Here is a 57,007-nt window from a genome sequence, read left to right on the forward strand (position 1 = left end):
GACGGGCAGTACCTGATCACCGACCCGGGCCAGTCCACCGAAGCCGCCGCGGTGATGGAGAAGATCCGGGGACTGGCAGCGACGATCAACTTCACGGTCCCGGTGATCCCCGAGGTCACGATCAAGGTCACGATCCCCGCGCACGTGTTGGCCGGGTCCGACCTCGCAGGCACCGAAACCGGCACTCGCCATACCGGAGACGTGAACGGTGCCGAAGCCGCGGACGACGCCGAAGACGCCGACGGCGCGATGGAAGCCGAAGCGGTCGCGGACCCGCACCGCCGGGCGGTCGCCGCGATCGAGGGGCTCGGACCCATCGATGCCGACCTCGCCCGCCACCTCGCACAGGACGCACGATGGCAACGCGTCATCACCGACCCCTACACCGGCGCCGTCCTCGACGTCGGCACCAAGATCTACCGCCCACCGGCGCAGATGCGCCGCCGGATCATCGCCCGCGACCAGACCTGCCGGTTCCCCGGCTGCACCCGCCCAGCAGAACGTTGCGACGTCGACCACATCGACCCGCACCGCCCCGACGGGACCGGCGGCACGACCGGCGACTGCAACCTGATCGCTCTCTGTCGTCGTCACCACCGGCTGAAACACCAAACCAACTGGCGAGTAAAACTCCACGACGACGCGTCGTGTGAATGGACCAGCCCCGCCGGCCGTAAATACCTCACGTATCCCGCCGACACCGACCCACCACCACCACACCACGACTAGGTCACGTCACTAACTCGCTGACCCGCACACGTGCGGTCATGGTCAGGGTCACGACTGATCAGATACCCACTCGAACCGGCAACCGATGCAGTGTCGCGCCGTTAGAAGCGTGAGGGGTTTTCGTTGCCTAGCTTGCTCTTGACCGTGGATACGACGCTCTCGGCTTGCGCTTCAAGCATGCCGGCGACGCCTTGCACCTTGGGATTGTCTTGGAGTTTGCGTGCCGTGCGCATGATTTGCTCGTAGCGCGCGCGGCCAGCCTTCGCGCCGAGCACGTAGCCGATCCCGAACGCGGCGAACAGCAGAATCTTTCGCATGTGGGACATTCACTCCAAACTAGGTTGTGCGTAGTTGCTTTGACGAATCTACCTGGTTCCGATACGACGTACCTCCCAAGGAGGCAAACCGTTGAGGCTGCCGAACCAGGCGGGGACCCGATCGCAGCCCGTTGCGGGAGGTACGGTAATCTTTGGCGTCGCAGCAACGGTCCCCTATAGCTCAATTGGCAGAGCATTCGACTGTTAATCGAAGGGTTCTTGGTTCGAGTCCAAGTAGGGGAGCTTTTAGGTTGTATAGCGGCGATCCGGAGACCCAGCCGCGAGCGTGCGCATCGGCTCAAGCCGGGCGGCACGGGGTGGTAGCTCAGTTGGTCAGAGCAGTCGACTCATAATCGATCGGTCGCCGGTTCAAGCCCGGCCCACCCCACTATGTCTGGCCGTGGCACAGTCGAGTTATGTCTGGGAGCCACGTACTGGCCTCGATCGGCGCAGACGGTCAGGGCTGGAAACAGGTCGGCGAGCTCGCGTTGGCGTTTTTGTTGTCGTCGGCGATTGGGCTAGAGCGACAGATCCGCGGAAAGAGCGCCGGGCTGCGCACTCAGGCGATTGTCGGTACGGCGTCCGCCCTCATCATGCTGGTGAGCAAATACGGGTTTAACGACGTCCTGTCTCCAGGTGCCGTCGTCCTTGACCCGTCGCGTGTCGCTGCGCAGATAGTCACCGGGATCGGATTTCTTGGGGCGGGACTGATCATCACGCGACGGGGCGAAACCCGTGGCCTGACGACGGCGGCGTCGGTCTGGGAAACTGCGGCGATCGGCATGGCGGCCGGCGCCGGACTCACGGTCCTAGCACTCGTTGTCACGTGTCTGCACTTCATTATCGTGCTGTTGTTTACATGGCTGTCGCGCTATCTACCCGGATCGGGTCGCGCGACCGGGCACATTCGAATTCGTTACCGAGACGGGCAAGGTGTGCTGCGTGAGATCCTTGCCGCCTGCAGCAAACGCGGTTGGGTGATCACCGGCATGATGACCGACAATGATCGCTGGTCGGACGGTTTGGGTGAGATCGTCCCGGGCGGCCCCGAACATGAGGACGCCGGACGTGCAGACGTGGCGGTCGTGCTGCACGTCGCGGGAGCCGGAATGGACGACTTGACAAGTACGTTGGGCGCCGTCGATGGGGTAGTGCAGGTCGATCGGCTGACCGAGGACGAGTCGGAGTAGCCCTACGCCTCGCGGGTGATAGCGACGTTGACGAACAGCGTCGCGCGCGCACTACCTGCGTAGAGTCCTCGCAGCGGCGCCACGTCGTGGTAGTCGCGCCCGTAGCCCACGATCACGTGCGAGTCTGCGATCTCCAGAGAGTTGGTCGGGTCGTAGCCGGTCCAGGTACCGCAGTACCACTCGATCCACGCATGCGACTGCGCTGACATCTCCTCGCCGATCTCGGGGTCCTTAGAAGGCTGCAGGTAGCCCGATACATAACGCGCCGGGATCCCGATCGACCTCAGTGCGCCCAAGGTCACGTGTGCGATGTCTTGGCAGACGCCCTTTTGCTTATCCCATACGACTGAGGCGGTGTCTGTCACGTTGGTCGAGCCCGGGACATACTCCAGGCGGTCTCCGATCGTGTCGCAAATGGTCCGGGCCGCCTCAGCGGGCGTGTCTGACCTGTCGGCGACCTCTTTGGCCAGCGCGGCCAGCTCGGCGGGAGGGCTCGTGTGCTCTGTGGCGAACAGTTGGTCGCTGAGCATCTTCGACCGGTCGCCGATGCCGTCAAGGGCGTCCCAGCTGACATCTCCGGGTACGTGTTCGCGTGACTGCAATTCGACCAGACTGCGTGCGCTGAGATTGAGCGAGTCGTGCGGACGAAGCGACTCGAAGGTGGTGACCCGGGTGCCCCAGTAGTCAACGTAGGCGTCGCGAGAGCTCACCGGCGTGATGTCAAGCGTCGAGTGCAGTAGGAGTTGCTTGCGGGTGTCCAGCGGCAGCATTCGCGCCTCGTTGTACGACGCGCTCACTTCGCCGTCGTAGTTGAAGCCCGTCGTGTGCGTGATCCTAAGCCGTCTCATGCGCGGTCACCGACCCACACCGGAATCGCCTGACTGGGGAAGTAGCGCTGCTGGATCGCCTGTGAAATAGCCAATGTGGACTCCTGTACGGCGTCGACGTATCCCGTCAGGTTAGCGACGAGATCACTGACCGGCAGATACTCGAGCTCTGTGCGTAACCGTCCGATACGGCGCCGGCCCGCGTCGGACACACCGGCACGCTGCTCGGTGGGATCGATTCGTTGCAGGCATCGTTCGGCGAGGTTGAGGGAGTAAAGCACCGATCGCGGAAACAGCCTGTCAAGCATGAGAAACTCCGCGGCATTGGACGTCTTGGGCGCGCCGCGGTAAGTACGCAGGAAAACCTCGTAGGCGCCGCACGACCACAGAATGGTGGTCCACGACGGGCGGGTCGGCATGCTTCGGGTGGCAACCATCCGCGCGGTCATATCGGCGCGTTCGAGGGTACGACCGAGGGTGAAGAACTGCCACGTCTCGTCGCGACTGGTCGCCGAGTCGATCATCCCGAGTGCCATCGCGGTGCGGTCACGGACCCAGCCGAAATGCTGGTGCGCCTGCTCGCTGGTGAGGCGTCGTGGCATCCGCATCCGGGTCGTGTTGAGGCACTCCCAGACGTCACTCGAGATAATTTCCCTTGCCCTGCGGGCGTTTTCGCGTGCCGCGTTAAGCGAGTGCGCGATCGATGCGGGCTGGTCCCGGTCGACTGCCAGCAGCCGTAGGACGTCGCGTTGGGTGACCGGCTGGCCTTCGGGCGCAGCGCAGCCCATGATGGCTAACAGCGATCGGCAGGCGAGCTCTTCCTCGATGCTCTGGTCCTCGAGCATCAGTTGGAGGTGAATGTCCGCGATGCGCGCGGTGCTGTCGGCGCGCTCGACGTACCTGCCAATCCAGAAAAGACTCTCGGCGATTCGGCTCAGCACGACATCACCCCCTGTTGTTGTTGTTGCTCTTGCGCGGTGCCGCTTGACGAGTCATGCGGTGAGGACTGTGGCGGGTGGATGGACAGGTTCGCCGCGGGCTGATCCTCCCCGGCACTCACGGTGACCTCCTGGAGGTCCTCAGGCAAGTCCGGCTCAAACAGAGTCGGCGCCGCGCTGCCAAGCACCCAGGTGTCCTTCGAACCGCCACCTTGACTGCTGTTGACCACGAGCTTGCCCTCGGGCAGGGCGACCCGAGTGAGCCCGCCCGGCAATACCCAGACATCGTCGCCGTCGTTGACGGCGAATGGACGCAGGTCGGCGTGCCGTGGGCGGATCCCATCGTCCACCAGGGTCGGGATCGTGGACAACTGCACCACCGGCTGCGCAATCCATCCGCGCGGGTCGCGGCGCAGCGTCTTGCGCAGGTCTGCAAGCTCCTTCTTGGTGGCCGCCGGTCCGATCACGAGCCCTTTGCCGCCGGACCCGTCGACCGGCTTGACGCACAGCTCGTCCAGCCGGTCGAGCACCTCTTCCAGCGCGCCGGGGTCTTCCAGCCGCCAGGTGTCGACGTTGGGAAGAATGGGGTCCTCGCCGGTGAAGTAGCGGGTGAGCGCGGGCAGATAGGTGTAGACGAGCTTGTCGTCGGCTACGCCGTTGCCTACCGCGTTGGCGATGGCGACGTTGCCGCGACGCGCCGCCTCGATGATGCCCGGCGTACCGAGCACCGAGTCCGGGCGGAACTGAAGCGGGTCGAGAAACTCGTCGTCGACGCGTCGATAGATCACATCCACTCGCTGCGGGCCGGAGGTGGTGTGCATCATCACTCGGCCGCCTGTGCAGAACAGGTCGCGACCTTCGACTAGCTCGATTCCCATCAGCCGGGCGAGCAGCGTGTGCTCGTAGTACGCCGAGTTGTACACGCCAGGTGTGAGTACGACGACCGTCGGGTCGTCCACGCCGGCCGGTGCGCTCGCGCGGAGGGCCGCGAGCAGCTTGTGCGGATAGTCACCGACCGCACGAACGGTCAGCGACCAGAAGAGCTCCGGAAGCGTCTGGCCCATAACGCGGCGGTTGGAGATCACGTAGCTCACGCCGCTGGGAATGCGGACGTTGTCCTCCAGCACCCGCCAAAGGCCCTTCTCGTCGCGGATCACGTCGATTCCAGCGACGTGGATGCGTACGCCGTTAGAGGTGGCGATTCCGGCCGCCGCGCGGTGGTAGTGCGTCGAGGAGCTGATGAGCTTGGCGGGGATAACGCCGTCCCGAATGCAGTTGCCGGGGCCGTAGATGTCGTCAAGGAACATCTCCAACACCTTGACTCGCTGTGCGACGCCGGACTGCAGATAACGCCATTCGGAGGCCGCGATGATCCGAGGCACCGCATCCAGCGGGAAGGGCACTTCTTCACCGGCAAAGTCGAAGGTGATGCCTTGCGCGAGGTACGACGAGGCGAGCGCCTCGGTACGCTCGCGAAACTCGGACTGCGTCATCTGGGCTAGAGCGTCGAGAATCTCGCGGTACTCGGGCCGTGGCGCGCCGGAAGCGTCGAACATCTCGTCCCACGCTTGCCCGGCGCGTGCCGCGCCTCTTTGGTATCCCTCGAAAAGATCAGCCATAGAGCAACACTAACGGGTCGCGGTGTCCAAGGCGGCTGCCGGATCTAGGGCGTGTCAGGACTCTGGGACGGCCGCGCCGTCGTATATGCGCAGGATCTCATCGGCTGCGGCGGCCGCAGCGAGCTGCCCGGTATGAACCTTTTCACTGATGTTCTCGCGCTCGGCCCGAACGCCAGGATGAGTGGTGAGCCGGTCGTCGAGCTCGGCCTGGACAAGCTTCCAGGTGAGATCCCACTGCTGTTGGTGCCGCTTGTCGAGCAGGCCGGCTTCGCCGACGAATTCGCGATGTTCGAGTATGGTGCGCCAGATCTCCTCAATGCCCTCGCCAGCGAGAGCCGAGCAGGTCAGAACCGGTGGTTTCCAGCCGGAACTTCCCGAGTAGACCATCCGCAGGGCGCCTGACAACTCGCGGGCGGCTGATCGTGCGGCCGGTAGATGCTCGCCGTCGGCTTTGTTGATCGCTACCACATCTGCGATTTCGAGGATGCCGCGCTTGATCCCTTGAAGCTGATCACCGGTACGGGCCAGTCCGAGCAGTAGGAAGGTGTCGACCATCGTCGCGACGGTGGTCTCGGACTGCCCAACGCCGACCGTCTCGACCAGGATGGCGTCGTACCCTGCGGCCTCAAGGATCGTGATCGCCTGCGACGTGGACTTTGCCACGCCGCCGAGGGTGCCAGAGCTCGGTGATGGACGCACATAAGCGTCGGGGTTTACCGACAGCTCAGGCATTCGGGTCTTGTCGCCGAGCACCGATCCGCCGGTGCGCACGCTGGACGGATCGACCGCAAGTACGCCGACGCGGTGTCCCTGCGCGGTCAGCAGACGCCCAAATGCCTCGATGAACGTCGACTTGCCGACCCCCGGTACGCCGGAGATGCCGATCCGTACGGCCAGCTTCTGCGGCTGCGGCAGCGCGCCCAGCAGTCGGCGCGCGAGTACGCGGTGATCGGGTCGGGTGGACTCGATCGCGGTGATCGCCTGCGCGATCGCTGGACGTGATCCTTCGCCCACCTCACGCGCGACGGCTTCGGGATCCTGTCGCCAATGCGGCATCGTGGATCGCCTACGCGGCTGGATGGCCGAGATTCTTGGACAAGCCGTCGAGCAGTTTCAATGCGCTGTCCGCGATGACCGTCCCCGGCGGGAATACCGCCGCCGCACCCATGTCGAGGAGTGTGGGCACGTCGGCGGGCGGAATGACTCCACCGACGACGATGACGATATCCGGTCGCCCCTGCTTGGCCAGCTCGTCACGCAGCGCCGGCACCAGAGTGAGGTGACCAGCCGCGAGCGAGGAGACGCCGACGATGTGAACGTCAGCGTCGATCGCCTGCCGGGCAACCTCTTCCGGCGTCGAGAAGAGCGGGCCTACATCGACATCGAAGCCCATGTCGGCAAATGCCGAGACAATGACCTTTTGACCGCGGTCGTGCCCGTCTTGGCCCATCTTGGCCACGAGGATGCGCGGCCGACGGCCTTCCTCGTCGGCAAACTTGTCGGCGGCGGCGAGGACCGCCTCGACGTTCTTCGCGTCGCCTGCTTCCTTCTTGTACACACCAGAGATAGTACGGATTACCGCGGTGTGCCGGCCAAAGACTTCTTCCAGCGCGTCGGAGATCTCCCCGACCGTGGCCTTGGCGCGCGCCGCGTCGATCGCGAGAGCGAGCAAGTTGGTGCCCATTTCGGTGCCCTTGGCTTGTACGCCGGCTGCCTTGGTCAGCGCGTCGAGAGTCCGTTTCACTTCGGTATCGTCACGTTCGGCGCGCAGACGCTCGAGCTTCGCGAGCTGCTGCTTGCGGACCGAGGCGTTGTCAATCTTGAGTACGTCGACGCCGTCGTCTTTGGTGGGAACGAACGTGTTGATCCCGACGACGACCTGCTTGCCCGAGTCGATCCGAGCCTGCGTGCGTGCGGCCGCTTCCTCGATGCGCATCTTTGGGATGCCCGCCTCGATAGCCTTTGCCATGCCGCCTGCCGCCTCGACCTCCTCGATATGCGCCCACGCGCGCTCAATGAGTTCTTCGGTGAGACGCTCGACGTAATACGAGCCGCCCCACGGGTCGATGATGTCCCCGGCGCCGGCCTCCTGTTGCAGCACCAGCTGAGTGTTGCGCGCGATCCGTGCGGAGAAGTCGGTGGGCAGCGCGAGCGCCTCGTCCAGCGCATTGGTGTGCAGCGACTGGGTGTGTCCGGCAGTCGCTGCCATTGCCTCGATGCAGGTGCGGGCGACGTTGTTGTAGACGTCCTGCGCGGTCAGCGACCAGCCGGAAGTCTGCGAGTGCGTCCTCAGTGACTTCGACTTGGGGTTCTTCGGGTCGAACTGCTGCATGATTTGCGACCAGATCGCCCGCCCGGCACGCATCTTGGCCACTTCCATGAAGTAGTTCATGCCGATCGCCCAGAAAAAGCTCAGCCGTGGTGCAAATTTGTCGATGTCAAGGCCGGCGGCGACGCCGGTGCGGAGGTATTCCAGGCCGTCGGCCAGCGTGTAGGCCAGCTCGAGATCGTTGGTCGCGCCGGCTTCCTGGATGTGATAGCCGGAGATCGAGATCGAGTTGAACTTCGGCATCTTCGCCGCGGTATAGGCGAAAATGTCCGAGATGATCCGCATCGAGGGAAGTGGGGGATAGATGTAGGTGTTGCGGACCATGAACTCTTTGAGGATGTCGTTCTGGATCGTGCCGGCCAGTTTCTCCGGCGGCACGCCCTGCTCCTCGGCAGCGACGACGTACAACGCGAGGATCGGCAGTACGGCGCCGTTCATCGTCATCGACACGGACATTTCATCGAGCGGGATCCCGTCGAACAACTGCCGCATGTCGTAGATCGAGTCGATCGCGACGCCTGCCATGCCCACGTCGCCGGCGACCCGAGGATGGTCGGAGTCGTAGCCGCGATGGGTAGCCAGGTCGAACGCCACCGACAGGCCCTTCTGGCCAGCGGCGAGGTTACGCCGGTAGAAGGCGTTGGACTCCTCAGCGGTCGAGAATCCGGCGTACTGGCGTACCGTCCATGGCTGGCTGTTGTACATCGTCGGGTAGGGGCCGCGGATGAACGGATCCAACCCGGGATAGGTGTCGAGATTCTTCAGCCCGTCAAGATCGGCTGGAGTGTAGACGTTTTTGACGCCGATGCCTTCGGGTGCGGCCCACGTGCTGGACTCGTTTGCCTTGACAGCGTCGATCTTCGCGCCGTCTGGCTCGGCGTCGTACGGTACGTCGGCGAAGTTACGGACGGTCATTTTGCGGTCCCTTCGAGGGTGCTGCGGGTGCGTCGCAGGAAGTCGATCACGTCTTGTCCTACGGCCATGTAGTCATCAATGAGGTCGGCGATCTCGGGCACGGGCTTGCCGGCCGCTACGACAAAGTCGATGCCGGCCTGGCGTAGCGCGCCAATCGTGTCCGGCCCAAGCTCGGCGTACCCCGCGTCGCTACCGACAAGACACGCGCCGGCAGCACCGGAGGAGCGGTACTGCTCGATGAGTGCGGTGGTGTCACTGAGTGGAACACCGTTAGCGACAGGAATGCCGCCCGCAGTGAGCAGGTTGATCGCAAACGACGACCGCGCGGTGTGCGCGGCGACCGGCCCGATCGGGACCAGGAACATCGGCGTCGTGCACGGGGTGAGACGCAGTTCTTCGAAACCGTCGGCGTCGTGCACCTGAGTCAACAGCGACCGCGAGCCGAACCGGTTGTAGGCGGACCGGCGTTCAAGCACGGTTTCGTCGGCGAGCGGAAACTCGCTTACCCCGGTGATCGCGAGCTTGCGCGTGTCGATCTGCTTCTCCCGGGCCTGCCACGCTTCGGAAACCTCGCTCGCGAGCGCGCCCGACGCGATGACTTCCCTTATGCCGCCAGCCTTTTCAGTCTCAGCAAATTTCGTCCAGCTGGCTTCGGCGAGGGAGTTGGTCAGCGACTCGATAGATCCCGAACCGCCGGCCGGATCGGCGACTTGGCCGACATGAGACTCGTGCACGAGCAGATTAGAGATGTTGCGCGCAATACGCCGGCTGAATCCGTCGGACTCGCCCAGCGAGGAGTCGAAGGGCTGCACCGTGATGGACTCCGCGCCGCCGACCGCGGCGGCGAACGTCGCGATCGTCGTACGTAGCAGGTTGGTGTAGGGATCGAACCGCGTCATCATGCGCTGTGAGGTCACCACGTGCTGACGTTGCACGTCGTCGGTGATCTCGAGCACGTCGCAGATCCGCGCCCAAACGGCGCGGGCGGCCCGCAGCTTGGCGATCGTCGTGAACTGCTGGTCGGTCGCGGCGTACCGAAACTCAATTAGCCCGGCAGCGTCAGATGGGGCAATGCCTGCCTCGTCGAGCTGACGCAGAAGCGCCACCCCTGTGGCGGCGGCGTACGCCAGCTCCAGTACCTCACCGGCGCCCGCGTCGTGCACGACAGTGGCATCGACGACGAATCCGCGGATCCCGTTGGCCTGTGCGGACTTTGCCAGCGGCCCGACCTGGTCGTCGAGTGTCGCGGTGCCGGTCAGTAGGAGCTCGCCGGTCGGGTCGGCGCCAAGGTTGGTGTGTGGGTGCAGCGTGACGTTCTGCGACTTCGCGGCGGCGATCAGTGTCTCAGCGGCGCTGAGTGGTTGGTCGGAGTCAAGGACGACAGGCGCGATGTCGAGGAGCACGGGGCTGAGCAGGTCACCGAGACGGTCGAGCGCGACGGCACCCTCGCGGGCGGTGATCCACAGTGACGCGCCACCGCCGGTGAGCTCGTCCTCAACCTCGGCCGGGGTGCGACCGCTCGATGCGACGGCGATGCGCAGGTCCCAGGACGGTACGTCGCCAGGTGCGCGGTCGGCGCTGTCGATGACGCCGCGGGTCGCCGCGGCGCCGGTGCTCGATCCGCGGAGGTTGCGCGCGACCTCGGTCCCGGCAAGCGGGGGGATCGCGACGCCATCGGGCGTCTTTTTCACTAGCAGGCGCGCCGCCGAGGCGGGGTCGTCGCCGTCCTTGAAGCGTCCAGACTTCTTGAACACCGTGGCGACGGCGGCCTCCCAGTCCTGCTGGGTGGCCGCAGTTGCGGCTGATGCGGTCTGGCGAGATGAAGGGGTGTCGTCGGCCATAAGCCCCATCATATTGATGCCAGTTCTGCATTCTGTAGGCGGCGACCCGAAATCACATTTGTCGGTCGTATCGAGGCCCGGCAGCATCTACTTGTAGCGCAGCCCTTCGTCCCTGCGATAGCCCCACAACGCCAGCCCGAGCAGCGCGGCACTCCACACCACAAGTACCGGAATGGTAGACACGTGCAGGTCAGCACCGGTGAGTGCAGAGATGACCAGATCGCGCGCGGCGCGGGTCGGGGTACCGAGTGAGATCGCGTTGAGCCAGCCCGGAAACATCTCGGACGGTAGGAAGAGGCCGCCGATAAATGCCAACGGCAGCAATAGGACCTGCGCAACGGCAATCGCAGCCTTGGACGGAAGTCCGTAGCCGATCGCTAGACCCAGGCCAATGAACGGCGTACCGCCGAGGATCAGCGCACCGAACGCCGCCGGAATGCGCCACCACGACAAAGCGCCACTGGTAAAGGCGTCCGGTGCGGCGGTCAGCAGAATGCCGACCAGAAGAAGCGGAATCAACGACAGCACCGCGAACAGTGCTGCCGTGCAGATTCGTCCGGCGATCGTTGCGACGCCACCGGTGGGCAACGTGCGCAGATAGCTCGTCCACGGGTTCTTGCGGTCTTCAGCGATGCCGACGCCGTATGTGAACAAGAACGTCGACATGATGCTGAATACCGACAGCTGCGCGATTGCGCCGAGTGAAAACAGCTGATCGCTGGTGATCGCTGACTGCGGGATCACAAAAAACAGGAAGGACATGACCGGAAACGCGACACCCGAAACGACGGCGATGGGGATCCGCAGGGTCTCGATGACGTGCGATCTGATCCGACTCTTGATGATCTGGCTCGCCGGAGCGGCCGCGGGGTGAGATTGTTGGGTGATCGAAGTGGTAGCCGCCAGAGTGGTCATGATGCCGCCTTGCTGGTCATCGCGAGGAATGCTTCCTCGAGGGTCGCGGTGTGGACTTCAAGGTCGCTGAAGTCGACATCGCGCTGGACGAGCGCACGGACGGTCGCATCCGCATCGTGACTGTTGAGTGTGATCCGCCGGCCTCCTTCTGCGGTCGTCTCGGCCGGCTCGAGGTTGACGACGGACGGCAGGTCCTGCAGGGTGCACTCGAGCTCCGGAGTGTTGAGCTGGATGCGACGGATGTCGACTCGGCGCTTGATGTCGGTGAGGGACCCGTCTGCGATCACGGATCCTTTGTCCATCACCACGACCCGCTCGGCAAGCGCCTCGATCTCGGCGAGGTAGTGGCTGGTAATGATCAGCGTGCCGCCGCCGGTGCGGTAGTCGCGCAGCTGGTCCCACAGGGTGTCGCGTGCCTCGACGTCCAGCCCGGTTGTGGGTTCGTCGAGAATGACGAGCTCGGGCCGCCCGACCAAGGCGAGAGCGACGAGAAGCCTGCGTTGCTGTCCACCTGATAGCGCGCCACACTGCTTGTCCGCCAGGGATTCGAGGCCGAACTTTTGGAGCGTCTCGTCGCGGTCGAGCGGATCGGCAAAGTGCGCGGCGACAAGGTCGATCGTCTCGCGAACCTTGAGCGTCTCCGGCACGGCGGTGGCCTGTGGGGTCACGCCCAGCAGCCGGCGGTTGCGCGGGTCGCGCGGGTCGCCGCCGAAGATCGACACAGTGCCGGAGTCCGGTCGGCGTAGTCCGCACAGCAGCGCGATCAGGGTACTTTTGCCCGCACCGTTAGGGCCGAGCAAGCCCACCGACTCGCCGGCCGTCACCTCAAGGCTGACGTCGTCGAGGGCCGTGTGCTTGCCGAACGATCGGGTGACGTGATCGGCGACGGCAATGGGTGAGGAACTCATGCGGAAGGCTCCGTATTCTCTAATAGCGCGGCGAGGCTGGCTCGGTAGGTTTCGAACGCTCCGCGGCCGCGTTGGGTGAGGGCGAGGTAGGTGGCTGGTTTGCGTCCGAGCTGGGCCTTGGTGACTTCGACGTACCCGGCGTCTTCAAGCTTGCGCAGGTGTGTTGAGAGGTTGCCGGGAGTCATGCTCAGGATCTCTTGCAACCGGGTGAACAGCATCTGGTCCTTCGGACCGAGCGTGGCGAGTGAAGCAACGACCCGCAGCCGTGCCTCGGCGTGGATGACCGGATCGAGATCAGCCATCTAACGCCCCGAGTGGATCGGCGTCGCGCTTCGGGTGAACTTGGTGATCACCGCTCCGACGAAGAATCCGCCGCCGCCGAGCAGCGCCATGATCGTCAGGTACGTCGGGGTGCCGACCAACATGGCGATCGCGTCGACGACGAGAAACCACACGCCAAGGAGAAAGAACGGAATATCGTTGCCCATCCCGCCGAAAGCTGTGTACAGCGCGCCGACAAGCAGGACTGAGATGCCCGCGACGATCATAAAGGCTTTGGCTGGCGCCATATCGATCTGGAAGATCGCTTGTGAGATGAACCCCGAGGCGACAAACACCAGCAACCAGGTCAGGCCGATCATGATGCCGGCCCGACGAGTCGGTCCGCGCACGCCGGCGCCGAAGCGGGCACCGAGTCCAAATGAGGCGGCGATTCCGGCGACCATCGCGCAGCCGAAGACGATGATCCGCCAGCTGTAAACAGTCGTGGCCGACGGATCCAGGGCCAATGCGCCGAATCCGATCAGATACGCCAGGCCCCAGACTGCGTATATCAACGCCTGCGTGTTGTTCGCCCGCGTGGACACCGCGGTGGTTTGCTGATCGATCAGCCGCAGTGCCGCCGCCGGATCGAGCGGGGCCGAACCGTTCTCGTGTTGCATGAATTCCCCTTGCTGATGTCTACAAAGTACTTTGTAACGCAAAGTGCTCTGCAGTGTCAAGCAGGGGCCTGAATTCAGGGGAAGGCATCTGCAAGCCGGACGCGGGTCACGGACCGTGGCTAGGTGATCGAGACCAGTTCGTCGAGGTCATCGGACGGCAGCGTGCCGTCCACGACGGCGCTGACCGTCGAACGGTGCAGGGTAATGGCGCCGCCGTGGTTATCCAGAAAAGCGGTGTCGGCCGCGTCGCGGCCGGTCGAGATGCGCACGAGGGTCGAGCGCGGCGCTAGGCAGGTGGCATCCACGACACGCCACTGACCATCGACGAGCGCCTCGGCGACGGCATGGAAGTCCATCGGATCGCAGCCGGGTGCATAGACGGCGACTAACCGGGCGGGAACATTCACCGCGCGCAGCAGCGCCACCACGAGGTGTGCGTAGTCGCGGCAGACGCCCGCGCCGGCGAGCAGGGTATCCGTGGCGCCGTCGATCGGATCGCTGCTGCCAGGGACATAGCTGAGCCGGGAGCCCACCCACGCCGCGACCTTCTCCAACAATTGGGCGGACGGTAGGTAGGAGCCGAACTCGGTCGCTGCGAATCCGAAGAACTTGTCGGCCTCGGCGTACCTGCTTGGACGTAGGTACAGCGACCGGGCGTAGTCGTCGACCGGGGCGGGAGAGGTGTTGCCGGTGATCGTCGCGTGATAGGTGACCTGTAGGTCCCCGCCGCCTACGTCGAGCAGGTGGATGCGGTTGCCCTGCGTGCCGTTGATCTCTCGGGCAGATACCGCGACGCCGTTGTGCACAAACGACATCGTCTCGTCGACGACGGCGCCCGGGTGATCGGCGACCGCGATCTGAAACTCGAGGCTGGTCGCGTCGTCGATCCCGATGTCGAGCTCAGCCGACACGTGTCGCCTCATCGGCGCACCGCGGTCCGGCAAGGTGGCCGTCGGGTCAGTGATCGACCTTGCCGTCGATGAACTGCTGCACGAGATCGCGTGCCGTGGAGTCGTCGTACTGCTCCGGAGGCGACTTCATGAAGTACGACGAAGCAGACAGGATCGGTCCGCCGATGCCGCGGTCCTTAGCGATCTTCGCCGCGCGCAGAGCGTCGATGATGACGCCGGCAGAGTTAGGGGAGTCCCATACCTCGAGCTTGTATTCCAGCGAGGTCGGTACGTCGCCGAATCCCTTGCCCTCGAGGCGGACATAGGCGAACTTGCGGTCGTCCAACCACGGCACGTGATCCGACGGCCCGACGTGTACGTCACCCTTCGCCAGTTCGCGCGGTACCTGTGAGGTCACCGACTGCGTCTTGGAAACCTTCTTGGATTCGAGGCGGGTGCGCTCGAGCATGTTCATGAAGTCCATGTTGCCGCCGAAGTTGAGCTGGTAGGTGCGCTGCAGCTCCACTCCACGGTCTTCGAACAACTTGGCCAGCACGCGATGCGTGATGGTGGCGCCGACCTGTGACTTGATGTCGTCGCCGATGATCGGTACGCCGGCCTCGGTGAACTTTGCCGCCCACTCGGGAGTGCTTGCGATGAAGACGGGAAGGGCGTTGACGAACGCGACCTTGGCGTCGATAGCGCACTGGGCGTAGAAGCGGTCGGCATCTTCCGATCCCACCGGGAGGTAGGAGATGAGTACGTCGACTTCGCGGTCCTTGAGGACCTGTACGACGTCGACGGGCTCGGCACTCGACTCGTCGATCATGTCGCGGTAATAGCTGCCCAGGCCGTCGTACGTATGGCCCCGATCAACCGTCACGCCGGACGTGGGTACGTCGCAAATCTTGATCGTGTTGTTCTGGCTGGCGTTGATGGCCTCGGAAAGGTCCTTGCCGACCTTGAGGTCGTCGACGTCGAACGCGGCCACGAACTCGATGTCGCTGACGTGGTAATCGCCGAACTTCACGTGCATAAGACCCGGCACCGTCTGGGCGGGATCCGCGTCGCGGTAGTAATGCACGCCCTGCACGAGTGAAGACGCACAGTTACCCACGCCGATTATGGCGACCTTGACCGAACCCATATTTCCTCCGAAAGACTAATTTCATGCGTCTTTCAAAATACACCGAGTGTTCGTGTCAGGGCCGGTCACGGTGCGGTCGCGTCGGTCACGCACCATTGGTCGGCACCATTACGCGCGGTCAGCGCCGTAAGAGGAAGCGCTAGAACGCCTTTACCAGCGCGATTGTGCGGTCGGTGGCCTTCTTGTTCTTGCCCTCGGCGTCGCGGTACGTGTAGGTCGTTTTGCTGTGCAGACCGCTGTCTTTGTAGCCGAGCTTGTCGTAGAGCTCAAGCGCTTCGTTGTTGTCTTCGGGCACGCTCATCGTGATTTTCTCGTAGCCGCTGCCCTCGACCAGCTTCTCGGCCGCGGCGACGAGCTTGCGGCCGATGTGGTTTCCACGGTGTGCATCGTCGACGTGCAGATTGCAGATCGCCGGCACGCCTTTGAGTTTCTTGCGGATCTCGTCATTCCAGTCGCCCGTCCACGAGATCAGCGCCGTACCTGCCGGAGTGTTTTCCTTGTGCCACATGACGAGGACGGTCGCCTCGCCGAACTGCTGAAGCGCGAGCCAGGAACGAACGATTTCCGGATGGATATACGCGTCGGCATCGAAGTTCTCGAGATCGTCGAGGGTGCAGATCCGTATGTCGTAGTCCGGCACCTTGACGTCTGCGGTCTTGCGCCCCGAAAAGAACCGTCGGCGGCGCTTGGGCGCGCTGGCCTCGTCGTCGTCCTCGGGAGCGGTCACGCTCTCGTCGGCTGTGTCCTCGGCTGACTCGTCGGTGCGGTCCTCGGACAGGGTTTCCGCGGCAGCGTCCTCATCATGCGTATCGGGCATCGGCGACCTTTGGTTGGGCGGGTGGAACCTCACCATCAAAGCACCCGCGCCGAACCTGTCCGAAGCGGCCCGACAAGGGCGTCGGCGGGGATAGGGGTAGCGCAACAGGGGCAACAAGAGGCACAATGTACACAGTGACATGCATGTGTCACTGCATCAACACGCGTTACAGCACCGAAGTCCGGCCGTTGGGGAAGACGTCCGCACGACATCGGAGGTGGCGCGATGCAGACGCGAGGAGTGGTGTTCATTCACTCGTGCCCACAGGCGTTAGTACCGCACGCCGAGTGGGCTATTTCGAGTGCGCTTCGTACGCCGGTGCGCATGCAGTGGATCGCACAACCAGCGGGCCCGGGATCGCAGTGCGCGGAGTGCCAGTGGACCGGTCCATCGGGTACGGCGAACGCGATCGCTAATGCGTTGAAGTCCTGGCCGACACTCGTTTATGAGGTCACCGAGGAGCCGACGGCCGGGACCGACGGAGAACGCATTGCGTACGTGCCTGACCGCGGCTACTTCCGGGCGCAGACCTCGATCAACGGCGACCTCACGGTCGGCGAAAACCAGCTGCGCTTGCTGCGTGAGTCCGCGCGCACCGTCGAGGACTTCCGCGCCGGGCTCGACGCGCTGCTCGGTCAGCCGTTTGATGACGTACTCGAGATCTATCGCGAAGGCGGCGATGGGGCGCCGGTCACGCGTATCCACCGCGCCGGCTAATTGCAGCCAGCGGCGCTTTAGAGCGGGATGTTGCCGTGCGCGCCGCGGCCGCTCGGCCGCGAGGCCAGCGCGGTAACTATTTCGCGTCGGGTGTTGGCCGGATCGATGACACGGTCGACCGCGCCGAGTTCGATGGCGCGTTCGACGCCACCGGCGATCTTCTCGTGTTCGGCGGCGAGCTTGTCTTGCAGCGCGTCGCGTTCCTCGATCGGGGCTGCGGCCAGGGTCTTGCGGTGCAAGATGCCGACGGCGGCCTTGGCGCCCATTACGGCGACCTCGGCGCCCGGCCATGCAAATACGTTGGTCGCGCCGAGCGAGCGGGAGTTCATCGCGATGTAGGCGCCGCCGTACGACTTGCGGGTGACGAGCGTGACGCGGGGGACGACGCATTCGGCGAAAGCGTGCAGCAGTTTCGCGCCGCGGCGTACGACGCCTTCCCACTCCTGACCGACGCCCGGCAGGTAGCCCGGCACGTCGACGATCACGACCAGCGGGATGCCAAACGAGTCGCACATCCGCACGAACCGCGCGGCCTTCTCTGCGCTCTGCGCGTTGAGGCAGCCACCGAGCCGCATCGGGTTGTTAGCGACCACGCCCACGGAGCGTCCGGCGAGCCGGCCCAGTCCGACGACGACGTTGGGTGCCCACTTGGCCTGGATCTCAAGGAACTCGTCGTCGAGGATTTTGCGGATCAGGGGCTTGACGTCGTACGCACGCCGTACCTCGGCAGGGAGCGTCTCGGACACGTCATCGGGATCGCCGATCAGCGATAGGTCGAACTTGCCCTGGTCGCTCATCAAGTTGGCGAGCTGCCGCGCCTTCTCCAGGGCGGTCTCGTCGGACGGGGTGGTGATGTGTACGACGCCGCTCTTGCGGCCATGCGTATCCGGCCCGCCGAGCTGCTCCATGTCAACTTGCTCGCCGGTCACCGAACGCACGACCTCCGGTCCGGTCACGAACACGCGTCCGTTGGCGCTCATTACGACGACGTCGGTGAGGGCGGGGCCGTACGCCGCGCCGCCGGCGGCCGGGCCGAGCACCACCGAGATCTGTGGGATGCGGCCGGAGGCCTGCACCATCGCGGCAAAGACGTTGCCGACACCGTCGAGGGCCTCGACGCCTTCGGCGATCCGGGCGCCACCGCAATGCCAGATGCCGATGCAGGGGATCCGCTCGCGCAGCGCCGTGTTGGTCGCATCGACGATGTTCACGCAGCCCGCGGACCCCATTGCGCCGCCCATTTTGGTGGCGTCCGAGCAGAACGCGATCGCCGGTGCGCCTTGGATCCGGCCACGCGCCCACACCACGCCGGTGCCGTCTTCGCGGCTGTTGATTGGCTCGATGGTGCCCTCGTCGAACAGTTTTGCCATCCGGAGTACAGGATCGCGCGGATCCTCGGTCACTTCCGGTGCGGTGGCTGCGTGAGCGGTCACGATGACTCCTCTTGTGGGGCGCTAGATATCTAGTCTGAAAGTGTGGTGGACATGCACAGGCTCACGCCTTGGTGAACAGGACCGACGCGTTGTGACCCCCGAAGCCGAACGAGTTGCTGATGGCAACCTCGATTGGCGAGTATCGAGGGCTGTCCCGCACGATGTCGAGCGCCTGTATGTCGGCGTTGGGGTCGAGATCGGTCAGGTTGAGCACGAACGGGGAGACCTGGTCGCGGATCGCCAGTACGGCGAAGATGCACTCGACGGCGCCGGTGGCGCCCAACATGTGGCCGGTCGCGCTCTTCGTCGCGCTAATCGTCGCGCGGTCGCCGATTGTGGCCCGGATCGCCCCAGCCTCGACGATGTCGCCCATCGGCGTGGAGGTGGCGTGCGCGTTGACATGGTCGACGTCAGAGCCGGCAAGGCCGGCGTCGCGCAGTGCGAGTGTCATCGCGCGCCGCGCCCCGGCGCCGGTTGGTTCGGGCGCCACCATGTCGTAGGCGTCGGAAGAGATTCCGGCGCCGGCGACCTTGGCGATGACCGTGGCACCGCGCGCGGCCGCGAAGTCGGCTCGCTCGATGACGAGCACCCCGGCGCCATCGCCCATCACGAAGCCGTCGCGACCGGTGTCGAATGGGCGCGATGCGGCGGTCGGATCGTCGTTGCGGGTCGATAGTGCCCGGGCCTGACCAAATCCGGCAAGCGGCATCGGGTGGATGCAGGCCTCCGCACCGCCGACCACCACGACGTCGGCGCGGCCGGCGCGGATAAGGTCGGCGCCGACCGAGATGCTCTCGGTGCCGGAGGCGCAGGCGGAGATCGGCGTGTGTACGCCGGCGCGGGCGCACAGCTCCAGTCCGACCGCCGCGGCTGGGCCGTTTGGCATGAGCATCGGGATCGAGTGCGGGCTGACCCGTCGTTGACCTTGCTCGTTGAGGATGTCGTGCTGCGCGAGAAGCGTGACCGCGCCGCCGACCCCGGTGCCGATGACAACGGCAAGCCGTTCGGGGTCGACCTGCGGCGTACCGGCGTTGGCCCAGGCCTCGCGGGCCGCGACGATGGCGGCCTGCTGGGACGGGTCGAGCCGGCGTGCCTTGACCCGGTCGAGGAACTGCGCCGGCGGTACGGCGAACGGCGCCGCGATGCGGGTGGTGAGCTTGTCGGCCCAGGGTTGTTCGATCTTGCGAGCGCCAGACTTGCCGGCGAGCAGAGCACTCCAGCTCGACTCGAGGTCCGCGCCGAGGGGGGTCGTCGCGCCAAGTCCGGTGATGACGATGTCGGTCACGACGGGATATTCCTTACTTGCCTTTTAATGCTGTGTCTTTCCTTCGTTCGGTCTGTTCTGCGCTCGGCTTGTGCAACGCGGTACGCCGGTGCGCCCCAATGGATGAGCGCACCGGCGTGTGCGACTACTGGTGGTCTTCGATGAACTTCATTGCGTCGCCGACGGTCTTGATGTTGGCGAGCTCGTCGTCCGGAATGGCCACGCCCCACTTGTCTTCGACCGCGGTAGCGATTTCGACCATCGACAGGGAGTCGACGTCGAGATCGTCGGTGAACGACTTCTCGGGGGCGACGTCGGCGGGCAGAACGCCGGCGACCTCTTCGAGGATCTCGGCGAGTCCGTCCTGAATTTCCTGGGTGGTTGCCACGGTATTTCCTTTCATGTGTGGCCCGGCGGCGTCGGCCGCCAGGTTTATGTGCCTGCCACTGCAGCAGACGGATCTACGGCATTACAAAAAGCTGGCCAGCGAAGGCCAGCCCCGCACCAAAGCCAATCACAAGTACGAGGTCGCCTGCCTTAGCCTGGCCGGTGTCCGACAGTGACGCTAATGCTAGCGGGATCGAGGCTGCTGAGGTGTTTCCTGAACGGGCAATGTCGCGAGCAATTACCGCGTCGTCGCGGAATTTCAGTGACCGCAGCATCGCGTCGATGATGCGCATATTGGCTTGATGTGGAACAAAGACGTCGATGTCCTCGAGCGTCACACCGGACCGCTCACAGATGCGACGTACCTCGTCGCGTATGTCGGTGGTGGCCCAGCGGAACACCGCTGGGCCATCCATCGCCAGCATGCTGTTTCGGTCTGGGATGTAAAGCGCGTCGGCACGGTCACCGGAACTGCCCCAGACCGCGGGTCCGATGGTCTGGTCATCGCCGCGGGTGACCACGGCGGCGCCGGCGCCGTCGCCGAAGATGATGTACGTCGTACGGTCGCTCGGATCGACCCAGTCGGTGAACTTCTCGACGCCGATGACCAGCACGTTGCGGGCGTCGTTGACCTGGATTGCGCTGGAGGCTTGGGCAAGTCCGTAGCAGAACCCGGCGCATGCGGCATTGACGTCGTACGCCCCAGGGCTGTCGATGCCGAGGCGATGGGCAACCGGCGCGGCCGCGCCCGGGATCGGGGTTGGCAGCGTGCACGACGCGACGATGACCAGGTCGATGTCGGCGGCGGTCAGTCCAGATCTGGTCAGGGCATCCTGACCGGCCGCGACGGCCATGTCGACGACGGTCTCGTCGGGTCTGCTGAAGTAACGCGTCTCGATCCCGACGCGAGTACGAATCCATTCGTCGCTGGTCTCGACGACGGTAGCGAGCTCAGCGTTGGTGACGACCCGTTCGGGCCGGTAGGCGCCGAAGGACAGGATGCGCGCGTTGTGGCGTGGGGATGGGAATTGCACTTAAGACCTATTTCCCGTCATCGTTGATGAGAACCTTGGCCTTGTCCAGGTCCTCCGGAGACTTGATGGCGAGAGTCTTAACGCCCTTCATGCCGCGGCGCGCGAGGCCGGTGAGCGCGCCGGCCGGCGGCAGCTCGATCAGCGTCGTCACGCCGAGCGACAACATTGTCTCCATGCACAGGTCCCATCGCACAGGCGACACGATCTGGCTGACCAGCCTGTCGAGGTAGCGTTGGCCGTCGTCGACCTGCGCGCCATCGGCGTTGGACAGCAGCGGCAGGTTCGGCGATGCGGTGACGATGCCGTCGCGCATGGCGCCCATGACGTCCACGGCCGACTGCATGTATGGCGTGTGAAAGGCTCCGGCGACGGACAGCTGCACGACGCGAGCCTTCGTCGGCGGGTCCGCTACGAGCGTGCCGATCGCGCTCGCCAACCCCGCAGCGACGGTCTGCCCGCCGCCGTTGACGTTGGCCGGGGTGAGGCCCAGAGACTCGATCTTGGCGATGACTTCGTCGGGGTCCCCGCCAATCACGGCGGCCATCGACGTGTCGGCCTGTCCGCAGGCGGCTGCCATCGCGCTGCCGCGGACGGCGGCGAGCGCGACGGCGGTGTCCCGGCTAAGAGCTCCGGCTATCGATGCCGCCGCGAGCTCGCCGACACTGTGCCCGGCGACAACCGGGGTCGTACCGGCCGGCATCTCCAAGTGCTGGTAGGCGAGCAGTGCAAGGCTCACAACTAACGGCTGGGTTATCGCGGTGTCCTTGATCTCGTCGGCCTCGGCCGTCGTACCCAGTCGCAGCAGATCGAGCCCGGTCAACGTCGACATCCACCGCACGGTGGATTCGGCGCCTGGAAGGTCAAGCCAGGGGGTGAGCATTCCTGGAGTCTGAGAGCCCTGTCCGGGCGCAACTATCGCAATCACGTATCTACCTTGCTGGTTACCGGTCAGTACTGCCAGCGACCGCGCCGTAAATCACGTTGGTTGGCCTCCAGAAAGGTCCGGCGCGGCCTTCGTCGGATCGGTGACGTCGTACCGGTCGGCCACGTCAACGAGCTTGGACCGGTCGAACTTCCCTTGTGCGGCTAGGGAAGTAAGCGCGCGAAACGTGATCGACTCCGCGTCGACGTTGAAGAACCGTCGCAGCGCGGGCCGGGTGTCGGAGTGACCGAAACCATCGGTGCCCAATGACGTGAAGTCACCGGGGACCCACCGCGAGATCTGGTCCTGCACCGCGCGCATGTAGTCCGAGACCGCGATGAACGGGCCGGACGCGTCGCGCAGCTTCGAGGTGACGTAAGGCATCTTCGGCTTCTTATGCGGTTTGAGCAGGTTGCGCCGCTCGACGTCGATCGCGTCCCGGCGTAGCTCGTTCCAGGAGGTCACCGACCACACGTCCGCATCGACGTTCCAGTCCGCGCCCAACAGGTGCTGCGCCTTGAGCGCGGCCTGCATCGCGACCCCCGAGGCGAGGATCTGAACCCGCGGTCGACCGGGGTTTTGATGACCCGCGGAGTAGAGGTAGATGCCGCGCAGCACGCCTTCGACGTCGAGGTCCTCTGGCTCGGCCGGCTGCGGGTACGGCTCGTTGTACATCGTCAGGTAGTACATGACGTTTTGGTCCCGGCCGTCCTTCCCGTCGCCGGTCATCCGGGCCAGCCCGTCGCGGACGATGTGACCGAGCTCGAAGGCGAAGGCCGCGTCGTAGGCCACGACCGCGGGGTTCGTCGACGCGATCAGGTGCGAATGACCGTCCTCGTGTTGCAGGCCCTCGCCGTTGAGCGTCGTACGGCCGGCTGTCGCGCCTAGCAGGAACCCGCGGCTCATCTGGTCGGCGGCGGCCCACAGCCCGTCAGCGGTGCGCTGGAACCCGAACATCGAGTAGAAGATGTACATCGGGATCATGTGCATCTCGTGCGTGGCGTAGGAGCTGCCCACGGCAGTGAACGACGCGACCGAACCGGCCTCGCTGATCCCTTCGTGCAGGAGCTGACCGTCGGTCGCCTCCTTGTAGGCCAGGATCAGCTGGGAGTCGACCGACGTGTAGTTCTGTCCGTGCGGCGAGTAGATCTTCTCCTTCGGGAAGAACGCGTCCATGCCGAAGGTGCGTGCCTCGTCCGGAATGATGGGCACGATCCGACGGCCGATCTCCGGATCCTTGAACAGGTCCCGGACCAGCCGCACGAACGCCATCGTCGTCGCGACCGGTTGCTTGCCCGAGCCGCGCTTCATGACCTCGAACCGCTCCGCTGGAGGCTGCTTCAGCGGTTCGACGGTGAACTGCCGAGTGGGCGCGTCGCCCCCCAGCGCTCGCCGACGCTCGCGCATATATTCCAGCTCGGGTGAGTCTTCGGCCGGCTTGTAGTACGGCGGCAGCTTCTCATCGAGCTGGTCATCCGCGAGCGGGATGTGCATCCGGTCGCGGAACACCTTCAGGTCTTCCAATGACAGCTTCTTCATCTGGTGGGTGGCGTTGCGGCCCTCGAAGTTGGGGCCGAGCGTCCAGCCCTTGACCGTCTTGGCGAGGATCACGGTCGGCTGTCCGGTGTGCTCGACCGCGGCCTTGTACGCCGCATAGACCTTGCGGTAATCGTGGCCGCCGCGCTGCAGTCCCCAGATCTGCTCGTCGGTCATGTCGGCGACCATCGCCGCCGTACGCGGGTCGCGGCCGAAGAAGTGGTCCCGCACGAACTTGCCGTCGTTGGCCTTGTATGTCTGGTAGTCCCCATCCGGGGTGGTATTCATCAGGTTGAGCAGGGCACCCTCGTCGTCCTTGGCAAGTAGCGGATCCCAGTTGGTACCCCAGACCACCTTGATGACGTTCCAGCCGGCGCCGGTGAAGAACGACTCGAGTTCCTGGATGATCTTGCCGTTGCCGCGCACCGGACCGTCGAGGCGCTGCAGGTTGCAGTTGATGACGAAAGTCAGGTTGTCGAGACCTTCGCGGGCGGCGAGGCCGATCGCGCCGAGTGACTCGACCTCGTCCATTTCGCCGTCGCCGAGGAAGGCCCACACTCGCTGATCGGAGGTGTCCTTCAAGCCGCGGTTATGCAGGTAGCGGTTGAACCGGGCCTGGTAGATCGCGTTGAGCGGACCGAGGCCCATTGAGACGGTTGGGAATTCCCAGAAGTCCGGCATCAGCCGTGGGTGCGGGTACGCCGGGAGGCCGTCGCCGGGCCGGGAGAGCTCCTGGCGGAAGCCGTCCATCTGCTGCTCGGTGAGCCGGCCCTCGAGGAACGCCCGAGCGTAGATGCCCGGGGACGCGTGCCCCTGGATGTAGATCTGGTCGCCGCCGCCTTCGTGGTTGCGACCACGGAAGAAGTGGTTGAAGCCGACTTCGTACAGCGACGCCGACGAGGCGTAAGTAGAGATGTGGCCGCCGACACCGACACCAGGTCGCTGTGCGCGGTGCACCATGATCGCGGCGTTCCAGCGGATGTATTCGCGGTAGCGGTGCGCGATTTCCTGGTCGCCAGGAAACTGCGGCTCGCGGCTGGTCGGGATCGTGTTGATGTAGTCCGTGCTTCGCAGCGCGGGCAGGCCCACCGAGCGTTGCCGCGCGTGGTCGAGCATGCGCAGCATGAGGTGCCGTGCCCGCAACGGCCCGGCGTTGTCGATCAACGCATCGAGCGAGTCGATCCACTCGCCGGTTTCGTCCGGGTCGGTGTCGTGGATCTGGGCGACCATGCCGTCCATAATGACCGACTCGCGGTCGGACGGATGAGTGCCGATCACGACGGGATGATCAGAATCCGGGGTCTGGGCGGTGGCCGTTGGTTCGGTGGTCACGAGCAGATTCTCCTTAGTGTGGGGTGAATCAAGGGCGATCAGCCGTTGTAGTGATGATCAACAACAATCTATGCCGGACGTGAACAACTGGCACGAACAGGGCCGGGGTGTCCGATCACCGGCCGATCATTTGTCGCCGGGTGGTGAAGTTGCTGGTCGTTGGACTACTCTTATTAGCCACTGGTGACTGCTCCGTCATGGGGGCCGGGCGGTCAATACCAGCCGAAACGCGCACACCTAGACATCCTGCGCACCGCATCCGCTCACAAATGGATCTCAATATCGTGCCTGATATTCACCGCATCCCTGCGCTCCGGCGTGGGCAGCCGTGGTCATCTCGCATGCAAATTGCCACTGGGCTGATGATCGCGACCGTCGCCGTTGTCGGCGGCTGCACCTCGCCCGGATCTGCAGACCCCGGCGGCGCCCATGCGCCATCCCCAACGAGCGTGAGCGCCGACAATGGAGTGAAGCCCAACAGTGCCGACACGGTCCAGAAGCAGTGCTCATTGGCACTGACTTCGGCAGCGGACTTCATGCCGACGTGGAAGTCTCTCGCAAACCAAGGCACCAGTCCATCTCTCGAACAACGTCAGGCACTCGCAGCCGAGATTCAGATGAGTATCGACCAGCTTGCCGACCAGCTTGCGAAGATAACCGATTCGACGCTCGCGTCCGACATACAGGACCTGCAGGGAGAGATGGGAAATCTGGTCTCCGCCCTTAACGCCGGCACTGGGGTCGACCTCGCGGCGTACAACAAGGCCGTCGGCACGGCGAAGGAATTCTGCGACAAGTAGCGTATGAACGGGCAACCCAGATCGACCGTGGTGCCCAATCGATTTCGACCCACTCTTGATCACATCACGATGGAGGAGACCCATGGCGGAAATTCAGGTCGGCGCAGAGGCGCCGGACTTCACGACGAAGGATCAGAACAACCAGGAAGTGACGTTGTCGTCGTTCCGCGGCGACAAGAACGTGCTGCTGGTGTTCTACCCGTTCGCGTTTAGCGGCGTCTGCACCGGCGAGCTGTGTCAAGTGCGCGATGACCTCCCGTCGTTCCAGAGCGACGACGTACAGATCCTTGCGATGTCGATCGACCATCCGTTCGCGCTCAAGGCTTGGGCCACACAGGAGGGTTACGAGTTCCCCTTGCTGTCTGACTTCTGGCAGCACGGCGCGATCGCGCAGCAGTACGGCGTTTTCAACGACAAGGCCGGGTTCGCACTGCGCGGCACGTTCTTGATCGACAAGCAGGGCGTCGTACAGTACGCCGGCGTCAACGGCCCGGGCGACGCTCGCGACCAGGGCGAGTGGAAGGCCGCGATCGCGAAGGTCGCCGCGTAGGTAACTACGGTCCACTTGTGGCACCGACCGTGCACTTGTGTCACCGACCTCGGTGACACAAGTGCACGGTTCGTGACACAAGCCGGCGTGGCTCGGAGGTCGCGTCGTGCTCGTCGTACGCGGTCGCGTAGGGTGGGTCCGCTCCAAAACCCGCACCCGCGGGCGTATAGCTCAGTTGGTAGAGCGCTCGCCTTACAAGCGAGTGGTCACAGGTTCGAGTCCTGTTACGCCCACCATTTCCGATCAGGTTTCATCCGCATCCTGCTCGCGGCCGTCGATCGGCCCGGCTCACCTCGTCGATCTTGCGCTGCAGCACTACGCGCTCGGCGCCGTTCTGGCACGACTCTGCAGCCCGCACGTGCGCGGATCGCGACGGCAACCGCGCGATTGAGTTCGATGATCGGTGATGGCGCGAGCCGGCCGAGCGCTTCGTACAGGATGACGATCCGCTGCCAGTCGGCCACGGGGACCGACTTCGCGACTGCGTGACCCTCCGCGCTGGATGATCGCGTCCGTCGAGCGCATGATCAACATGTATTTGGCCATAATGGCCGAGTTGGGGAGCAGCGCGGGAAACTTGTCGAAGGTGGTGTCGATCCTGATTGTAGTCAGCACGGATCGATCATTGCTCGGATCGGTCGACACGACGTACGTCGCCGCCACGCCCTGGACCATTGCGGGGGGATTCCACGCCGCGATGAAGTCCGCGAGCGATACCGACGGCTTGAGCGTGCGAGCGTATACAGCGCGAATCATTCAGTGATCCTTTCCTCGTAACATGCGGGCCGTATTCAAGGGTAGGAGACCGTATGGGTGAGAGTGAAGGCACCGAGATTTGACAGGTTCGGCTGCTAGCGTCCAGTTGTGTGCGCCACATCCGGCGGCGTGCCTCCGCGTATGAAAGGTGGAGGTCGATGGGTGGTGAGTCTGCACTGCTCGTCGAGCACCTGACCAAGCGTTTCGGCGACCGCACGGCCGTCGATGACGTGTCGTTCGAGGTCGGCTACGGCGAGGTGTTCGGCTTCCTTGGGCCGAACGGTGCAGGAAAAACTACGACCGTGCGGACCTTAGGCACGCTACTCGTGCCGAGCTCGGGGTCGGCGACCATCGCTGGAATTGCATTGAGCGCGAAGAACAGCCCGGCAATCCGGTCCCGGATCTCGATCATGCCCGAGTCCCCTGGCCTCTACTCTCGACTCACGGTCATGGAGAACCTCGAGTGCTTCGCCGGGCTCTACGAACTCGACGATGTCCGTGGGCGCATCGACAGGGCACTGCGCGCGGTCAACCTCGGTAACCGCGCCGGCGATCAGTGCGGGTCGCTGTCCAAAGGGCTGCGCCAGCGTGTCGCGCTCGCGCGTGCGCTGCTCAACGACCCGGCGGTGTTGTTCCTCGATGAGCCGACCTCCGGCCTCGATCCGGTGGCCACCCGCGAGGTCTACGGGCTTGTCGACTCATTGCGAGAGCGCGGGGTCACGATCTTCCTCACCACGCATAGGCTGGCGGAGGCCGAACGGCTCTGCGACCGGGTCGCAATCCTGAGCACAACGTTGCGACTGATCGGCCGCCCAGAGGAGCTACGTCGGCGACTATTCACCCCGTCGCTGGAGGCGCGCCTCAGGGAACCCCTCGACGACCCGAAATCCGTCTTCGGCGAATTGCCCGAGGTCGAGGGATGGGAACATACGCCGTCCGGCTATACAATCACCGTCGCCGATCCTGGGGCCGCGGCACCTCTGGTCGCGCGAGCGCTGGTCGGCGCAGGCGCAGACATTCTCTCGCTCGCGGAGTCTCATCACTCGCTTGAGGACATCTACCTTGAGCTGATCGATGACGACGTGGAGGCGCGGTCCCAATGAATGCGGTCCCAATGAGGTTCAGCTGGGCACGGGTCGGCGCGCTCTTCCAGAAGGAGTTGCGGGACTTTCGCCGCAACCGTTTCGTGGTCCTTACGATGGCCTTCCTGCCGCTGCTGTTCATCATCTTGCCGCTGGTGCAGCTGCTCGTCGTGCCGGCATCTGCCGACAATCCCAAGCTGGACGCACAGGTCGGCCTCGCGCTGCTTTACATGCTTCTGATCCCCGCGTTCGTCCCGTCGACCCTTTCGGCGTACTCGGTGGTAGGAGAGCGCGAGCAAGGCACCCTCGAGCCCATCCTGATCACGCCGATCCGACGCGAGGAATTCCTGGTCGGCAAGGCGCTAGCGGTGCTTGTCCCGACGCTAGTGGTCGCCTACACCATTTTCGGGATCTTCCTAGCGGTGGTAGCGGTGTTCGCCCACCCGGCCAATGCGTCCGCCGTATTCGCCGGCTCGCACGTCCTGGTGCAGTTGGTGTTCACCCCATTGCTCGCCGGCTGGTCGATCTGGGCCGGGATCGCGATCTCCACTCGCTCCACCGACATTCGAGCCGCCCAGCAGCTGAGCGTGCTCGTCAGCCTGCCTCCGCTCGCAGTCGTTGCTCTGGTGCAGTTCGGCGTGATCGCCCCGTCGCTCCTCCTCGCGCTCGGCCTTGCCGTGCTGCTGCTGGCTATCGATCTGGTCGCGTGGCGTTTGGTGGCCGCCCTGTTCGACCGTGAACGACTCCTGACCGGCAGGCACGGTTGAGAACGACAGTCGTAACCGGAAGACCGGGCCAGGTTTATCGAGCGGGATCCACCGACTAACCGACAAAGCCGGCGAGACGTTGGCCGCGGACTCAGTAACCTAACGCTATGGCTGATTCAACCGTCGGTGAGATCGTCGACTTCTTCGAGCAGTGTTACCCGCCCGAGCTGGCCGAGTCGTGGGACGCGGTCGGCCTGGCTTGCGGTGACCGTACCGCGCCGGTGGGGAGGGTGCTCTTCGCGCTCGACCCGACCGACGCGATCGTCGACGAGGCGATTGAGTACGGCGCGGACCTCATCGTGACCCATCACCCGCTGATGCTGCGCGGCGTGCACGCTGTCGCCGCCGACACGCCGAAGGGCAGGATCGTGCACCGGCTGATCAAGGCGGACTGTGCGTTATTCAGCGCGCACACGAACGCCGACCGCGCCCGCGAAGGCGTCAATGACGCGCTCGCCGGCGCACTGGGTCTGCGCGACACGCGTCCACTCGTGCCCGCCGAAGGCGCGCGGTTGGAAAAACTCGTCACCTTCGTGCCGCGCGCGGTTGCGGACAGCGTGATTGACGCGCTTGCGTCGGCCGGCGCTGGCGCGCTCGGCGACTACTCCCGCTGTGCGTTCATCTCGACCGGCGTCGGCACGTTTTTGCCTGGGGCACAGGCACACCCGGCAATTGGGGAGCGGGGTCGCGTCGAGACGGTCGACGAGACGCGGGTGGAGATGGTCTATCGATCCGGGATTCGCGCGGACGTCGTCGCGGCGTTGCGTACGGCGCACCCGTACGAGGAACCGGCGTTTGATCTGCTTGCGATGGTGCCGCTGCCCGACGACCGTGGTCTTGGGCGGGTCGGCGCCCTGGACCAGCCGATGACTCTCGCGGAGTTTGCCCGGCGCGTCGCTGGGGCGCTGCCGCGTAGTAAGGCCGGGATCCGCACTGCAGGCGATCTCAATACGACGATCCGCACGGTCGCCGTACTCGGCGGCGCGGGGGACTCGCACCTCGACGACGCGCGACGCGCAGGAGCCGACGTGTTCGTTACCGCTGACTTGCGCCACCACGTCGTCAGTGAGCATCTCGCCGCGGGTGGTCCCGCGCTGATCGATGGCGGCCACTGGTCCACCGAATGGCCCTGGCTGCCGGTCGCGGAAAGGCTGCTCGCGCAGGTCTTCCCGCAACTGGCGACGCAGGTGTCAACTCTCTGCACCGACCCGTGGGCCGCGTGCGACTGACCGTACGTCGGTACGGCGTGGCGCTTGCCTCCGACCTGTGACCTGCGGCATACTTTCGCGCGGCGGGGAAACGGGCCGAACCTCGGAGTCACCATGTCACAGCCGGACGAAGGCATTCACTCGAACTCGAATCGTCGTACCGACCTCGATCCGCCGGACGCAGACCGTTGGCGGCCACCTCGTCTGAGCCGTTGGTACCTACTGCTGATCCCCGTTGTGATCCTGCCGCTGTGCAGCTTCTGGTGGAACTCGAACTCTCCCACGTTGTTCGGGATGCCGTTCTTCTACTGGATGCAGCTGCTGTGGGTGATCGTGACCGCGCTCGTCGTTGGACTGGTCTACTTAAAGACCAAGGAGCAGTGATCCGGTCATGGGTACTCGGCACATCACCGAACTGATCATCTGCACCGTGCTGTTCCTCATTGTCGCGGTCATGGGTTTCATGGCTTCGCGTTGGAAGCGCGGCGACACCATGCACAGCCTCGACCAGTGGGGCCTCGGCGGACGGCAGTTCGGCACGTGGGTGACATGGTTCCTGGTAGGCGGCGACCTCTACACGGCGTACACCTTCGTCGCCGTGCCCGCGCTGATGTTCGGCGCCGGGGCAATGGGCTTCTTCGCGATGCCCTACGCAACGATCGCTTATCCGATGGTCTTCCTCGTGTTGATCCGACTCTGGTCGGTATCGCACGTCAACGGTTTCGTCACGACCGCCGACTTCGTTAAGGCGCGTTTCGACTCCAAAACGCTCGCGCTGCTGATCGCACTTACCGGGATCGTGGCGACCATGCCATACATCGCGCTGCAGTTGGTCGGCGTGCAGGCGATTCTTTCCACCATGGGCATCAAGGGAAGTCTGCCGCTGATCATTGCGTTTGTCGTCCTCGCGCTTTACACCTATAACTCGGGTTTACGCGCTCCAGCGCTGATCGCATTCGTCAAAGACATCCTGATCTACATCGTCATTATCGCTGCTGTCATCTACATCCCGATGCAGATCAAGGGCGGCTGGGGTGGCATCTTCGCCGCGGCCGACGATAAGTTCAGCGCCGGCGGCGGCCCCGGCGTACTGCTCGCTGGGCCCCAGCATCTCCAATACATCTCGCTGGCGTTTGGTTCCGCCCTTGCGTTGATGCTTTACCCGCATGCCGCGACTGCGATCCTCGCGGCGAAGAACCGCAATACGATCAAACGGAACATGGCGTTACTACCGGCGTACTCACTCATGCTGGGTTTCCTTTCGCTGTTGGGTTTTATGGCAATCGCGTCCGGCGCCCAGCCGATCGGCGCCAATCCGGCCAAGGGCATCGCGGGTGACGGCAACACCATCGTGCCGGTGCTGTTCGACATGCACTTCAGCAGCTGGTTCGCCGGCGTGGCGTTCGCCGCCATCGCGGTCGGGGCACTCGTGCCTGCCGCGGTCATGTCGATCGCTGCGTCGAACACATTCACCCGCAACATCTACAAGGCCTACTTCAAACCGAACTGCAGCGCGAGAGAAGAGACCCTCGTCGCGAAGATCGTCTCTCTGGTGGTGAAGTTCGGTGCCGTGGGGTTCATCGTCTTCCTCAACCCGTCGTATGCGATCGACTTGCAGCTCGTCGGTGGAGTCATCATTCTCACCACGTTGCCCGCCGTCGGCCTTGGCCTGCTGACCAACTGGTTCCACCGCGGCGCGCTGATCACCGGCTGGGTGATCAGCATGGCGATGAGCGTCTACATGCTCTGGGATATCCCAAAGCTCAACCCGAAGACTGGTGCCGTCATCAAGGCACATTTCGGCGGATCGGGCTGGCCGCTGGCGAAGTGGGGTTTCAACACCACGGCGACGATCTACGTCGGCATCGTGACGCTGGCCGTGGGGATTGTTGTCGCGGTCGTCATGACCTTGATCCTGCGTGCGCTGAAGATCCCAGCAGGCAACGACTCCACGAAGCCATGGGACTACTACGTTCGAAACGACGACGAGGCAGCGAAAGTCGCCACGGGCGAGGGTGTGCCAGCGGCGCCGGTGAGTACGCCGTCCAGCTCGACGTAGTCTGACCGCCGACGTTCCTCGCGTATGTCCCGCTACGGATCGTCGGACTTTCGCGACGGATCGTCGGACTTTCGCGACGGATGGGTGGACATACGTGACGGACGGGCGACGTATGGTGACACCGTGCGTATAGACCCTGCAATCCAACTCCAGTTACTCGATCTCTCCGCGGTCGACCTCAAGCTTCAACAGCTGACTCATCGGCGCGCGAATCTGCCTGAGATCAGTAGGATCCAGCAGGCGCAAGAAGAGCTGAGTACAACACAGAGCAGACTGATGGACCTGCAGACCGCCCACAACGACCTCGGTCGCGAGATGGGTCGGCTCGAGTCCGACACCGAGGCGGTGCGCTCGCGGCAGCAGCGCAACTCCGAGCGGATGACCTCCGGCAGCATCAAAGCGTCAAAGGACCTGGAGGCGATCGAGCATGAGATCGCGACGTTGAAACGCCGCCAAGGTGAGCTGGAGGACCAGGAGCTCGAGCTCATGGAGCGCGCCGAGCAGATTGACGCGGACCTGGCCACAGTCACCGAACAGCGCGCCGGCATCGAGCAGCAGCGGGACGACGCGCTGGCAGCACGCGATGCCGAATGGGTGCAGATTGACCAGCAGGTCGCGGATGTGAAGGCGGACCGGACCGGGCTTGTCGGGCGGCTACCGGCGGAGCTGGTCGGCCTCTACGAGCGCATCGCGGCTACCGGTACGACGGGCGCAGCGGCGATGACACAGCGTCGGTGCGGCGGCTGCCGGCTGGAGTTCGACGGGTCCACGCTCGCCGCGCTGCGCAAGGCCGATCCCGAGGAAGTCGTACGCTGCGACAGTTGCGGGACGATTCAGATCCGCACCGAGGAATCCGGTCTGTGAGTACGCCGATCCGCTACATCGCAGAAGCTGACGGCGGGTCGCGGGGCAATCCCGGTCCTGCCGGGTACGGCGCCGTCGTGCGCGATGCCGCCGACGACCTGGTGCTCGCCGAACGGGCCGACGGCATCGGGCACGGGACCAACAATGTTGCCGAATACCGCGGCTTGATAGCGGCCCTCGAGGCCGCCCTCGAGCTCGGCATCACCGAGCTCGACATGCGGATGGACTCCAAGCTGGTCGTCGAGCAGGTAAGCGGCCGGTGGAAGGTCAAGCACGCCAACCTGCAGCCACTGGCGACACGGGCTCGGGCGCTCGCGGACAAGTTCGATCAGATCACGTTCACGTGGATCCCGCGTGCGCAGAACTCGCATGCCGACAGGCTCGCCAACGAGGCAATGGACGCTGCTGCCAAAGGGAAGTCGTGGAGTGAGGCGGAGTCAATGGGTGGAGTTGACAGGCCAGCGGCCGGCGCACAGCCGGAAGCGCCGGTCGGCGACGCGTTGCCGCGCGAGTCACTCGTCACCGGCCATCCGACGACCGAGCCGACGACGACCCTCATCCTGTTGCGCCACGGTGAGACCGAGCAGTCCCTGGAACGCCGTTTCAGCGGCCGCTCGGACCTGCCTCTTACCGATAAGGGCAAGGCGCAGGCGCAGGCGGCCGGTGCACGTATTGCGGCAGCGGGGGACATCGCGGTTGTCGTCAGCTCGCCGTTGCTGCGCACCAAGCAGACCGCGCACGCGGTTGCCAAGCAACTCGGTCTCGACGTACACGTCGACAAGGACCTCCGCGAGATCGACTTCGGCGACTGGGAGGGTATGACCTTCGGCGAGGCGAAACGTGCCGGCGGTACGGCGTTCGGCGAGTGGGCCGGCTCCGACGATATCGCCCCGCCGGGCGGGGAGAGCATGGCACAGTGCCGCGAGCGCGTCGAGCGGGCTCGGCGGCGACTGACCGACAAGTACGCCGGCCAGAGAGTGCTCGTCGTGACGCATATGACCCCGATCAAGGCGCTGCTGGGTGATGCCCTCGACAGCGCAGCGGCGGTACGCCGGATCAATCTCGACCTGTGCTCGCTGTCGCGGGTCGACTACATCGCAGGCGAGCGTCCACGGTCAGTGGTCAAGCTCGTCAACGAGATCAGCTACCTCGGATCGCTCTGACGACCAGGTACGCCGCGACCGCGAAGCTCAGTACGACGACCACCCACCGAAGGATGTCTTCGCGGATCTTCCGGGCAAACCGGGCCCCTACGACGCCGCCGATGAGCGCCATCGGTGCGACGATCGCGACGGCGATCCACTGCACAGGTCCAAAGATCGCGAATGCGACGACCGTGACCGACGAGACGACCAACGAGATCGAGCTCTTCAGTGCGTTATTACGTCGAAGCGTGTCGGGGACCGTCAGCGCCAGCAGCGCCAAGATGATGACACCGAGCGCACCACCGAAGTAGCCGCCGTATATGGCTCCCAAAAAGATCCAGAAGATCATCGCGACCGGATGCTTCTGCTCTCCGGCGGCGGTTTCCTGCCTCGCCGCCGCCCACTTCTTCAGGCGGGGTTGAAAAGCCAGGAGTACGCCGGCGGCGATCACCAGCGCCGGGACGATCGCGTCGAAAGCCGAACCCGGCAGGGTCAGCAGCAGGACACATCCGATCGCGGAGCCCACGATCGCGGCTCCCGCGACTTGACGAGTGCGGTGCTTCTGGTCCTTGAGGTCCGGCCAGAAGCCGATGACGCCTCCGAAGTATCCGGGCCACTGACTGACGGAGTTGGTGACGTTGGCGACGAGTGGCGACATGCCGGTGCCGAGCATTGCTGGAAACACGACCAGTGAGCCGCCGCCGGCGATGGAGTTGATTGCGCCGCCGAGGAAGCCAGCCACGATCAGCAGGAGAATTTCGGGGAGAGACATTGCTGGATATCGTAGACACCCGTCATGTTCGCCCAACCGAGTCATCGGGAATTGCCCATGCCATAGGATGTCGATGCGGCGGACGAGCCGAGCGGGCGGTCGCGGGTTGTGTACATACACGACGCGAGGAACGTCCGGACTCCACAGAGCAGGGTGGTTGTTAACGGCAACCCAGGGTGACCTGCGGGAAAGTGCCACAGAAAACAGACCGCCCCCGGCTTCGGCCGGTGGTAAGGGTGAAACGGTGGTGTAAGAGACCACCAGCGGCGAGGGTGACTTCATCGGCTTGGTAAACCCCACCCGGAGCAAGATCGAAAGGCGGCGTGTCTTCGGATATGCTGCTGTGCAGGCGATTGAGGGCTGCTCGCCCGAGTCTGCGGGTAGATCGCTAGAGGCTGTCGGCAACGGCAGGCGTAGATGGATGGCCGCCCATCGGGACCGCCGCAAGGCACCCGGGGACAGAATCCGGCGTAAAGCTCGACTCGTCCGTCGCCCTTCTGGATTAGGGTGATTATTCCGGTAGTCACTAACCCAAGGAGGCACTCATGTCCGACGCGCAAGACGATGGTCAGTTTTGGTTAAGGGTCAGTGACAACAAGGTCGTGCGCGCCAGCGAGGCTCGCGCCGACGAACGTATCGGTCCGTACGCCACCGAAGAAGAGGCCAAACATGGCCTAGAAGCTCTGCATGAGCGTGAACGTCGTAAGCAGGCCGAAGACGACAGTTGGAACGGCTAGGTGACTCCCGTACGCCGACGGGTTCCCGGCGTCGCGTTCGAGAAGATCCGGGCGGAGCTCGACGTACCGGCCGAGTTCAGTGCCGAGGTGCTCGCCGAGGCTGAGAAGGCGGCGCGGTCGCCACGGCTGCCCGACGCCGACGACACCGACATTCCGTTTGTGACGCTCGATCCGGCCGGTAGTACCGACCTCGACCAAGCGCTGCACATCGCTCGCGCCGGTGCCGGTTACCTCGTCAACTACGCGATAGCGGACGTCGGTGCGTTCGTGAAGCCCGGTGGCGCGCTGGATGCCGAGTGTTGGAAGCGCGGTACGACGCTCTACTCACCGGACCTGCGCACACCTCTGCATCCGCAGGTGCTCTCGGAGGGCGCGGCGAGCCTCTTACCGGATCAGGTCCGCCCGGCCCTTCTGTGGCAGATCACGCTTGACGCGGGCGGTGAGGTCCTCGAACACACGCTGCGCCGGACCAGGGTCAAGAGCGTTGCGAAGCTCAACTACGTCGACGTACAGGCCGATTTCGACGATGGCAAGGCGCACGAGTCGCTTGCGTTGCTCAAAGACGTCGGCGAACTGCGGTTGGCCCTCGCTATTCGGCGCAACTCGATCAACCTCGACCTGCCCGAGCAGGAGGTCGAACCCGGACCGGACGGCGCCTGGACTCTGGCCTACCGCGACCAGACACCGTGCGAGAAGTGGAATGCCGAGATCTCGCTGCTCACCGGCATGGTTGCGGCGAAGATGATGGTCGATGGCGCGATTGGGATCTTGCGCACGCTGCCTGCGGCGCCGCCCGAAGCGGTAGAGGACCTGAAGAAGACGGCGGCCTCGCTGGGCGTCGAGTGGCCGAAGGGCGCGTCGCCGTCCACGGTGATGGCCGCCCTGGACCGTACCTCCGACGTCAATGTCGCGTTCCTCGAACAGGCCGCACATCTGTTGCGCGGCGCCGGCTACACCGACTTCGTCGGCACCGTGCCCGAACACGCCGGCATCGCGTCGATCTACGCGCATGTCACGGCGCCGTTGAGGCGGCTGGTCGACCGTTACGGCAACGAGGTGTGCTTGAGCCTCGCCGCAGGCGTCGACGTACCGCAGTGGGTGCGTGAGGCGCTGCCTAAGCTACCCGAGGCGATGGCATCGGCCGCAGGGCGCGAGTCGCGGCTGGAGCGGGCGGTCATCGACACCGTCGAGGCGATGTTGCTCAAGGATCGAGTCGGGGAGTCGTTCGAGGCCGTCGTCGTCGGGCCGGGCAAGGACACCGTCACGATTGTGCTCGACGATCCGGCGGTGCGTGCCAAGGCATCAGGCGGCCAGCCCAAGATCGGCGACCGGGTCAAGGCCGTGCTCACCAAGGCCGACCCGGACGAACATCTCGTCGAGTTCGAGCTGCGGTGAACGACGACCTCCGCACGCCGTTCGTCCAGCGCGGTCCGGTTCGGCGCGTCGTCAGTCTCGTGCCGTCGCTGACCGAGACGATCGCGTACGCGGCGCCAGAGGTGCTGGTCGGAGGTACGGCGTACTGCACCCACCCGGCCAGCCTCGACGTGACGCGGGTGGGTGGCACGAAGTGGCCCGATCTCGATGCGGTGGTCGGGCTGCGGCCCGACGTCGTCGTGGCCAACGCCGAGGAGAACCGGGCCGAGGATATCGCCGCGCTGCGGGCTGCCGGGCTGGCGGTCTACGTCACGGCACCGGCAACGCTCGACGAGGCGTTCACGTCGTTGGAGCGGATGCTCGCCGCGCTGCAGCTACCGGCGGCGCCGTGGATCGGCGCCGCCCGCGAGGAGTGGAGTACGCCGGACCCACAGCTGGCCGGGCAGCGAGTCGCGGTGTTCATCTGGCGACGACCGTGGATGGTCGTCGGACGGGACACCTTCAGCGGCGACATTCTACGCAGGCTGGGCCTGGTCAACGTGTACGCCGACAACACCGACCGCTACCCGAAGCTGACACCCGAGGAGGCCGGTTCGCTGGACGTCGACCTCGTCGTACTGCCCGATGAGCCGTACGAGTTCAACGCGACCGACGGCCCGGAGATGTTCGGTGCAACACCCTGTGCGCTGGTGTCCGGGCGACATCTGACCTGGTACGGACCGTCCCTGGTCGAGGCCAAGGCGGTGCTGTCTGCGGCATTGCGCTCACCGATTATGAGCATCTAGCGCGGATCGCGCCGCCGGAGCGGGTGAGCGGTGTCCTTGTCATGCCCACCTCCTGCTTGTCACGCCACAAGAGGCGTGACAAGGTGAAGTTTCGGTCGACAAGGGACACCGCAAGAGTCCCGTAGCTGAGGAGATCCGATGTCGCGTCGTACCCACCCACCGTTCCGCGCCGACCACGTCGGCAGCCTGCTGCGTCCGCAGTCGCTGCACGATGCGCGCGCGAAGAGGCAGGCCGGTGAGATCGGCGCCGACGAGCTGAAAGCCGTCGAAGACGCGGCCATCCGCGACGTGGTCAAGATGCAGGAAAGTGTCGGCCTGCAGACCGCGACGGACGGCGAGTTCCGGCGGACGGCGTGGCACATGGACTTCATCTACCAGCTTGGCGGGATCGGCTCCACCGACGACAAGATCAACGTGCATTTCCACAACGCGGACGGCGACCTCGACTTCTCGTCCGCGGCGCTGAGCGTGCATGACCGGGTCACACTCGAGGACACGATCTTCGCGGACGCGTTCACATTCCTCAAAGACGCCGCGACATCCGCGCAGACGCCGAAGCTGACCATCCCGTCGCCGAGCATGGTGCACTATCGCGGCGGGCGGGCATCGATCGACACCACGGTCTACCCCGACATCGAAGCGTTCTATACGGACCTGTCCGCGGCGTACGCCGAGGAGGTACGCCGGCTCGCAGACCTCGGCTGCACCTATCTGCAGCTGGACGACACGAGTCTTGCCTATCTCAACGATCCTGCCCAGCGCGCCGAGATGGCCGAAAAGGGTGGCGACGGCGAGCACCAGCACGAGACTTATATCCGCAATATCAACGCCGCGCTCGCGGGCCGGCCCGACGGCCTGACCGTGACGACGCACATGTGCCGCGGCAACTTCCGCTCGTCCTGGGCCGCGTCGGGCGGCTACGACTTCGTCGCCGAGGCGCTGTTCTCGGAGCTGGCGGTCGACGGATTCTTCCTGGAGTACGACGACGAGCGTTCCGGCGGATTCGAGCCGCTTCGGTTCGTGCCGAGCGACAAATTCGTCGTGCTGGGTCTGGTGACGACCAAGAGCGGCGTACTCGAAGACAAAGACCAGCTCAAGAGGCGCATCGACGAAGCGGCCAAGGTTATCCCGATCGAGCAACTATGCCTGTCACCGCAGTGCGGGTTCTCCTCGACGGTCGAGGGCAACACGCTGACCTACGACGAAGAGGTGGCCAAGCTCGAGCTGATCGTGCAGACGGCGCAGGAGGTCTGGGGCTAACGCGGGTACCGCTGGCTCAGACGCGGTATTCCTGCACCAGCGGGCACTGGAACGGGTCGCGTGAGCCGATGCCGACCTGGTTGAGATAGCGCACGACGATGCCGTACGACTCGATCAGAGACTTCTCGGTGTAGTGCACGTTGTGTTTCGCACAGTGCGCCTTGACCAGCGGCGCCACTTTGCGCAGGTTAGGCCGCGCCATGCTGGGGAACAGGTGGTGCTCGATCTGGTAGTTCAGGCCGCCCATCGCCCAGCTGATGAACGCGCCGCCGGTGACGTTGCGTGACATGAGCACCTGCCGGCGTAGGAAGTCCACCCGCGCGGTCTTGGGGACGAGGGGCATGCCCTTGTGGTTTGTGGCGAACGTACCGCCGAGGAGGATCCCGAACAGCGCCAGCTGGACAAGGATGAACGCGATCGCTAGCCCGACCGGCATGAGCACCAGCGGGAGCGCGATCCCCACGGTCACGCGCAGTATGACGCAGCCAAGCTCGACCCAGCGTCCTTTCTGGCCGCGTGCGGTGAGCAACATCCGGATGCTCGCGACGTGCAGCGCGGCTCCTTCGAAGGCGAGCAGCGGGAAGAACAACCAGCCCTGGCGACGGGTGTAGGCGCCGTACAGGCCGGTACGCGCGGCCGCGGCCTCCGGGGTGAACGCAATCGCGTTGGACTTGATGTCCGGATCTTTACCGATCTGGTTGGGCGCGTTGTGGTGTTTGTTGTGCTTGCCCATCCACCAGCTGTAGGACAGCCCGGCGAACCCACAGGAGATGACTTGGGCGATCCGCTTGTTCCACTGCGCCGAGCGGAACATCTGCTGGTGCGCCGCATCATGCCCGAGGTAGCCGAACTGGGTGGTGACCACGGCAAGTGCCGCGGCCAGCGCAAGCTGCCACCACGAGTCTTCGAGCAGCGCCACCGCGACCCAGATCGCGGCGAACGCCGCAATGGTCAGTCCGATCCGGCTCCAGTAGAAGCCGTGGCAGCGGCCGAGAAGGCCCGCTTTTTTCACCTCGCGGGAGAGCTCGGTATATGTGCTGACGTACTGACCGCGTGGTCGTTCATCCACAGCTGGTGCTTCAGGAGAGGAAGCGGGAAGTACGTCGGCGACATTGGACATGTGCGTCCTTACGTGAAAGCGATATGCGGTCGTGCCAAGTGCAGTGGCGCGAGCGCACAGGCATCATCAGGCTACGCGATCGTCCCACGCATCGCAGGCCTTCGTCACAGGAACGAGCCGAATGGCGGTCAGCGATGTTAATGTCTGTTCGATGAGCGTAAAGCCTCCACTCCGAATGATAGGCGTATTTGCGGCTCTGATCGCGCTGGTTCTTACGGCAGCCTGCACGGCGGCACCCACGAAGACCTCAAACGCTGGCCAGAGCGCGCCCGCCACCTCTACGGCACCCGAGCCCAAAGCCGCGACCGTCAGCATGAGTCCGGCGCCCGGAACAACCGAGGTCAACCCACTGTCGCCGATCACGCTGACGGCGTCGTACGGCGTCCTCAGTGACGTCTCGGTCACCAATCCGGACGGTGCGCCCGTGCAAGGTGCGATGTCCGCGGACTCGGCGACGTGGACGTCGGCCGAACCGCTCGGCTACGCCAAGGCCTACACCGCCACCGCGACGACGACCAGCTTCGACGGCGTGATCACCCCGTTTAACGCTACGTTTGACACGCTCAAGCCGGCCAACAAGACGAAGGCGTCCCTCACGCCAAGCAAGTCCGGTGGCACGTACGGCGTCGGCATGCCGATCATCGCCCGGTTCGACGAGCCGATCGCCGACAAGGCGACGGCGATGCAGCAGATGGTCGTCACCACCGATCCACCCGTCGATGGGGCGTGGTACTGGTTCAGCAACTACGAGGCGCACTGGCGGCCTAAGGACTTCTGGGCACCGGGCACGAGCGTCGCGGTCGACATCAACGTGTACGGCGTGCAGGTCAGCGAAGGGTTGTGGGGACAGGAAGACACGCATACCGACTTCACCATCGGCGATGCGATGGTCTCCGAGATCGATAACAGCAACTTGCAGATGAGGGTCTACAAGAACGGCGAGCTCATCAAGACAATGCCTGCGTCCATGGGCAAGGCGAAGTACCCGACTCAAAGTGGGGTTCACGTCGTACAAGAGAAGTACGAGATGAAGACGATGGACTCCTCGACGTGGGGCCTGCCGGTCGACGACCCCGAAGGTTATGTCACCGACGTGCCGTGGGCGACCCGGATCTCTGGATCGGGCGAGTTTGTGCACTCGGCGCCGTGGTCGGTCTCTGATCAGGGCGTGCGCAACGCCTCCCACGGCTGCATCAACCTCAGCATGGCCAATGGCAAGTGGTTTTATGACAATTCCAACTTTGGCGACATCGTCACCATCACAGGTACGCCGGTCAAGCTCCAGCACGGCGACGCCTACATGGACTGGAACATACCGTGGGAAACGTGGGTCCAGGGTGGCAAAAACTAGTCGTCTGACCCGGTAACCCATCCGAAACAATCAACAGGCACACTCGTGTCGTACGCCCCGTTTGCCGCGTACGAGCCAACCGTGATCTGTGGGAGTTCGCAGTGGATCGTCAGCAACAGTTCGTTCTTCGCACGCTCGAAGAGCGTGACATCAAGTTCGTTCGGCTTTGGTTTACCGACGTTCTGGGCTATCTCAAGGCGGTGGCGATTGCGCCGGCCGAACTCGAAGGGGTCTTCGCCGAGGGCATCGGCTTCGACGGGTCGGCGATCGAGGGTTATACCCGCACGTATGAAAGCGACATGGTCGCGCACCCGGACCCGACCACGTTTCAGGTCATCCCACTGGAGAACGGGCAGCCGTCGGACACCGCGCGGATGTTCTGTGACATCAAGATGCCGGACGGTTCGCCGTCCTGGGCCGATCCACGCCATGTACTGCGGCGCGTGCTGGCCAAGGCCTCGGACATGGGTTTCAGTTGCTACACGCATCCGGAGATCGAGTTCTTCCTGCTCAAGGATGGCCCGGACGCGCGCCCGCCACGCCCGGTCGACCGCGGCGGCTACTTCGACCTGCCCACGCACGAAACGGCGCACGACTTCCGCCGACGCGCGGTCACGGCGCTGGAGGCGATGGGTATCTCGGTCGAGTTCAGCCATCACGAGGTCGCGCCCGGTCAGCAGGAGATCGACCTGCGGTACGCCGATGCGCTGACTACCGCAGACAACATCATGACCTTCCGCCACCTGATGAAAGAGGTCGCGCTCGATGAGGGCGTGTATGCCTCGTTCATGCCGAAGCCCTTTACCGACCACGCGGGCTCCGGGATGCACACCCACATCTCGCTGTTCGAGGGCGACCGCAACGCCTTTCACGACCCGACGGACGAACTGACACTGTCGAAGACCGCGCGATACTTCATTGCCGGGATTCTCAAGCACGCGACCGAGATCACCGCGGTGACCAACCAGTTCGTCAACTCCTATAAGCGGCTCTACGCTAGCGAGCTGAGCACAACGACGTCCGAGGCGCCGGCCTGGGTGTGCTGGGGTCACGCCAACCGGTCGGCTCTGATCAGGGTCCCGCTCTACAACCCCGGCAAGGCCAGCTCGACGCGGCTTGAGGTGCGTTCACCCGATCCAGCCTGTAATCCCTATCTGGCCTTGGCGGTCCTGATCGGCGCCGGGCTCAAGGGCATCGAAGAGGAGTACCAGCTGCCGCCGGGCGCCGATGAGGACGTGTCGCTGCTGACCCCGGCCGAGAGAAAGGCGCTCGGCTTCCGCGACCTGCCGCACAATCTGGGGGAGGCGCTGGGACTGATGGAGGAGTCCGACTTCGTCGCAGAGATCCTCGGCGAGCACGTGTTCGACTATTTCCTGTCGAACAAGAACGTTGAATGGCTTCGTTACCGTGCGCAGGTCACTCCGTTCGAGCTCGACGAGTTCCTGCCGGTTCTCTAGCGCAGTGAGCAGCCACAGCAAGCGCGTCACGAGTCATGACTTACGCGGGCGTTCCTCGTCCACGTGGCCGCCCAACGACGCCTCGCGCAGACCGTAGACTGACCACGTGCCTATCTCTGATGCCGCTACCGCGCCCGATGCCGACAAGCCATTCATCATCGTCGAGCATGATGCGAGCAACCCGCCGGAGCGGCTCGCTGACTGGCTCAGTGCGGCCGGCGCGTCGTACGTCGTAGTCAAACCGCACGCGGGCGAACCACTGCCGACCGACCTCTCGCCGTACGCTGGCATCCTGATGCTCGGTGGGCAGCAGGTCGCGCAGCGGGTGGACGACGAGCATTTCCCGTGGCGCCAGGCCAGTCTCGACATGCTGCGCACCGCGATCTCGCAGAAGGTGCCCACGTTGGCTGTATGTCTGGGATCGCAGTTGCTCGCGATAGCAGGCGGAGGCACCGTCGAGCGCGGTGACCAGGGCAAGGAGCTAGGTCACGGTCTGGTCGCGCGGCGCGATGCGTCGTACCAGGACCCGCTCTTTATCGACCTGCCGATGACGCCGGACGTGATGCAGTTTCACGGTGATGTCGTAACCGTGCTTCCCCCGGGCGCGACGCTTCTGGCGACCGGTGCGGTGTACCAAAACCAGGCGTTCCGGATCGGTGACAACGCGTGGGGCATGCAGTTCCACATCGAGACCGAACCACAGACGTATGCCGAGTGGTTCGAGGTCGGACGCGACCGCCTTGAACAGAAGGGCTACGACGTCGACGGCATGATTGAGCGGGCCGTGCGCTACCACGAGGACATGCCCGGTGTCTGGGCGCCGTTCATCGCAAAGTTCGTCGACATCGCCGCAAAGGCATCTCGGGAGGTCGGTTCCCACGCGGCCGCGGAAGACGACCGGTAGTGGCCCCGGACACGCGGCGCAGGCGGCCTAATAACGCGTCCCGACTCGGCTTCATCGACGCGGAGCGCACGATTCGCTTCCTCGACGAGTTGGGGCTGACCAAGGACGGCGGGGAGTACGTCGACGACGCCGCACGCGAGGTCGTCACCGCGCTCGCCGCGACCGGCGACCCGGACGAAGCGGTCCTCAGCGTGTTGCGGCTGAGCGAGACCGCCGAGGGCGCCGCGCTGATACCCGCGATGCGCGACAACGCCGGATTCACCGCCCGACTGGGCGCCGTGCTCGGGGCATCGCGTGCGTTGGGCGACTGGTTGATCGCTAACGGTGACCAATGGCGACTGTTACTTGAAATCCCCGACCAGGACCGGCTCATTGAGGACATTGCGCGCTGCGTCGGCGCGGACCTCGCCGATCCCTATACCGGCTCGGGCGGCACTCTGGCCAGTACTACTGGTACCGAGGCAGTATCGCTACTTCGTCTGGCGTACAAGAGATGTTTGCTGGAGGTGGCGGCGCGTGACCTAGTTGGGGAGGCGTCCGTCGAAGAGGTCGCCGATCGGTTGTCGGTCATGGCAGACGCGCTCGTGCAGACCGCTCTCAGCGTTGCCGCCGCAGAGTTGGCCGAGCGTGCCGAGGGTGTCCGGCTGAGTGTGATCGCGATGGGCAAATGCGGGGCGCACGAGCTCAACTACCTGTCCGACGTCGACGTGATCTTCGTCGGGGAGCCGATTGGGTCATTCTCGGAGACCGACGCGTTGCGCAACGCCGCCCATTGGGCCAGCGAGATGATGCGGATCTGCGGCGATGTCGCGTGGGAAGTTGACGCAGCACTACGCCCGGAAGGCAAGTCCGGCGCGTTGGTGCGCACCATGGATGGGCATCGGTCCTACTACCAGCGCTGGGCGCGCACCTGGGAGTTCCAGGCGCTGCTCAAAGCCCGTCCGATGGCTGGCGATGCCGCCCTTGGTGCGCAGTACACCGACGAGATCGCGGCGCAGTGCTGGACGGCTGTCGAGCGGGACGGTTTTGTCGAGGACGTGCAGGCGATGCGGCGCCGAGTCGAGGAAAACCTCAACGACAACATCGCGAGCCGGGAGCTCAAGCTCGGTCCCGGCGGCCTACGGGACATCGAGTTCTCGGTGCAGTTGCTGCAGATGGTGCACGGGCGCACCGATAGCGCGATCCGCCCGGCCGCGACGCTCGAGGCGATTCAGGCGCTTTCCGACCGCGGCTACATCGGTCGCACCGACGCCTCCTCGCTCAGCGACTCGTATCGATTCCTGCGCATCTTGGAGCACCGGCTTATGCTGCAGCGGCTGCGACGTACCCATCTGCTGCCGGACACGGCAGAGGATCTACGGCCTATCGCCCGCACGCTCGGCTACGGCGTCAGCGGGTCGGGGGACGAAGCCAAGGCGCTTCTGAAGGATCGAGCCAACCATGCCCGCGAGGTACGCCGCCTCCACGAAAAAGTCTTCTATCGCCCGCTGCTGACCGCGGTCGCCGCGTTGCCGGGAGAAGCGATGCGGCTGACCACTGAGGCGGCGGTCGATCGGTTGCGCGCTCTTGGGTTCGAGCGGCCAGACGGCGTACTCAAACATGTCGAGGTACTCACCGCGGGCACAAGCAGGACCGCTGCCATGCAACGGATTTTGCTGCCGACGATGCTGGCGATGTTTGCCGATTCAGCAGATCCGGACGCGGGCATTTTGGCCTACCGCCAGGTGTCCGAGCAGCTGGGGCACACCCCTTGGTACCTGCGGTTACTACGCGACGAAGGTGCCGTTGCGGAACGGCTCGCGCACTTGCTCGGCTCTAGCCGCTACATCGCATCGCTGTTTGGCCGCGCGCCCGAGGCAATCCAGATGCTCGCTGAGGTGTCTCATTTGCAGCCGCGGATGGTCGCCGCGTTGGAGATCAAGATGCGCGGTGCCGCACAGCGCGCCACCACCTCTGACGACGCGATCTCGGCGATCCGGTCACTGCGCCGCGGCGAACTGGTGCGGATCGCCGCCGCGGACCTTTTGGGGTACGCCGACATCGACCAAGTCGGCAATGCGCTGTGCGCGCTCAACGACGCGACCGTGCGTGCGGGCCTGTTCGTAGCCATGCGCGAGGTCGCCGGAGACCTCGGTATTTCTGTCGACGAGTACCCGTGCGTGGTCTCGGTGATCGGTATGGGTCGGTACGGCGGCCAGGAGCTGTCCTACGGCTCTGACGCCGATGTCATCTACGTCTATGACACGGTCGAGGGCGCCGATCCGGTACACGCGGCCAAGATCGCGAACCGGACCGTTGAGCTGATGGGCCGCATGCTGGGCAAGCCGGGGCCGGACCCCGCCCTCGGCTTGGACGCCGATCTGCGGCCCGAGGGCAAGCAAGGCGCGCTGGTGCGATCGCTGTCCGGGTACGCCGAGTACTACGCGCGCTGGTCGCAGATCTGGGAAGCGCAAGCACTGCTACGCGCTCGCCCGGTCGCCGGCGACGACGTACTCGGGGCGCGTTTCCTTCAGCTGATCGACCCCATCCGCTATCCCACGGGCGGTATCGATGATGCGCAGCTTCGCGAGATACGGCGGATCAAGGCGCGTGTGGATAATGAGCGGCTGCCGCGCGGCGCGGACCCGACCACGCATCTGAAACTGGGGCGCGGCGGGTTGGCCGATATCGAGTGGACGGTGCAGCTGTTGCAACTGCAGCATGCGGCCGTACATCACGGCCTGTGGACCACGGGCACGCTGTCTGCGCTGGATGCCGCGGTGCAGGCAGAGTTGATCGACCCGGATGATGCGGATGCCCTGGAAGAGTCATGGCGGTTGGTTTCTCAGTGCCGCGATGCCAACATGCTCATCAAGGGCAAGGCCTCCGACCAACTTCCCCATCATGCAAGGGATCTGGTCGCCGTCGCGCGAATTCTCGGCTACCCCACGGACGTCGGTGCCGGCCAGTTCCTCGACGACTATCACCGGGTTACCCGGCACGCGCGTGCCGTTGCCGAAAAGCTGTTCTACGAGACCTGAGGGATCTGTAGGTCGGTAATGAGTACGGCGAGGGTCTCGCTGCAGCCGGACTCGATTCGGACATCCGCGAACTCATCGCCGCGGGTCGCGCCCCGATTGACGATCGCGACCGGGATGCCGCTGCGTGACGCCCAGCGCACGAAACGCAGCCCGGACTGCACGTGCAGGCTGGAGCCGAGCACGAGCAGTCCGGTCGCGGCTTCGACCAGGTCGCGGCAGTGCTCGACCTTCGGTTTAGCGACGTTCTCGCCAAACAACACGACGTTGGGTTTGAGCACGCCGCCGCAGATCAGGCACGGCTGAGTGTAAAACGAGTCGGTGTCTTCGATGTCGGCGTCGGCATCCGGCGCAGCCGCGCCGTCGTACTGTTCGAGAAAACCGGGATTGGCTGCGGTGAACCTGGACTGCAAGAACTCGCGCGACGATACGGTCCCGCAGTTCAGGCAGATGACCTCGCTGATCCGCCCGTGCAGGTCGATCACGGGCGAACTGCCGGCGTCCTCGTGCAGGCCGTCGACGTTTTGAGTGATGACGGCGTCGACGAAGCCGAACGTCTGCAATTTAGCCAGCGCGACATGCCCGGCGTTGGGGTCGGCGCGGCGGAACTTTGCGAAACCGACATAGCTGCGTGCCCAGTAGCGCTGGCGGGCCGTCTCGCTAGCGGCGAACTCCTGAAAGGTCATCTGAGTGCGGGGGACCGCATCCGGGCCGCGATAGTCCGGGATGCCTGAGTCGGTGCTCATTCCGGCGCCGGTCAAGGTCACCACACCACGCGTGGCAACAAGGTCGGCTAGCGCGTGGCGAAGGTCAGATGGTGCAGTCGGCATAACTCATTCTTACGTGAGCGATAGGTTGGGCGGGTGGAGCAACCCGCCGAACGTACCCCGAAGCTCGTGCCCATGCAGGCAGTGCCCAACCCTTACACCGATGAGTCGCCGCTGGTGGTGCGCAACCGGCCCTGGCGGGACAACCTGACCATCACACTGTTGGGTCTGGTATTGATCCTTGGTACGTCGGCGTACCTGATCTGGTCGCTGGTCACGGGGGAGCCGTCTCACGACGCGGCCGGGCTGCTCGCCGTCATCGGCATACCACTTGGTGTGGTGCTGTTGTGGTTCATGTTTCGGCTGGGCACCGGTGCCGTCGTGGCGCTCGGGGATGAGACCATCTCGCGGGTCGTACGGCGACCGGAGGCGCACACCGCGTCGTACGCCGTGCGCGACATCAGTGGCGGCATCTACGCGGCTAACGTCAAGTACAGCGCGCTGAGCAGACCCGGTGCGGAGCTGGTGCTGTTTGTTCCTGGGGGCCGGCTGCTGTGGCTCGCGGACGGGATTAGCGCGCGGGACATCGGCCGGCTCGCTGTGGCATTGAGCAGCCACCACATCGACGAGATCCCCGGTCAGATCCGCAACCGCACGCTGCGGGTGATCATGCGGAAGATCAACACCGAGCGCTGACCTACGGGCGCGGCGCCGCGGCGCTGTTACGCAGCTTGAACTTCTGGACCTTGCCGCTGGCATTGCGGGGCAGTACATCGGCGACGATCACCGCCGACGGCTTCTTGTACGACGCGAGCCGTTCCCGGCACCACGCGATGACCTCATCCTCGGTCGGCGGGTCGGCCGGATTCGTCGGTACGACGTACGCGACCGGCGTCTCCACCCACTTCGGGTGCGGCGTACCGACGACTGCGACCTCGGCGACTTTCGGATGCGCGTCGATCGCGGCCTCGACCTCGGCGCAGTAGATGTTTTCGCCGCCGGAGATGATCATGTCCTTCGCCCGGTCCACGACGGTGATGAATCCTTCCTCGTCCATCACGCACAAGTCACCGGAATGGAACCAGCCACCGCGAAACGCTTCGGCCGTGGCCTCGGCGTTCTGCCAGTACTCCTTCATCACCGTCGGCCCGCGGTACACGATCTCACCGACCTCGCCCTGCCGCACATCGTTCATGTCCTCATCGACAATCCGCGCCTCCACGTCGGGCACCGGCGTCCCGACCGTGCCCATCTTGCGGATCGCGTCCTCGCCGCGCAACACACACGTCACCGAGCTCATCTCGGTCTGTCCGAACATGTTGAAGTTCGGCGTACCAGGAAAGGCATCCGCCATCGCCTGCAGCACCGAGGGCGGAGCGATCGACGCGCCCCAGGAGATCCGTCGTAATGACGCCGCGCGCTCGGTCACGCCGGGCACCGCGCAGATCTCCTTCCACTGCGTGGGCACGAAGTAGCAGGAAGTGACCTTGTCGCGCTCGAAATGCGCGACCACGTCTTCGGCAGCGAAGTTGCCCGACGGCATCAAGATCGTGTGCCCGCCGGCCATCACGTAGTTCAGAATGCCGTTGAGGCCGCCGATGTGGAACAACGGCAACCCGGACAGCCACACTTCACCGTCGGTGGCGATGTCCTGCCCGACCATAGCGGTCATCGAGTTCATCATCAGGTTCATGTGCGTGATGACCGCGCCCTTCGGCCGGCCGGTCGTACCCGAGGTGTACATGATGAACGCCGGGTCGTTCTCATCGACGTCGATCCCAAGATCGCTGTCGTCGCCGCAAAGCACTGCCTCATAGGCCAGCGCGCCGACCCGATCGTGGTCGCCGCCGCACACCACCAACTGCACGTCCTGATCGAGTGCGTCGCGGACCGCCGCGGCGTCCGCGGCCAGTACGTCGTCGGCGAGCAGCACCCGCGAACCGGAGTTCTCCACGACGTACTGCGCCTCGTGCGGGGTCAGCCGGAAGTTGACCGGGACCGCGATCGCGCCGAGCCGCACGATCGCGAAGTACGACTCGATGACCTCGAGGCGGTTTTGCATGAACACCGCGACCCGGTCACCTCGTCCCACGCCCAACGACTGCAGTCCGCGCGCGAGACGGGTGATCCGGCTGTCCATCTCGCCGTACGTGCGGTGCACGTCACCGAAGCTGAACGCCGGCCGCTCAGGGTGTTTACGCGCGCGCCGCGCGAACTGCTCGCCGAGCGACATTCGCCGAGCGGCGTCGATCGACACCGACACGATCAGCCCTTCCGTCCGGTGAACCCGAAAGGGAAGTTGCCGACGTCGGGGGAGATCTGCGAATCCAAGGTAATAGCCTTCCCAGAAGATGTTGCCGATTAGGTTTGAACACTTGTTCATCGAACATACTCTGTGTGAAGAATTACGACAATGGTGTCGCATAGGAAGTTTTTGGGTACAACAACGTTCACGCGTAGGTTAGACTGACCGTATGTTCATCTCAAGAAGGCATCGTTAGCGTGCCGCCGAAGCTGCGTACGACGACGCTCCTTCTGCCGGACGACGAGCCGACCGCGGCCGCAATCCTCAGCGCCGCCGTACAAGTCATCGGCACGCGCGGCTACCACGGTACGTCGGTGCGTGACATCGCCTTAGCCGCAGGGGTCAGTCCGGGCTCGCTGTACAACCACTTCAGCTCCAAACAAGACCTGCTCGTGACAATAATGAACCGTGCCATGGACGGGCTGATCACCGCGACCGAAGAGGCCCTTTTCGAGGCCCCCAACGATCCGGTCGCACGACTGATGGCCGTGATTCGGGTGCACGTGGGAAGCCACGCGATGGGCACGCGGGAGAGCCAGATCGGTAACTCTGAGCTGCGCAGCCTCAGCCCGGCGGCGCTCGCTCTGACGGTGTCCAAACGCGATACTCAGCAGCGGATGTTCAATCGGGTCGTGCAGGACGGCGTGGCAAAGGGCGTGTTCCACACCAAGGACCCGCACGAGGCGGCGCGATTCATCTCCTCGGCGTGTACGGCGGTCGCGATGTGGTTTCGGTCAGATGGCCCGGACTCGGTCGATGAGGTCATCGAGAGATATCAGCGCGTAGCGCTCGACGCAGTAGGTTACGGCAAGTGAATGGATGAAGATGGCGAATAGCGACGAGGCCGAGGTGCTGGCCGCCGCACTGCAGACCCGGCTTGGAAAGGTATTCGACGGCCGCGTTGTCGTCGAGGATCTGCAGCCATTGACGATGGGCGCAAGCCGGGATATCTGGTCGATGACGGCCCGGTTCGCCGACGGCACTACGCGCGGGCTGATCCTGCGCCGTGATCCACCCGCGGCGCCTCGGCCGGAACAGATGGCCCGCGAAGCTGCCGTGCTCACCAGCGCGAAACGCGCCGGCGTACCCGTGCCAGAAGTCGTTGACCACGGTGACGCGAGCAATGGCGTTGGCTCGCCGTACGTCTTGATGGAGAAGCTCGACGGTGAGACCATCCCACGCAAGATCTTGCGCGACCCCGAGTGGGCCGGCGCACGTGATGGCCTGGCGAGGTCACTGGGCCAGATCATCGCGCGAATCCATCAGATCCCGCGTGAGTCAGTCCCCGGCCTCCAGGAGGTCGACGCGTTTGACTCGCTCGAGCAGGAGTACCGGGCGAGCGGTGTGCCGTCGCCGGCGTTCGAGCTCGCATGGCGTTGGCTGCGGGAGCACCGTCCGCAGCAGGGGACCAGCACCGTCGTACACGGCGACTTCCGGCACGGCAATTTGATGATCGACCACGCGGGCGTGGCCGGCGTACTGGACTGGGAGCTCGTGCACATCGGCGATCCCATCGAGGACCTCGGTTGGGTGTGCGTCAAGGCGTGGCGCTTTGGCGCGGCGCCGGTCGTCGGGGGGTTCGGCACCCGCGAGGAGCTCCTAGATGGTTACGCCGAGATCAGCGGCAGCCGTCCCGACCTGGAGACGTTGCAGTGGTGGGAGGTTCACGGCACGATCCGCTGGGGCGTGATCTGCCGTCGGCAAGCCAACCGTCACCTGTCCGGGTCCGAGCCGTCGCTCGAGCTGGCCATGATCGGCCGCCGGTTCAGTGAAAACGAGCATGACGTACTGCTGGCGCTGGGTCTGACTAAACCGCACGAGGTCATCGACCCGATCAAATCGGCCGAAGGTACTCCGGATCCGGTCTTCGACGACCCTACGGCCAACCAGCTGCTCGAGGTGCTCGGCGACTATCTCAAGGGCCGATCTGGCAGCGACGTGCCCGCGTACCTCGACCGGGTCGCGGGTAACGCCGTCTCGGTGGTCAGGCGCGAGGTGCTGGTCGGGGACCAGCTGCGCTCCGAGTATGCCGCCCGCCTCGCTGCGCTTGGCTATGACAGCGAGCCCGCGTTCGCATACGCGATCCGCGACGGAGCAGTCGATCCGGCCGATGAACAGGTGCTCGATGCGGTGCGTTTCGGCGTCGAGGCGCGTATGACCGTCGACAACCCACGCTACCTATCGCTGCCCGGCTAACGGAGATCCGCGAGAACTCGACAGGCGATCCGCGGCAACTTGACGCTCTGGGAATTTGAGTAGGTCGTAGGCTGGCGCGTATGGCAATCAACAGTGAAGCGCTCGCGGGCGTAAAGGTGCTCATGTTCGACTTCTACGGCACGGTCGTCGACATGCAGGACGGGCTGACGAGGGCGATTACGCCGTACCTGGCTTCGAAGGGCTACACCGAAAACCCGCCGAACCGGTTAGTGACGTGGTGGCGGCGTACGCATTTCGAGAACTCGATGATTGACGCGTTACTCGACCAGCCGCACATTTCCTACCGCGAGATCGGTCGACAAGCGGTCGACTACACGCTGACCCGCGCGGAGATCGACCACACGATGGACGAGGTCAACGAACTGGTGGCTCAGATCGAGCGGCTGGATCCGTTCCCGGACGTCGTACAGGCATTGACGACCGTCAAGGATGCCGGGCTTCGCCTGGTCATTCTCTCGAACGGCGATCCCGACATGCTTGCCGCCGGCGTACCGTTCTCCGGCACCGAGCACCTCTGGGACCGCGTGGTCTCGGTGGCCGAGGCCGGAAAGTTCAAGCCGCACTATTCGACGTACCGCACGGCCGCGCGGCTGGCCGGCGTGGAACCGGCGGAAGTGCTGTTCGTGGCTAATCATGCATTCGACTGCATTGGCGCGAAGGCGGCCGGGATGCGTACGGCGTTCGTCGATCGCCGAGAACGGCCTTTCGGCAACGAGTACTACCAGCCGGACCTCGTCGTACGCGACGCCGCGCACCTCGCGAGTGCGATCCAGCAGATACAGCCCTAATGGGAAGGTTTGATGCGCTCAGCGCACCAAACCTTCCCGCTAATTGACGGTTGGGCTAGATGTCGTAGTACATCTCGAACTCGTGCGGGTGCGGACGCAGTCGGATCGGGTCGATCTCGTTCTCACGCTTGTAGCGGATCCACGTCTCGATCAGATCTTCGGTGAATACGCCACCTTCGAGCAGGTAGTCGTGGTCGGCCTCGAGTGCATCGAGTACGGCGGGCAGGTCGGCTGGGACCTGGTCGACGGCTGCAGCCTCGTCCGGCGGCAGTTCGTAGAGATCCTTGTCGATCGGCTCGGCCGGTTCGATGCGGTTGCGGATGCCGTCGAGGCCCGCCATCATCTGCGCGGCGAACGCGAGGTAGGGGTTGGCCGACGGGTCCGGCACGCGAAACTCGACGCGCTTCGCCTTCGGGTTGGCGCCGGTGATCGGGATGCGGATGCACGCCGACCGGTTGCGCTGCGAGTAGACCAGGTTGATCGGAGCCTCGTAGCCGGGTACCAGCCGGTGGTAGGAGTTGACCGTCGGGTTGGTGAAGGCAAGCAGGCTAGGTGCGTGGTGCAGCAGGCCGCCGATGTAGTAGCGCGCCGTGTCCGACAGCCCGGCGTACCCGGTCTCGGAGTGAAACAGCGGCTTGCCGTTCTGCCACAGGCTCTGGTGGGTGTGCATGCCCGAACCGTTGTCGCCGAACAGTGGCTTCGGCATGAAGGTGACCGTCTTGCCGGCCGCCCACGCGGTGTTCTTGATGATGTACTTGAACAGCATCAGCTGGTCGCCGGCGCGCTGCAGGGTGTCGAACTTGTAGTTGATCTCGGACTGCCCGCCGGTGCCGACCTCGTGGTGTCCGCGTTCAATGATGAATCCAGCCTCCTGCAGGTTGATCATCATCTGGTCGCGCAGGTCGCCGTAGCGGTCGTACGGCGCGACAGGGAAGTAGCCACCCTTGCCGCGTACTTTGTAGCCCTTGTTGCCACCCTCTTCCTCACGACCGGTGTTCCAGGAGCCGACTTCGGAGTCGATGTGGTGGTACGCCGAGTTGATTGTCGTGTCGTAGCGGATGGAGTCGAAGATGTAGAACTCGGCCTCAGCACCGAAGTAGGCCTGATCGGCAACGCCGGAGCTGGCGAGGTATTCCTCGGCCTTGCGAGCGATGTTGCGCGGGTCGCGGGAGTAGGGCTCGCGAGTGATCGGATCATGCACAAAGAAGTTGATCAGGAGGGTCTTGGCCGCACGGAACTGGTCGATCGTTGCAGAGCCGATGTCCGGCAGCAGCAACATGTCCGACTCGTGGATCTCCTGGAAACCGCGGATCGAAGAGCCGTCGAACCCGAGTCCTTCCTCGAAGGTGTCTGCGCCGAAGTCCTCGGCGGGCACCGTGAAGTGCTGCATCGCCCCAGGTAGGTCGCAGAAGCGAACGTCGACGAACTTGACGTCCTCCTTCTCGATATAGCTAACTAACTCTTCCTTTGAGCTAAACATCAATCCTCCGCGGTGGTGGGTGGTCGTGTTCGAGAATAGAGGTTGGTCGTTGCTCCTTGGTCACTTGCTTGTTTCCGTCGCGTTACGGCGCGTCCGCGACCTGCGGAAACGAGTGTGAACCCGGTTACTCCGTTGTGCCGAATACGCTAGTGCACATGCCCACCACCCCGTACCCCGGCCAGAACCTTGGCCTTCCCCAAGAGGGACCGACGTCCGTTGCAACTTATGGCCGGCGGGTTGGTGCGTTTGTCATTGACGCGGTGATCGCCGGGGCAATCACCTGGATCTTCACGGTTCCTGATCTGCCGCAGAACTGGAGCCTGCTGACGTTCTTCGTGATTTACACCTTGTCGTCGGCGTTTCTTGGACGTACGCCGGGGATGATGGCGACCCGGATCCGGCTGGCCACCGACCGCGAAGGTAAGCAGCTGGGACTGTGGCGAGCGGCGGTGCGCACCGTATTGACCATGATCGTGGTGCCGGCCGTGATTAGCGATGGCGACCGGCGAGGGCTGCACGACAAGGCGGTCGGCACCACGGTCGTCAACGACTGAAGCCTAGCCGCTGCGGCGACGGAGCTGACGGGAGTTGACCGCCATTTGGCGCCCCTTCGGCAGCGGCCCGTGCGGTACCGGCATCTTCGGCGCGCCGACTGCCTGAAGCCGCTTGGCCAGGGTGCGCACCTCGGCAGCCTGGATATTGCGCGGCAACTTCATAATGTGGCTGTTGAGCTTCTTGAGCGGTACTTGTCCCTCGTCGTTGCCGACGTGGATGTCGTAGATCGGGGTGTCACCGACAACCCGGGAGAGGCGGCGCTTTTCCTGCGCGAGCAGAGACTTGAGGCGATGGGGATTACCCTCGGCTACCAACACGATGCCGGCGCGGCCGATCACTCGGTGCACCAGGTCGGACTGCGCGTTGCCGGCGACGCCTTCGGTGACTCTCCAGTCGCCGCGCATCTGCTTCATCGCCCACGGCGCGGCGCCGGCCTGGCCCTCGGCCTGCGCGAAGGTAGTGCGTCGGGCGCGGAAGGAGAAGACGAAGAGTCCAGCCAGCAATGCGACCAGCAGTGCCGGCACGATGCCGAAGAAGAAGTTGGACGTGAACAGCGTGAACGCGGCGTACACGATGACGGCACTGCCGATTGCTGCCAGCAGGATCCAAAACGGTAGCCGCGGGTCCTGTGGCTTGAGCATTTTGTATGCCTGCCACAGTTCACGCACGCGCGCAAAGCGCTGCTTCTTGACCTTCGGCGCTTTGGCCTTCTTGCTGCCCGACTTGGGCGCGGATTTCTTGCCGAACCGGGAGCCCAGCTTGGAGCCGGTCTGGGGGGTGGTGGATTGCTTCGCCATAAGGACTCCGATTCTAGTCGCTCGTCTGCCATCACTCGCCGTCGGTGGCTATCAGGACTTCAGCCGGCCACCCGGTGAGCCGCCTGTGCGCCAGATCGCCGTCGGTCAGCGGCGGACAAGCGAGGACGCCTCCTGCAACGCAGGCGAGGTGGCCTTCTCGGCCAGGTGACTTAGGTGTTCGGGGATCGGTCGTCCACGGCGCATCATCGCCTGCGCCCACAGGCGTCCGGCGCGGTACGACGAACGGACCAGGGGACCGGACATCACGCCGGCAAAGCCGATGTCCTCGGCTTCGGCGGCGAGGTCCACGAACTCCTGTGGCTTGACCCAACGGTCCACCGGATGGTGGCGCGGCGACGGGCGCAAGTACTGCGTGATCGTGATCAGGTCGCATCCCGCGTTGTGCAGGTCGCGCAGCGCCGCACTGACCTCGGCAGGCTCCTCGCCCATACCGAGGATGAGGTTGGACTTCGTCACCATTCCGGCGTCGCGCGCGAGCGTGATGACACCGAGCGAACGGTCGTAGCGAAATGCCGGCCGGACCCGTTTGAAGATCCGCGGGACGGTTTCGACATTGTGCGCAAAGACCTCCGGCTCGGCGTCGAAGACCTGCCCGATCAGCTCGGGTTTGCCTGAGAAGTCCGGCACGAGGATCTCGACGCCGGTGCCGGCGCTTCGTTCGTGGATCTGCCGCACAGTCTCGGCGTAGAGCCACGCGCCCTCGTCATCAAGGTCGTCGCGGGCGACGCCGGTGACGGTCGCGTAACGCAGGCCCATCTGTTGGACGCTGTCCGCGACGCGCCCCGGTTCCTCGCGATCGAACTGCGCCGGCTTGCCGGTGTCGATCTGGCAGAAGTCGCAGCGCCGGGTGCATTGGTCGCCGCCGATCAGGAACGTTGCCTCGCGGTCCTCCCAACACTCGAAAATGTTGGGACAGCCAGCCTCCTCACACACCGTGTGCAGGCCCTGCGATTTCACCAGCGATTTCAGCTCGGTGTAGGCGGGACCTGTGCGCAACCGGGTCTTGATCCATTCCGGTTTGCGCTCGATGGGTACTTCGGAGTTGCGAACCTCAAGGCGCAGTAGTTTGCGCCCTTCCGGCTGTATGGAAGTCACGCGTTGACCTTACGTTCCAATCGTTG

53 protein-coding genes, 3 tRNA genes and 1 other RNA gene are annotated in these 57,007 nt (G+C 64.6%); 29 read left to right on the top strand and 28 right to left on the bottom strand.

Annotated features, from left to right (window positions below):
* Positions 1–729, top strand: a 729-nt coding sequence (locus tag CLV47_RS12385; protein WP_146135376.1) for an HNH endonuclease signature motif containing protein, incomplete at its 5' end; no start/stop codon positions are given.
* Positions 730–830: 101 nt separating this feature from the next.
* Here CLV47_RS12385 and CLV47_RS12390 read toward each other — a convergent pair.
* Positions 831–1,055, bottom strand: a complete 225-nt coding sequence (locus tag CLV47_RS12390) for a hypothetical protein (protein ID WP_238145426.1) — start codon at positions 1,053–1,055, stop codon at positions 831–833.
* 161 nt (positions 1,056–1,216) lie between these two features.
* Here CLV47_RS12390 and CLV47_RS12395 point away from each other — a divergent pair.
* The 3 genes from CLV47_RS12395 to CLV47_RS12405 all read left to right on the top strand — a co-directional run bounded on the left by CLV47_RS12395 (position 1,217) and on the right by CLV47_RS12405 (position 2,236).
* A tRNA-Asn gene (locus tag CLV47_RS12395) sits at positions 1,217–1,289 on the top strand.
* 71 nt (positions 1,290–1,360) lie between these two features.
* A tRNA-Ile gene (locus CLV47_RS12400) sits at positions 1,361–1,434 on the top strand.
* Between the two features lie 28 nt (positions 1,435–1,462).
* A complete protein-coding gene (locus CLV47_RS12405) occupies positions 1,463–2,236 on the top strand; it encodes an MgtC/SapB family protein (RefSeq protein WP_106349370.1) in 774 nt (257 codons plus the stop codon).
* Positions 2,237–2,238: 2 nt separating this feature from the next.
* Here the strand turns inward: CLV47_RS12405 and CLV47_RS12410 are convergent, their stop codons facing one another.
* From CLV47_RS12410 to CLV47_RS12470, 13 genes are all read right to left on the bottom strand, one after another.
* Complete coding sequence (locus tag CLV47_RS12410) at positions 2,239–3,084, bottom strand: transglutaminase family protein (RefSeq protein ID WP_106349371.1); 846 nt, start codon at positions 3,082–3,084, stop codon at positions 2,239–2,241.
* Complete coding sequence (locus CLV47_RS12415) at positions 3,081–4,004, bottom strand: alpha-E domain-containing protein (protein ID WP_106349372.1); 924 nt, start codon at positions 4,002–4,004, stop codon at positions 3,081–3,083. Before CLV47_RS12415 ends, CLV47_RS12410 begins: the two co-directional genes overlap by 4 nt.
* Positions 3,998–5,620: a circularly permuted type 2 ATP-grasp protein gene (locus tag CLV47_RS12420; RefSeq protein WP_106349373.1), complete on the bottom strand. Its 1,623-nt coding sequence runs from the start codon at positions 5,618–5,620 to the stop codon at positions 3,998–4,000. Before CLV47_RS12420 ends, CLV47_RS12415 begins: the two co-directional genes overlap by 7 nt.
* Positions 5,621–5,674: 54 nt before the next feature.
* Positions 5,675–6,676, bottom strand: a complete 1,002-nt coding sequence (meaB, locus tag CLV47_RS12425; protein ID WP_106349374.1) for a methylmalonyl Co-A mutase-associated GTPase MeaB — start codon at positions 6,674–6,676, stop codon at positions 5,675–5,677.
* 10 nt (positions 6,677–6,686) lie between these two features.
* Complete coding sequence (gene scpA, locus CLV47_RS12430; protein ID WP_106349375.1) at positions 6,687–8,864, bottom strand: methylmalonyl-CoA mutase; 2,178 nt, start codon at positions 8,862–8,864, stop codon at positions 6,687–6,689.
* The gene (locus tag CLV47_RS12435; RefSeq protein ID WP_170111057.1) at positions 8,861–10,705 is read right to left on the bottom strand and encodes a methylmalonyl-CoA mutase family protein; all 1,845 of its coding nucleotides are present in this window, start codon (positions 10,703–10,705) and stop codon (positions 8,861–8,863) included. The genes scpA and CLV47_RS12435 overlap by 4 nt, the downstream gene beginning before the upstream one ends.
* Before the next feature lie 87 nt (positions 10,706–10,792).
* Positions 10,793–11,620: an ABC transporter permease gene (locus CLV47_RS12440; RefSeq protein ID WP_106349377.1), complete on the bottom strand. Its 828-nt coding sequence runs from the start codon at positions 11,618–11,620 to the stop codon at positions 10,793–10,795.
* Complete coding sequence (locus CLV47_RS12445; protein ID WP_106349378.1) at positions 11,617–12,528, bottom strand: ABC transporter ATP-binding protein; 912 nt, start codon at positions 12,526–12,528, stop codon at positions 11,617–11,619. The genes CLV47_RS12440 and CLV47_RS12445 overlap by 4 nt, the downstream gene beginning before the upstream one ends.
* Positions 12,525–12,830: a transcriptional regulator gene (locus CLV47_RS12450; protein ID WP_106349379.1), complete on the bottom strand. Its 306-nt coding sequence runs from the start codon at positions 12,828–12,830 to the stop codon at positions 12,525–12,527. The genes CLV47_RS12445 and CLV47_RS12450 overlap by 4 nt, the downstream gene beginning before the upstream one ends.
* Positions 12,831–13,469 (bottom strand): hypothetical protein, encoded by a 639-nt coding sequence (locus CLV47_RS12455; RefSeq protein ID WP_106349380.1) that lies wholly within the window; start codon positions 13,467–13,469, stop codon positions 12,831–12,833.
* A gap of 119 nt (positions 13,470–13,588) precedes the next feature.
* Positions 13,589–14,392, bottom strand: coding sequence for a transglutaminase-like domain-containing protein (locus CLV47_RS12460; protein ID WP_106349497.1), 804 nt, complete (start codon positions 14,390–14,392; stop codon positions 13,589–13,591).
* Positions 14,393–14,426: 34 nt separating this feature from the next.
* Complete coding sequence (locus CLV47_RS12465; protein ID WP_106349381.1) at positions 14,427–15,506, bottom strand: inositol-3-phosphate synthase; 1,080 nt, start codon at positions 15,504–15,506, stop codon at positions 14,427–14,429.
* Positions 15,507–15,645: 139 nt separating this feature from the next.
* On the bottom strand, positions 15,646–16,323 hold the full coding sequence (locus CLV47_RS12470) for a GNAT family N-acetyltransferase (RefSeq protein ID WP_170111058.1): 678 nt from the start codon (positions 16,321–16,323) through the stop codon (positions 15,646–15,648).
* 225 nt (positions 16,324–16,548) lie between these two features.
* Here CLV47_RS12470 and CLV47_RS12475 point away from each other — a divergent pair, with 225 nt between their 5' ends.
* Entirely contained in the window at positions 16,549–17,040 is a 492-nt protein-coding gene (locus CLV47_RS12475) for a DUF3145 domain-containing protein (protein WP_106349383.1), read from the top strand.
* Between the two features lie 17 nt (positions 17,041–17,057).
* Here the strand turns inward: CLV47_RS12475 and CLV47_RS12480 are convergent, their stop codons facing one another.
* The 6 genes from CLV47_RS12480 to aceE all read right to left on the bottom strand — a co-directional run bounded on the left by CLV47_RS12480 (position 17,058) and on the right by aceE (position 24,948).
* Complete coding sequence (locus tag CLV47_RS12480; RefSeq protein ID WP_238145427.1) at positions 17,058–18,473, bottom strand: acyl-CoA carboxylase subunit beta; 1,416 nt, start codon at positions 18,471–18,473, stop codon at positions 17,058–17,060.
* Between the two features lie 61 nt (positions 18,474–18,534).
* Entirely contained in the window at positions 18,535–19,758 is a 1,224-nt protein-coding gene (locus tag CLV47_RS12485; RefSeq protein ID WP_106349384.1) for a beta-ketoacyl-[acyl-carrier-protein] synthase family protein, read from the bottom strand.
* A gap of 124 nt (positions 19,759–19,882) precedes the next feature.
* A complete protein-coding gene (locus tag CLV47_RS12490; RefSeq protein ID WP_106349499.1) occupies positions 19,883–20,125 on the bottom strand; it encodes an acyl carrier protein in 243 nt (80 codons plus the stop codon).
* Between the two features lie 73 nt (positions 20,126–20,198).
* The gene (locus CLV47_RS12495; protein ID WP_106349385.1) at positions 20,199–21,158 is read right to left on the bottom strand and encodes a beta-ketoacyl-ACP synthase III; all 960 of its coding nucleotides are present in this window, start codon (positions 21,156–21,158) and stop codon (positions 20,199–20,201) included.
* A 7-nt stretch (positions 21,159–21,165) separates the two neighbouring features.
* On the bottom strand, positions 21,166–22,083 hold the full coding sequence (locus tag CLV47_RS12500; protein WP_106349386.1) for an ACP S-malonyltransferase: 918 nt from the start codon (positions 22,081–22,083) through the stop codon (positions 21,166–21,168).
* A 51-nt stretch (positions 22,084–22,134) separates the two neighbouring features.
* Positions 22,135–24,948: a pyruvate dehydrogenase (acetyl-transferring), homodimeric type gene (aceE, locus tag CLV47_RS12505; protein WP_474863389.1), complete on the bottom strand. Its 2,814-nt coding sequence runs from the start codon at positions 24,946–24,948 to the stop codon at positions 22,135–22,137.
* 341 nt (positions 24,949–25,289) lie between these two features.
* Between aceE and CLV47_RS12510 the strand changes: the two genes are divergently transcribed.
* The 3 genes from CLV47_RS12510 to CLV47_RS12520 all read left to right on the top strand — a co-directional run bounded on the left by CLV47_RS12510 (position 25,290) and on the right by CLV47_RS12520 (position 26,534).
* The gene (locus CLV47_RS12510; RefSeq protein WP_146135377.1) at positions 25,290–25,748 is read left to right on the top strand and encodes a hypothetical protein; all 459 of its coding nucleotides are present in this window, start codon (positions 25,290–25,292) and stop codon (positions 25,746–25,748) included.
* Between the two features lie 82 nt (positions 25,749–25,830).
* Entirely contained in the window at positions 25,831–26,298 is a 468-nt protein-coding gene (locus CLV47_RS12515) for a peroxiredoxin (RefSeq protein WP_106349388.1), read from the top strand.
* 160 nt (positions 26,299–26,458) lie between these two features.
* Positions 26,459–26,534 (top strand) — tRNA-Val (locus tag CLV47_RS12520).
* 79 nt (positions 26,535–26,613) lie between these two features.
* On the opposite strand, the gene CLV47_RS22060 is transcribed toward CLV47_RS12520, so the two are convergent.
* Positions 26,614–27,054, bottom strand: coding sequence for a hypothetical protein (locus CLV47_RS22060; RefSeq protein ID WP_170111059.1), 441 nt, complete (start codon positions 27,052–27,054; stop codon positions 26,614–26,616).
* 158 nt (positions 27,055–27,212) lie between these two features.
* Between CLV47_RS22060 and CLV47_RS12535 the strand changes: the two genes are divergently transcribed.
* The 7 genes from CLV47_RS12535 to CLV47_RS12565 all read left to right on the top strand — a co-directional run bounded on the left by CLV47_RS12535 (position 27,213) and on the right by CLV47_RS12565 (position 34,197).
* On the top strand, positions 27,213–28,157 hold the full coding sequence (locus CLV47_RS12535) for an ABC transporter ATP-binding protein (protein WP_106349390.1): 945 nt from the start codon (positions 27,213–27,215) through the stop codon (positions 28,155–28,157).
* Positions 28,154–28,903: an ABC transporter permease gene (locus CLV47_RS12540; protein ID WP_106349391.1), complete on the top strand. Its 750-nt coding sequence runs from the start codon at positions 28,154–28,156 to the stop codon at positions 28,901–28,903. Before CLV47_RS12535 ends, CLV47_RS12540 begins: the two co-directional genes overlap by 4 nt.
* A 107-nt stretch (positions 28,904–29,010) precedes the next feature.
* Positions 29,011–30,132: a Nif3-like dinuclear metal center hexameric protein gene (locus CLV47_RS12545; protein ID WP_106349392.1), complete on the top strand. Its 1,122-nt coding sequence runs from the start codon at positions 29,011–29,013 to the stop codon at positions 30,130–30,132.
* Between the two features lie 93 nt (positions 30,133–30,225).
* Entirely contained in the window at positions 30,226–30,495 is a 270-nt protein-coding gene (locus tag CLV47_RS12550) for a DUF3311 domain-containing protein (RefSeq protein WP_106349393.1), read from the top strand.
* Between the two features lie 7 nt (positions 30,496–30,502).
* Positions 30,503–32,170 carry a monocarboxylate uptake permease MctP gene (gene mctP / locus CLV47_RS12555; protein ID WP_106349394.1) on the top strand — a complete coding sequence of 556 codons (1,668 nt, stop codon included), beginning with the start codon at positions 30,503–30,505 and terminating at the stop codon, positions 32,168–32,170.
* A gap of 123 nt (positions 32,171–32,293) precedes the next feature.
* A complete protein-coding gene (locus tag CLV47_RS12560) occupies positions 32,294–33,034 on the top strand; it encodes a zinc ribbon domain-containing protein (protein ID WP_170111060.1) in 741 nt (246 codons plus the stop codon).
* On the top strand, positions 33,031–34,197 hold the full coding sequence (locus CLV47_RS12565) for a bifunctional RNase H/acid phosphatase (protein ID WP_202862555.1): 1,167 nt from the start codon (positions 33,031–33,033) through the stop codon (positions 34,195–34,197). The genes CLV47_RS12560 and CLV47_RS12565 overlap by 4 nt, the downstream gene beginning before the upstream one ends.
* Here the strand turns inward: CLV47_RS12565 and CLV47_RS12570 are convergent.
* A complete protein-coding gene (locus CLV47_RS12570) occupies positions 34,175–34,951 on the bottom strand; it encodes a sulfite exporter TauE/SafE family protein (RefSeq protein ID WP_170111061.1) in 777 nt (258 codons plus the stop codon). The genes CLV47_RS12565 and CLV47_RS12570 overlap by 23 nt on opposite strands.
* Before the next feature lie 83 nt (positions 34,952–35,034).
* Here CLV47_RS12570 and rnpB point away from each other — a divergent pair.
* The 5 genes from rnpB to CLV47_RS12595 all read left to right on the top strand — a co-directional run bounded on the left by rnpB (position 35,035) and on the right by CLV47_RS12595 (position 39,107).
* An RNA gene (rnpB, locus tag CLV47_RS12575) (RNase P RNA component class A) lies at positions 35,035–35,440 on the top strand.
* A 56-nt stretch (positions 35,441–35,496) separates the two neighbouring features.
* Positions 35,497–35,688, top strand: coding sequence for a hypothetical protein (locus CLV47_RS12580; protein WP_106349396.1), 192 nt, complete (start codon positions 35,497–35,499; stop codon positions 35,686–35,688).
* On the top strand, positions 35,689–37,083 hold the full coding sequence (locus CLV47_RS12585; RefSeq protein ID WP_106349397.1) for an RNB domain-containing ribonuclease: 1,395 nt from the start codon (positions 35,689–35,691) through the stop codon (positions 37,081–37,083).
* The gene (locus CLV47_RS12590; RefSeq protein ID WP_106349398.1) at positions 37,080–37,847 is read left to right on the top strand and encodes a helical backbone metal receptor; all 768 of its coding nucleotides are present in this window, start codon (positions 37,080–37,082) and stop codon (positions 37,845–37,847) included. The genes CLV47_RS12585 and CLV47_RS12590 overlap by 4 nt, the downstream gene beginning before the upstream one ends.
* Positions 37,848–37,985: 138 nt before the next feature.
* Positions 37,986–39,107, top strand: a complete 1,122-nt coding sequence (locus CLV47_RS12595) for a 5-methyltetrahydropteroyltriglutamate--homocysteine S-methyltransferase (RefSeq protein ID WP_106349399.1) — start codon at positions 37,986–37,988, stop codon at positions 39,105–39,107.
* Between the two features lie 16 nt (positions 39,108–39,123).
* On the opposite strand, the gene CLV47_RS12600 is transcribed toward CLV47_RS12595, so the two are convergent.
* On the bottom strand, positions 39,124–40,227 hold the full coding sequence (locus tag CLV47_RS12600) for a fatty acid desaturase family protein (RefSeq protein ID WP_106349400.1): 1,104 nt from the start codon (positions 40,225–40,227) through the stop codon (positions 39,124–39,126).
* Between the two features lie 175 nt (positions 40,228–40,402).
* Here CLV47_RS12600 and CLV47_RS12605 point away from each other — a divergent pair, with 175 nt between their 5' ends.
* From CLV47_RS12605 to CLV47_RS12620, 4 genes are all read left to right on the top strand, one after another.
* A complete protein-coding gene (locus tag CLV47_RS12605; RefSeq protein WP_238145428.1) occupies positions 40,403–41,578 on the top strand; it encodes a L,D-transpeptidase in 1,176 nt (391 codons plus the stop codon).
* Between the two features lie 101 nt (positions 41,579–41,679).
* A complete protein-coding gene (gene glnA / locus CLV47_RS12610) occupies positions 41,680–43,035 on the top strand; it encodes a type I glutamate--ammonia ligase (protein ID WP_106349402.1) in 1,356 nt (451 codons plus the stop codon).
* 106 nt (positions 43,036–43,141) lie between these two features.
* Positions 43,142–43,939 carry a type 1 glutamine amidotransferase gene (locus tag CLV47_RS12615; RefSeq protein WP_106349403.1) on the top strand — a complete coding sequence of 266 codons (798 nt, stop codon included), beginning with the start codon at positions 43,142–43,144 and terminating at the stop codon, positions 43,937–43,939.
* Positions 43,939–46,959, top strand: coding sequence for a bifunctional [glutamine synthetase] adenylyltransferase/[glutamine synthetase]-adenylyl-L-tyrosine phosphorylase (locus CLV47_RS12620; protein WP_106349404.1), 3,021 nt, complete (start codon positions 43,939–43,941; stop codon positions 46,957–46,959). The genes CLV47_RS12615 and CLV47_RS12620 overlap by 1 nt, the downstream gene beginning before the upstream one ends.
* On the opposite strand, the gene CLV47_RS12625 is transcribed toward CLV47_RS12620, so the two are convergent.
* Positions 46,947–47,786, bottom strand: coding sequence for a Sir2 family NAD-dependent protein deacetylase (locus tag CLV47_RS12625; protein ID WP_106349405.1), 840 nt, complete (start codon positions 47,784–47,786; stop codon positions 46,947–46,949). The two genes, CLV47_RS12620 and CLV47_RS12625, sit on opposite strands and share 13 nt — an antisense overlap.
* Before the next feature lie 33 nt (positions 47,787–47,819).
* Here CLV47_RS12625 and CLV47_RS12630 point away from each other — a divergent pair, with 33 nt between their 5' ends.
* A complete protein-coding gene (locus CLV47_RS12630; RefSeq protein ID WP_106349406.1) occupies positions 47,820–48,419 on the top strand; it encodes a hypothetical protein in 600 nt (199 codons plus the stop codon).
* Between the two features lies 1 nt (position 48,420).
* Here the strand turns inward: CLV47_RS12630 and CLV47_RS12635 are convergent, their stop codons facing one another.
* Positions 48,421–50,106: a long-chain-fatty-acid--CoA ligase gene (locus CLV47_RS12635; protein ID WP_238145429.1), complete on the bottom strand. Its 1,686-nt coding sequence runs from the start codon at positions 50,104–50,106 to the stop codon at positions 48,421–48,423.
* A 119-nt stretch (positions 50,107–50,225) separates the two neighbouring features.
* On the opposite strand from CLV47_RS12635, the gene CLV47_RS12640 reads away from it, so the two are divergent.
* The 3 genes from CLV47_RS12640 to CLV47_RS12650 all read left to right on the top strand — a co-directional run bounded on the left by CLV47_RS12640 (position 50,226) and on the right by CLV47_RS12650 (position 53,033).
* Positions 50,226–50,843 (top strand): TetR/AcrR family transcriptional regulator, encoded by a 618-nt coding sequence (locus CLV47_RS12640; RefSeq protein ID WP_202862556.1) that lies wholly within the window; start codon positions 50,226–50,228, stop codon positions 50,841–50,843.
* Positions 50,844–50,853: 10 nt separating this feature from the next.
* A complete protein-coding gene (locus CLV47_RS12645; protein ID WP_106349504.1) occupies positions 50,854–52,224 on the top strand; it encodes a phosphotransferase family protein in 1,371 nt (456 codons plus the stop codon).
* An 80-nt stretch (positions 52,225–52,304) separates the two neighbouring features.
* Positions 52,305–53,033, top strand: a complete 729-nt coding sequence (locus CLV47_RS12650) for a haloacid dehalogenase type II (RefSeq protein WP_106349408.1) — start codon at positions 52,305–52,307, stop codon at positions 53,031–53,033.
* 55 nt (positions 53,034–53,088) lie between these two features.
* Here the strand turns inward: CLV47_RS12650 and glnA (CLV47_RS12655) are convergent, their stop codons facing one another.
* Entirely contained in the window at positions 53,089–54,513 is a 1,425-nt protein-coding gene (gene glnA, locus CLV47_RS12655; protein WP_106349409.1) for a type I glutamate--ammonia ligase, read from the bottom strand.
* A 155-nt stretch (positions 54,514–54,668) separates the two neighbouring features.
* Here glnA (CLV47_RS12655) and CLV47_RS12660 point away from each other — a divergent pair, with 155 nt between their 5' ends.
* Positions 54,669–55,067 (top strand): RDD family protein, encoded by a 399-nt coding sequence (locus tag CLV47_RS12660; protein ID WP_106349410.1) that lies wholly within the window; start codon positions 54,669–54,671, stop codon positions 55,065–55,067.
* 3 nt (positions 55,068–55,070) lie between these two features.
* Here the strand turns inward: CLV47_RS12660 and CLV47_RS12665 are convergent, their stop codons facing one another.
* Positions 55,071–55,865: a DUF4191 domain-containing protein gene (locus CLV47_RS12665; protein ID WP_106349411.1), complete on the bottom strand. Its 795-nt coding sequence runs from the start codon at positions 55,863–55,865 to the stop codon at positions 55,071–55,073.
* A gap of 105 nt (positions 55,866–55,970) precedes the next feature.
* The gene (gene lipA, locus CLV47_RS12670; protein ID WP_202862557.1) at positions 55,971–56,981 is read right to left on the bottom strand and encodes a lipoyl synthase; all 1,011 of its coding nucleotides are present in this window, start codon (positions 56,979–56,981) and stop codon (positions 55,971–55,973) included.
* Positions 56,982–57,007 lie beyond the last annotated feature (26 nt).

Source organism: Antricoccus suffuscus (assembly GCF_003003235.1).
GTDB classification, from domain to species: domain Bacteria; phylum Actinomycetota; class Actinomycetes; order Mycobacteriales; family Antricoccaceae; genus Antricoccus; species Antricoccus suffuscus.

Bases quoted from the DNA above. Each gene is read 5' to 3' on its own strand.
- CLV47_RS12390 (WP_238145426.1), bottom strand. From the start codon at position 1,055: ATGTCCCACATGCGAAAGATTCTGCTGTTCGCCGCGTTCGGGATCGGC.
- CLV47_RS12405 (WP_106349370.1), top strand. From the start codon at position 1,463: ATGTCTGGGAGCCACGTACTGGCCTCGATCGGCGCAGACGGTCAGGGC.
- CLV47_RS12410 (WP_106349371.1), bottom strand. From the start codon at position 3,084: ATGAGACGGCTTAGGATCACGCACACGACGGGCTTCAACTACGACGGC.
- CLV47_RS12420 (WP_106349373.1), bottom strand. From the start codon at position 5,620: ATGGCTGATCTTTTCGAGGGATACCAAAGAGGCGCGGCACGCGCCGGG.
- meaB (WP_106349374.1), bottom strand. From the start codon at position 6,676: ATGCCGCATTGGCGACAGGATCCCGAAGCCGTCGCGCGTGAGGTGGGC.
- scpA (WP_106349375.1), bottom strand. From the start codon at position 8,864: ATGACCGTCCGTAACTTCGCCGACGTACCGTACGACGCCGAGCCAGAC.
- CLV47_RS12435 (WP_170111057.1), bottom strand. From the start codon at position 10,705: ATGGCCGACGACACCCCTTCATCTCGCCAGACCGCATCAGCCGCAACT.
- CLV47_RS12440 (WP_106349377.1), bottom strand. From the start codon at position 11,620: ATGACCACTCTGGCGGCTACCACTTCGATCACCCAACAATCTCACCCC.
- CLV47_RS12445 (WP_106349378.1), bottom strand. From the start codon at position 12,528: ATGAGTTCCTCACCCATTGCCGTCGCCGATCACGTCACCCGATCGTTC.
- CLV47_RS12450 (WP_106349379.1), bottom strand. From the start codon at position 12,830: ATGGCTGATCTCGATCCGGTCATCCACGCCGAGGCACGGCTGCGGGTC.
- CLV47_RS12455 (WP_106349380.1), bottom strand. From the start codon at position 13,469: ATGCAACACGAGAACGGTTCGGCCCCGCTCGATCCGGCGGCGGCACTG.
- CLV47_RS12460 (WP_106349497.1), bottom strand. From the start codon at position 14,392: ATGAGGCGACACGTGTCGGCTGAGCTCGACATCGGGATCGACGACGCG.
- CLV47_RS12465 (WP_106349381.1), bottom strand. From the start codon at position 15,506: ATGGGTTCGGTCAAGGTCGCCATAATCGGCGTGGGTAACTGTGCGTCT.
- CLV47_RS12470 (WP_170111058.1), bottom strand. From the start codon at position 16,323: ATGCCCGATACGCATGATGAGGACGCTGCCGCGGAAACCCTGTCCGAG.
- CLV47_RS12475 (WP_106349383.1), top strand. From the start codon at position 16,549: ATGCAGACGCGAGGAGTGGTGTTCATTCACTCGTGCCCACAGGCGTTA.
- CLV47_RS12510 (WP_146135377.1), top strand. From the start codon at position 25,290: ATGCAAATTGCCACTGGGCTGATGATCGCGACCGTCGCCGTTGTCGGC.
- CLV47_RS12515 (WP_106349388.1), top strand. From the start codon at position 25,831: ATGGCGGAAATTCAGGTCGGCGCAGAGGCGCCGGACTTCACGACGAAG.
- CLV47_RS22060 (WP_170111059.1), bottom strand. From the start codon at position 27,054: ATGATTCGCGCTGTATACGCTCGCACGCTCAAGCCGTCGGTATCGCTC.
- CLV47_RS12535 (WP_106349390.1), top strand. From the start codon at position 27,213: ATGGGTGGTGAGTCTGCACTGCTCGTCGAGCACCTGACCAAGCGTTTC.
- CLV47_RS12540 (WP_106349391.1), top strand. From the start codon at position 28,154: ATGAATGCGGTCCCAATGAGGTTCAGCTGGGCACGGGTCGGCGCGCTC.
- CLV47_RS12545 (WP_106349392.1), top strand. From the start codon at position 29,011: ATGGCTGATTCAACCGTCGGTGAGATCGTCGACTTCTTCGAGCAGTGT.
- CLV47_RS12550 (WP_106349393.1), top strand. From the start codon at position 30,226: ATGTCACAGCCGGACGAAGGCATTCACTCGAACTCGAATCGTCGTACC.
- mctP (WP_106349394.1), top strand. From the start codon at position 30,503: ATGGGTACTCGGCACATCACCGAACTGATCATCTGCACCGTGCTGTTC.
- CLV47_RS12570 (WP_170111061.1), bottom strand. From the start codon at position 34,951: ATGTCTCTCCCCGAAATTCTCCTGCTGATCGTGGCTGGCTTCCTCGGC.
- CLV47_RS12580 (WP_106349396.1), top strand. From the start codon at position 35,497: ATGTCCGACGCGCAAGACGATGGTCAGTTTTGGTTAAGGGTCAGTGAC.
- CLV47_RS12595 (WP_106349399.1), top strand. From the start codon at position 37,986: ATGTCGCGTCGTACCCACCCACCGTTCCGCGCCGACCACGTCGGCAGC.
- CLV47_RS12600 (WP_106349400.1), bottom strand. From the start codon at position 40,227: ATGTCCAATGTCGCCGACGTACTTCCCGCTTCCTCTCCTGAAGCACCA.
- CLV47_RS12605 (WP_238145428.1), top strand. From the start codon at position 40,403: ATGATAGGCGTATTTGCGGCTCTGATCGCGCTGGTTCTTACGGCAGCC.
- CLV47_RS12625 (WP_106349405.1), bottom strand. From the start codon at position 47,786: ATGCCGACTGCACCATCTGACCTTCGCCACGCGCTAGCCGACCTTGTT.
- CLV47_RS12635 (WP_238145429.1), bottom strand. From the start codon at position 50,106: ATGAACAAGTGTTCAAACCTAATCGGCAACATCTTCTGGGAAGGCTAT.
- CLV47_RS12645 (WP_106349504.1), top strand. From the start codon at position 50,854: ATGGCGAATAGCGACGAGGCCGAGGTGCTGGCCGCCGCACTGCAGACC.
- CLV47_RS12650 (WP_106349408.1), top strand. From the start codon at position 52,305: ATGGCAATCAACAGTGAAGCGCTCGCGGGCGTAAAGGTGCTCATGTTC.
- glnA (WP_106349409.1), bottom strand. From the start codon at position 54,513: ATGTTTAGCTCAAAGGAAGAGTTAGTTAGCTATATCGAGAAGGAGGAC.
- CLV47_RS12660 (WP_106349410.1), top strand. From the start codon at position 54,669: ATGCCCACCACCCCGTACCCCGGCCAGAACCTTGGCCTTCCCCAAGAG.
- CLV47_RS12665 (WP_106349411.1), bottom strand. From the start codon at position 55,865: ATGGCGAAGCAATCCACCACCCCCCAGACCGGCTCCAAGCTGGGCTCC.